Origin of the sequence: Desulfobacter curvatus DSM 3379, from assembly GCF_000373985.1 — a bacterium.
In the GTDB taxonomy this organism is placed as follows: Bacteria; Desulfobacterota; Desulfobacteria; order Desulfobacterales; family Desulfobacteraceae; genus Desulfobacter; species Desulfobacter curvatus.
In genome coordinates, this window is the sequence record NZ_KB892900.1 from 115343 (window position 1) to 173013 (window position 57671).

Genomic DNA, 57671 nt, shown 5'->3' on the forward strand with positions numbered 1-57671 from the left:
CGGCAGGTGTTCAGGCGGAAAAAAGCCTGCACGATGCTGTTGAGAAATACAAAGGCAAATTTGTCTGTATTGTGGAAGGGGCCATTGGGACCAGTTACAACGGTTCATACGGCAAGGTTGCCGGCAAAACCTTCCTTGAAATTGCCCGGGAAGTCATCCCCAAAGCTGCCACAACCATCTGTGTGGGGACCTGTTCCGCATACGGCGGTATATCTGCTGCGGCACCCAACCCAGGTGGGTATAAAGGCGTAAAAGATGCCATCGGAGTCAATACCATTAACCTGCCTGGCTGTCCCTTCAATCCATTAAACCTGCTTGGCACCATTCTCAAGTATTTAAACAACGAAAAGATCGAACTTGATGACTACGGCAGACCCATCTTTGCTTATGGGGAAACCGTTCATGACAATTGTCCGCGCCTCGAACATTATGAAAACGATGAGTTTGTCGAGGAATTCGGCTCCAAGGAAGCCGAGCTTGGATACTGTCTTTATAAAATGGGCTGCAGAGGCCCTGAAACCTATAATAATTGCCCCACCGCGAAATTTAACGACGCGACAAGTTTTCCCATTCAGGCCGGTCATCCCTGCATTGGCTGCAGTGAACCCGATTTTTGGGACAACATGACGCCGTTTTATGAAGAAATGTAGTAATCTCTCCTGATTCGCAGCGCACACGACTAGTAGTTAATAGTTCGCGGTACAGCATCTGATAGCTCACGCGGTACATTTTCCATACAATAAACACAACACATATGATGTGAAAGGATATTATTATGGGCAGAAGAATCATTGTTGATCCCATAACCAGAATAGAAGGCCACCTCAGAATAGAGGTGGAAGTTGAAAACGGCAAGGTCGTTGACGCCTGGTGTTCCGGGCAGATGTTCAGGGGCATTGAGGTTATGCTCCGGGGGCGCGATCCCAGGGATGCGCATCATTTTGTCCAGCGCTCCTGCGGCGTTTGTACCTATGTTCATGCACTTTCTTCGGTTCGCGCGGTGGAAAAGGCCTGCAACATAGAGATTCCGGAAAATGCACGGATCATCCGTAACCTGCTGCACGGCAGTCAGTTCCAGCATGACCACATTGTTCATTTTTATCATCTGCATGCCCTGGACTGGGTGGACATTGTCAGCGCCCTGTCAGCGGATCCGGCCAAGACAGCCAAGCTGTCTGAAAACGTATCCGGACGGCCCCAAAGTTCCGCCTACTTCAGCGACATTCAAACTAAGCTGAAAACTTTCGTAAACAGCGGACAGTTGGGCCCCTTTAACAATGCATATTGGGGGCATTCAGCCTACAATCTGCCGGCCGAAGCCAACCTTATGGCAGCTTCACATTATATTGAAGGCTTAAAACTGCAGGCCAAGGCTGCGCGCATGCACGCCATTTTCGGCGGCAAAAATCCCCATCCCCAGTCCCTGGTTGTCGGTGGTATCACATCCGTAAAAGACCTGACACCGGAGAGAATTGACGAATACACCCGGATCTGGAAAGAGACCAAGGCATTTATTGACGAAGTATACCTGCCTGACCTGCTGGCCATTGCCTCTTTTTATAAAGAGTGGAGTGCCATCGGCGGAAACAATGATACCTATCTTGCCTATGGCGAATTCCCCCGGAAAAAGGTTGATGACGACCTGCTGCTGCCCGGCGGTGTTGTGGACGCAAACCTGGCCTATGCGGCCGTGGATACGGATAAGATTACCGAAGACGTTACCCGGGCCTGGTATGAAAAAGGCGAGGCTAAACACCCCTTTTCCGGAGAAACCAAACCCATCGCCGGAGATATTTTCTACAACACCGACGATAAATACTCCTGGATCAAGGCCCCAAGATATGCCGGCAAAGCTGCGGAAGTCGGTCCCCTGGCCCGGGTACTGGTTGCTTATGCAAAGGGCAACGATCATGTGAAAAAATTGGTTGACCATACCCTCAAGACCCTTGACGTGGGAAAAGGCGCCCTGTTCTCCACCCTTGGCCGGACAGCCGCCCGGGCCATTGAAACCGTGGTTATTTCAGACGCCATGGAAGGCTGGATCGAAACATTGAAATCCAATATCGCATCGGGCAATAAAAAAACCTATCAACCCTGGACCATGCCGGACAAGGGCCGGGGATACGGTCTGAACGACGTGCCCCGGGGCGCGCTTGGGCATTGGATCGATATTAAAGGCGGTAAGATTAAAAATTACCAATACGTGGTGCCCTCCACATGGAATTTTGGGCCCCGTGACGGCAAAAAACAGAAAGGGCCTGTGGAAAGATCCCTTGTGGGCACGCCTGTGGCTGATCCGTCCAAACCGTTAGAAGTGCTGCGGAGCGTTCACTCATTTGACCCGTGCCTCGCATGTGCGGTTCACGTGATTGATCCCCACACCAACCAGACCTACGAGGTCAAGGTTATTTGATTTTACCCTAGGTGCTTGGCAAACTAGGTTGCGGCGGAATATACTGCCGCAACCCTTAATTTATAGACGGGACGGACATATACATTATCTATGGATATGAATAATATAACAGTTCTGGGGGTGGGTAATATTCTTTACACCGATGACGGTGTGGGTATCCGTGTGGTTGAAAAGCTTGAAAAAGAGTACGAATTCTCTGATAATGTCGACATTATAGACGGTGGTGTTCTCGGAGTGAATCTGTTGGGGATAATCTCCAATGCAGGCCGGCTTATTGTGGTGGATACAGTACTTAATCACGGGCGGCCCGGTGGTCTGCATCGGCTCGACCATGACCGGATCCCCAACAGGATTTTAGCAAAAAATTCCTTGCATCAAGTGGATCTTATTGAAGCATTGACCCTGTGCAGCGCCCTGGACCATGTGCCCGAGACCACCATCATCGGCATTGAACCCAAGGACATTGAAACCTTAAACGAACACCTGACCCCGGAAATTGGGGCCCGGCTGGATGACCTTGTCCAAAATGTTCTGGCAGAAGTGTCCCGTCTTGGCGGATCATTTAAGCCAAAGGTATAATCTTCGGCAATCATATTTAAGTTTCATGGTAAATAATCAGCCCTGGCAACATTAATACTTTAATTTCTTGTATGAATCATTTGAAATTTGATACCTTACTGTGGGCAGGTTGCATGCAATTGATCGGTAAAGGGGAAGGCTTAAAATGTCCAAAAGAATTTCTCCGGCATGGTGGCCGGTTCTGGCAATGGCGTCTCCGGTTCTTCTTCCCATGCTTTTCATTAAGAACCGCCGCTATACACATAACGTTGAAGCGTCGCAGAATTTAAATAACGCGCGCATAGCGCAGGCTCGTTTTCTGGAACTGCCTGAGCTTGAACGGTTTGAGTTGACCGTTCTTCTGGAACAAAAAGCCGCCCCGGGTTTTCTTAGTGCCCCAGGCGTTTCCTATTTAATCAAAACAGATAAGGGATCTATCCTCTTTGATCTGGGATTCGGCCCTGAAGTGCCGGCTTTGGCCCACAATGCAGAAAAGTTGAATTTTAAACTTAATCAGGTTGACGCATTGGTCATATCCCACCTGCATCCGGATCATATGGGGGGATTTAAAGCGGCTCGCAATAATAAGATCGCCATGCCCCGAGAATTTGGTAAAGGCAACGGAATGGCCTGTTTTACACCGGCAAAGGTTGGTGCTGAAGGTTTTGAAACCCACATGGTTCAAGGCCCCCGGATGCTGCCGGCAGGTATGGCCACCACCGGCCCCCTGTCAAGAAGCCTTTTTCTTATGGGGTGGACCGAAGAGCAGGCCATTGTTGCCCGGCTCAAGGATAAAGGTCTGGTTGTGATTACCGGATGTGGGCATCCAACCATTGAGACCATTATTCAGATGGCAAAACGGCTTTCAAGTGAACCCATATATGCCATTGGCGGAGGACTTCACTTTCCTGTTACCGACAGCCCCTTTCGCAAACCCGGCCTCAAGGTTCAGATGATCTGGGGAACGGGGAAGCCTCCATGGCAGAAAATTACGGAACAGGATCTCGAACAGACCATTGAGAACCTGGACGCCGTCAATCCCAAACATGTGTTTCTTTCTCCCCACGATACCTGTGATTATGCGCTGCAAAAATTTAAGGCTTTCCTTCATTGCCGGACTCATATTCTTGAATCCGGCGCAACATATTCGTTTTAAAGCGGAGAGAGGCGGTATCCAGCCGTATTGCGAATCGCAATACGTAAGAAAACAGACCCGGTAAAAGAGAAACTTGTCCCGGCTCAACTTCTTGTATAGAATGCAAAACACATATTCAAATATGAAAGGCGAAAAACGGCTTGCGACCGTTAAAAGGATAATTGACTGATGAAAATATGGCCCCTGCTGTTAAAGGCGCCTAAATACCTTGGGTTCTGGATGCTGGCGGATATTGCATATGTTTTTTCCCTGTTCTTTTTTTTGAATGCTGTTATTCCATTGAGCTTTTCCAAATTTCTTTTTGTTCATTTTTTGGCCATTGGCGTCGGCGCCATGGTGATGTTCAGCGGCTTGGGCGCCGGTATTCTCTGGATACCGGTTTTGACCTTTCTGGAAATCAGGCCTTCCGAGGCTGTTGCCATTTCAATATTTACCCAGATCGCCGGCAAAGGCACCGGGTCTTTGACCTATTTTTTTAACGGCATGGTTGACGTGAAAACAGCTGCTGCTTTTATTCCCATGGCGCTGACAGGTGTAACTCTTGGATTTTTATCCAGTTTCTACATATCCAGGGGATACGAACAGCTTTTGTTGTGCATTTTTGTGCTTATTGCCTCCTATCTTATGATCCGAACCATCCAGTCTCTCCGAAGCCCGGGCCCTGTTATTGACGTGCCGACAGTTATCCCGCCGCCCATTATTTATGCCAAAAGCTATCCGGTGGTTATTCTGGCTTCATTTTTCACTGGGCTTTTAAGCATCGGCAATACCGACTGGCTTATCCCCCATATGACGATTAAGCTCAAAATGCCGACCTCCCGGGCCGTGGCCACCAGTCTGCTCATCATGTTTGTAACCATCCTGTTTTACCTTTGCCTGGTCTGTATTAGTGTCTGGCAAGGGTATGCGTCCTGGCCCCATGGAACCTATCTGTTATTTGCAACCTGCAGCGGGGTTATCCTGGGCGGGCAGATCGGCACCCGCCTGATTCGAATCCCTTGGTTTGAAAGATATCAGAAACATACGTTTATTGTGCTGCTGGGCGCTTCTATTATACATTTACTGTGTTGAAAAATACTAAAGGAGATACGTTATGGCATACGAAACCATTATTGCAGAAACCCTTGACGGCCATGTGGCCAGTGTAACCCTGAATCGCACCGAGGCGATGAATACCTTTTCCAGTCAGATGGCCGAAGAACTGTATGATGCACTTAAAAAATTTGACACCGCCCCCGATGTCAGGGTCATTCTTATCAAAGGGGCGGGCAGGGCATTTTGTGCAGGGATTGATGTTAATGAACTCAAAGGCAAAACAACCAATCAATATCGTGAATGGATTGAGAAAATGGAAGCCCCGCTGGTGTTGATGTCTAAAATGCAAACCCCGGTGATCGCCCAGGTACACGGGGCTGCGGCAGCCAACGGCATGGGGCTTGTGGCGGCATCGGATTTGGCCATTGCCGCCGATAATGTGAAAATGGGGCTGACTGCCATCAATGTGGGGTTAAACTGTGTGGGGCCGGTGATTCCCGTGGCCCGGTGTGTGGGGCAAAAAAAGGCACTGGAGCTGCTGCTTTACGGGGAACTGATCAAGGCCGACCAGGCATTGGAACTTGGGCTTATCAATCGGGTGGTGTCTAAGGACGATCTGGATGAAGTGGCCATTGCATGGGCCCGGGATCTGGCAAAGAAGAGTCCGGTGGCCGTGAAAATCGCCAAGTCAGCGTTTTATGCGTCCCGGGATATGCCCTATGAAGCCCAGTTCGCGTACATGAACGAAGCCTTTGCCAGATTGTGCGATACCAATGATGCCAAGGAAGGGGTGGCGGCTTTTTTTGAAAAGCGTGCGCCGGTATGGCAGGAAAAATAAACTCCAACGTGGCATAAAGGTAAGCATATTTAATGATTCACTGGATTAAAGTTCTGCTCCGCTCAGGTTTCCAGAGCCGGGGGATGACCCTGGTTTTGGCATATATGATGCTTTTGGCTGTCTCAACAGGACTCATCTGCATTGCAGAACCATCCGGCAGCGCCCTGAACCATCCGGGCCAAGCCCTGTGGTGGAGCATCGTCACCTCAACCACGGTGGGATACGGGGACATGTATCCCACCTCATCATGGGGCAAAGTTATTGCTGCGGTTTTGCCTATGTTCATGGGGATCGGTCTTGGGGCCGCCTTTATTACCCATATTGCGTCGGTGTTGATAGAAAGGAGGGACAAAAACATGCACGGGGAAACGCCTTATAAAGGCTCAGGCCATATTCTGCTTGTGGGGTATACCCAGGAAACCGAATACCTTGTGGAACAGATCCGGGCGGACGAAACATACCGGGACAAGGATATCGTGGTTCTGGCCAATGAATCCCGGCATCCTTTCCCGGACCAGCCCCACACCTTTTTTGTCAAAGGTCGGCCTGATACCATCCCGGCCATGAACCGTGCCGGGACAGCCGATGCAGAACGGATTATTATTCATACGGGCAGTGATGAACTTTCCCTTTTTGTCCTGATCAATGCCCTGAATTTGAAAAATGAAACCTGTGAAATCACGGTTAGGTGTCTGTCCACCCAGAGCCTTGAAACTTTTTCGTCAGTGCCCGGGCAGTTTGAAACCGTCATGCAGATGACCGTGGAGATGATGGTCCAGGCCATGCAGGATAAGGTCCATCTGCCCCTCCAGATCCTGCTGAAAAATGATGAAGGCGAAGAGATCTATTATGTAAAAACCTCCCGGATAAAACAGGGCATGACATGGTGGGCGCTTCATCTTTTTTTAATGGAAATATACCGGTTTTTAAGCTTTGCACTTCAGTTGCCCGACGGCAGCATAAAAATTAATCCAGCCAAGGATGAACCGGTGACTGAAGACTGCGGGATCTGGCTTATTGCCGCAATCCGGCCCCTGCATATCCAATGGCCGGAATAACAGCCATGGGTTAATCTGACAATACCCGGGCTCAACCAACAACAATTTGCGTAAATAGTGGTTGGCCGGAAATTCGAATCGCTTGATTTTAAGGACTTCTGGTTCTTCAAAGGATACATCAGGTTTGGAATATGTCTTTCTCCTGCAAGTTTCTGTTCATTTTGGAGCTGAAATAACATCAGGAAATCTAAAAGTTGCAGAGCGTTTTCTTTGTCCTTGTCAGGGCCTTCAAGGGTATGAACGATTTTCTCAAATCTCCGCGGCCATCTGGAAAATATCAAGAGAAATTCGAAAAATAACTGTATAATTTCAATCTGTTTTCGATTTAAATTGTATTCGCGCTATAGTTGTTTGAGTTCTTGGTCTTCCCACCAGATGGGTATATTATAGAGTTTGGCAACCTGCTTACTTCTCTGAAAGTTTCAGTATTCTTTTTGATCATTTCCAATCCTCTATTTGCAGCATTACAAGCGTAATATGGTTAATTTTAATTTTTTGTATAGCAGAATCTGATGGCGTTCAACAGGTGCTTTGGGGTGACAAAATAGAAAATCAGCAGATACTAAATATTAGATTGACTTTAAAAGTCGTATCAAGTTAATTTTTGTTGCTGTTCAAATAAAATGAAAGAAAAAGAGTATGAATCTGAGATTGTTTTCCATATTAACAATTGTATTGTTTATTTTGTCCTCTGGGATTTCTGCTGCTGAAATAAATCATGCATCTTCAGCAAAGACAGTTGAAAGAAAAGTTGTTCCCAGCCAGCAGACAATGACGCATCCAGACCCTTCGGCCGACGTTTCCATGCCTGAAATTATAAAATTAGGTGAAAATCAATTTCAGATAGGGAAAATAGTATTGGACAAGAAGGATCATTCCATTGATATTAATGGAAAAGTGAACATGTCCTCGGGCATGGTTGAATATATTGCGTGTACGGCATATGGAAAGCTGCATGAAAGTGTTCTGGTTCTGGACGCAGAACCTTACCATATCCAGGTCGCTCTACTGCTGCTGGGCCTAAAGCCGGGAGACCACCCCATTGATTTTCAGGGTGCCCCCCAGAAACCATGCGGCGCTCCGGTCAGGATTCTTATTTCATGGCAGGCAGAAGGCAAAGCCGAGGAATATCCTCTGGAGACTGTACTGTTTTACAACGCATCACAGAATATCATGGAAAGCACGGACTGGGTGTTTACAGGTTCGCAGTTCCTGAACGGGAAATATCAGGCACAGGTTGAAGGGTCTATTATTGCCAGCTACCACGATCCGGTTGCGATCATAGACCACAGAAGTGATACAGGCACCGATGACACGTTGTACCAGGTTAATCATTCGGTGGTTCCAGCCGCAGGCACGCCGGTTTCCGTTAAAATCTATCCGGTAACTGACTCGGCTGTCATCACCAGAACCCGGTGTGGAAATTAAACTTAAGTCATGGGAGAAATTATGAAAGATGCTGAATATATAGGATTAACATCACAGAAAACAGCCGAGGAACTCCTGGGGATGTACTATCTGGAGGCCCGGTCATACCTGCTTGAAACAGCAGCAATTCTTGACAGAATAGAGAGGGCTTCCGGCGGGGAGGCGGCTATGGAAGACCCGAGAATAGAAACGCTGTTCAGCCTCTGCCTGATGCTTACCCGCCAGAAAAAAAATAGAGCTGAAAAATTTTTGAAGTTGCTTAGTGTTTAATATACAAGAAAATAAAAAAAGAGCCCAGTTTTGAAGAAAAAAGCCATTGTCCGTTATTCACGGAAAACAAACGCCGTCCCGTGTCCTTATGGCGATGTCAAAAGGGTGATTACAGGCGGGGAAGGCAGCGCAAATGTCCATATCGTCAGTGTTACGAAAGGAAAAGAACACTTTCACGAGGCCTATGAGGAAACGTATTATATTTTATCAGGGAAAGGGACCATCACTCTTGACGGCGATACCTGGGAAATTGAGTCAGGAACCGTCGTATACATACCGACTGGAATGCCCCATTCTCTGGAATCAACTTCCCCGGACCCACTCGTATTTATTATATTCGGTACGCCGCCCATGTCCATTGAGGATGACCGGGCTCGACCCATATCAAAACAGTAAGACCGATAGAAAGCAAAGGACATCATATGAAAGTAATAGAACCGCATATCCATATGATCGCAAGGACAACGCAGGACTATGAACGCATGGCAAGAATGCATACGGTGGCCTGTTGTGAGCCGGCATTCTGGGCCGGGTATGACAGAACGTCTGCAAACGCGTTCCATGATTATTTCACCCATATTTCAGAGTTTGAGCCCACCCGGGCCGCGCAATATAACATTGACCATTACTGCTATATCTGCATGAACCCCAAAGAGGCGGAAAACATTACACTTTCCAGAGAGGTGATTTCATTTATCCCTGAATTTTTGGACAGGCCTACGGTACTAGGTGTTGGAGAGATCGGCCTCAACAAGAATACCCGTAATGAAATGAAGGTCTTTGAAGAACAGGTTGAGTTAGCTGTGGAAAGGGGACTCCTTATGTGGATTCATACGCCTCACCTTGACGATAAATACAAAGGCACAAAAATGATGGTTGATTATCTCAACGGCCATAAAGGTGTTGACCCCGGGAAAGTGGCCTTTGACCACTGTGAGGAGCATACCATCAAAATGATTCTGGATTCAGGGTTTTGGGCTTCAATGACCATTTATCCCATGACTAAAAATTCACCGCCCAGGGTAATTGATTCGGTGGAAATTTTTGGTCTTGAACGGATGATGGCGGACGCGTCAGGCGATTGGGGACCGTCGGACCCTAAAACACTTCATGATGCTGTATTTGAAATGAAGAAAAGAGGGCACAGGGATCAGGATGTGGAGACGCTTTTTTACAACAATCCCTGCTATTTTTTAAATCAGTGCCCCAAATTTAAGCCAAATCCTGAGATAGAAAAGTCTGTTGCCTGGGCAAATGGATAGTCATTCAAGAACCATTGTTTTAAGTCTGAAAACCTGCCTTCTGCTGCCGGCATTCGTTTTTATATGTGTGTTTTCCCTTTTTTTTATTCTTCTCAACAGCTATCAGACCTCGAAATTTCTGGATAGGCGCCTGGAAAAAGAGGCGCTTCGAATTTCTAACATTGCCTATGAATATCGGTTTGTACTGAATGATTCGTATTTGAGAATGCTGGGGAAGGTCATTGAAGGAGAAATTGCCGTATTAAATCAAGACGGAAGAATTATCTCGGCTTCTTTTGACAAAGATACGGGCAAAGCGTTTCAGGATGTTATTAAACACAACGGCATTATAGAGCGCTACGGGCAGCAGCAAAATGATCAGGTTGCTGTAACGGCCAGAAAAGATAAGACCTGCTGTTATGTTGTATCAAAACGAATTCAGCTTAAACAGGACCCTGGCGCATCTTATATTATCATTATGACAAGCCTGGATGATCTGGAAACAGCTAAAAGAACGACTTTGACAAGAACGGCCCTGGCAGCCCTGGCGGCCCTGGTTGCAGCCATAAGTGCCGCTGTATTGCTGGCTGGAAGAACCAGCCGCCATTTTAAAAACATCCTTAATGTCACTGAGAAGATTGCTTCCGGGCGTTTTGACGCCAGGGCCGGATCATCAGGCATTCAGGAATTTCGGATTTTGGCAGATGCCGTTAACCGGATGTCTGATAGGCTGCTGGCCTATGAGAAAAAGCTGGTTAAAACCACCCATCAGCGATCCGTCAGTAAAATCACAGCCGCCATGGCACATGAAATAAAGAATCCCTTGGCCAGCATAAAAATGCTGATCCAGATTCTGGAAAAGAGATTGTCAGATGATCCGGAAGGGATGAAAATGGCCGCAATCCTCTTAAAAGAAATCAACCGGATAGACACGCTGGTTACGGATTTTAGAACGCTGTCGAGTCCGGTGGCGGCCTCGTTTTCCTTGACACCTGCCGAACTCCCCCTCAACGAAGTGATCTCTGTAATCAAGCCGAAACTGGACCACCTGAACATTCATTTTTCATCCGATATTGAATCTGACCTGCCTTCCTGCCAGATGGACAAAGACAAAGTCAAACAGGTTTTGTGGAATTTGATGATTAACAGTGCCGACAGCATGCCGGGAGGCGGGCAGATATTTATTTCGCTCAGGCACAGCAAGGAGAGGAATATGGTTGAATACCAGATCGAAGATATAGGATCCGGCATTGAGGACGATGATGTGGAGAATCTGTTTGCACCGTTTTTCACAACCAAAAAAGAAGGCATTGGCATCGGGCTTTACGTCAGCCGGGAAATCGCTGTGGCCCACAAAGGAACACTGGTGCTGGGAAGCGGTGCAAAAGGAACCCGTGCAGTGTTATCTATTCCATGTACCCAATCGTCATAAGGAAAAGGAGCAAACAAAATGGCTTGTATCCTGGTCGTGGATGACGAAGAATCAATTTGTTATGCATTTTCTGAATGCATAACGCAGATGGGCCATATGCCCGTGGCCGCCTCCAATGTCAAGGATGCACTTAAGAAGATCCGAGAACGCACGCCGGAAATTGTTTTTCTTGATAACCGGCTGCCGGGCGAAAGCGGTTTGTCCCTGCTGAAAAAAATACAATCCATGGAAAACAGACCTGTCGTTGTGATTATGACAGCCTACGGCACAATGGATACGGCAATTGATGCCGTAAAATACGGTGCCTTCGAGTACTTGTTAAAACCTGTTGATTTAACCCGGATTGAAGAAATTGTTCACAGAATTCTGCACATGGGGGACTCTGAAGCCGTGCACTTGACCGGTGAGAGCATCAGTGAGCCTGATATGGCGGCTGATATGCTCATTGGCTCATCCAACGCGCTATCTGACATTTATAAAATGATCGGTCTGCTGACAACCAACGATGTCCCTGTACTCATTGAAGGAGAAAGCGGGGTGGGCAAAGAACTGCTTGCCCGCGCCATTCATAACCGCAGTGATCGAAAAGGAGCCCCTTTTGTGGCTGTCAACTGTGGTGCAATTCCTGAACATCTCATCGAATCGGAATTGTTCGGCCATGAAAAAGAGGCCTATCCGGGTGCAGACCAAAGGAAAAAAGGAAAATTTGAAACCGCCCGGAACGGGACCCTTTTTCTGGATGATATTAGCCGGCTAAATGCTCTGATGCAGATTAAATTATTTCAGGCACTTCAGAATAAAGCCATCCAGCGGGTAGGAGGTGCTCAGGATGTCTCGATTGAATCGGTCCGGATGATTACGGCCTCCGATCGCAGGTTGCTCGAAGAGATGAAATCCGGGCGTTTCAGGAGTGATCTGTATTACCGTCTGCAGTTGATTACATTAAAAATCCCCCCCTTACGCGAGCGAAGACCGGATATCCCTGATTTAATTTCTCATTTCATTAAAAAGGCGAATCTGGAAATGGGCCTGGCTGTTAAAGGTATTGAAAAAAATGCGCTGGATCGCCTGATGGAATATGACTGGCCCGGAAATGCCAGGGAGCTGGAAAGTGTGATTAAACGGGGGGCAATTTTATGCCGATCAGAGACCATCTGCGCACATCATATTGAACTTCCCGATACTGCCGGCAACAGAGCGTTTGAAAACACAGAGTCAGTATCCATTGATAGCCAGGTTACCCGATGGTATGAAAAACGCAATCAGATGTTTCCCGGAGAAAGAAAGCTGTTTGCCCGGATTGTGTCATCCGTTGAAAAAGCATTGATTGCCCAAGCCCTGGAAGAATGCGGACAGAATCAACTGAAAGCCTCAGAGCTGCTCGGGATGAACCGGACAACCCTGAGAAATAAAATCAAAGAATTCAAGATTTAATTGCACTGCAATATTCTTCCAGAAGTGAAAACTGCTTACCTAAAGCATGCTCATCGACTCCCCAGGGGGATTTGAAAAATGAGGCCATATGGGTCATTACACCGGATTCTTCTCTATCAAGGGCCAGGAAGGCAAATCTGGCCAAATCAAGAATCAGCGGGGCGGCCAGAACGGAATCACAGCCCTGCCAGATAAACTGCATACTCATTTTTGTATTTAAAAATCCCTGGAAATGAATGAAATCCCAGGCCGTTTTCCGGTCTCCCAATGAGGGGACATAATCAATGGATACTTTTGAATGGGGATGATATCCGAGAATATGGGGCAGGAGTCTGTCCTTGCTTTTTATTTTTGAGGCCCCGTTCTCATGATTCTGCAAAATTTTGCCGTCGGTGTTTCCAAGAATATTATACCCTTCCCAGCTGAGCACTTCCAGATTCCGCATGGCAAACATGGGGGCAAGCGCTGATTTTACCAGTGTCTCCCCTGTTTTGCCATCATTTCCCATCACCGGAACACCATACTGGCGGGCCAGTTCCACCAGACCATGGGAAAATCCGCCCTCGGACGGGGTAAAATTGATATACCCGCAGCCGGATGTGATGGCGGCGTAGGCATAAAGAAAACTGGGTCGGATACATTCCGTCATGTTCTTTTTAATTATGCTGGAAATGCCTTTAGCTGTGTCAAACAAGCATGCATCTTTGACCGGCGGTTCTGTGGATGTCAGGTTGATCACCACAATTTGCGCAAGATCGTTCTCCTCCCGAAAGCGTACAATATCATAATGGATTTTTTCAACCGCTTCTGTCAGGCTGCCTGTTTTAACTACATGAGATTGTTCAGAAATGCCGGAAATCGCCTCTCCAGCATTAAGAATAACTCCGGGAAATGATTGCTTCTGTATAGATTTTACGCTGTCTGTTAATAGGTACAGTTGTTCAATATCTTCTATCCCGGTATCTTTGATGGGGCTAAAGGCATCCCTGCCGGATCTGATATCCCAGCCGCCGAAAACAATATCATCAAAATCTGTAAAGGGAATATGGCTGCATTCTTCTGAAGTTGAAATCATTCCGGTGGGCGGGCAAATTTCGTTTGCAATGGCCATGGCCCCTGCCATGGTAACGGTTGAGAGATGCCCGCACAGTCCGATGAAAAGGAGTCCGCGTTTGTTAGCCATATGTTGTTACTCCAAAAAAATAAATAATTGGGATACACGCCCTTAAAGAGTGACATGTACCCGAGAGTACTATTCAGATACACCGGAATCTTCCAGTCTCCGGCCTATTTGCTATCAGGGATTTAGTTCAATGTAAATTGGGTAAGCAATATTATTTTTAGGGTTGAAACGTTCGATGTAGAGGGCTGTTTGTCCCGGAGCTTTATTGGTGCAGGCATACCGAAGGGATACAATAAGTTTCACTTGCTGCCGCCTTTTATATGTGGTGTGATACATTTTAAACAAATGGGATGGCTATTAAGCGAACAGGCCCCGGCAGACACCGTGTAGCGGATTTGCCGGGGCCTGATGTTTTTAATACGTTAAATTAAAAAAAGGCTTGTTTATCCCGGGACAAACGGTCTTTTCAGCCCGGCTGTTAAATAGAAAAACTCTTTTTTCGGCCCATACCTGCGAGGCCGATCAAACCCAGGCCGAACAGTAGCATAGTGGCGGGTTCAGGAACAGCAGCTTCATTTACCGTAATCGAAAGATTAGCAGATATATTAAAACTGTCGACTCCGAGTTCACCCAAATTAATTCCAATCCCTGAATATGGGTCAATAAACTCATACATCAGTCCGTAAAAATCTTCGTCATACTGCCCTGAAACAGTCAACGTATCTGTTCCGAAGCCCAGTGCTTCAAATGTTAAAGTGGCAAGTAGTATTGATGTGTTATAGTCGGCTGGAAAAAATAAATCACCAACAAAGGAGTCTATTACACTAAAAGAACCTGGCCCTGAAATAGAATCATAAAGCGTATATTCTGAATAGGAAAACACTGACCAGTCTCCATCAGAAGAGGTATCGAAACCAAATGAAGTAAGACCTAAACTCGGATCTAAGGATGAACTTCGATTAACATACACCTGCACATCAAATGTTTCTCCTACATGAATATCGTTATCCAGCAGGATTAAATCAATGGTACTTGATATTGCAGGCGACGCAGCAACTATTCCGGCAAATAACAACGCGATCAACCATAAAAACAATTTTTTGGACATTTTGAAACCCTCTAATTTTTTTGACTTATAATCTTAATATTGTTTCAGTTGTAATTATTCGTCTGCAAATAAAATACCGACTGTTCAATATGGTAAGATATATTTTAAGTCACTCGTTAACCCTACAGTCATAAGGCTTTCGTCGGTTTTCATGTGTTAAATATTTAATTTTTTTCCCGGCAAACCAATTTTTCATATAGGGTGTGAAAAATAATATATATATATTGTTACTTTATTTGCATACCTTATGGGAAATAAAACGGAGTGTTGTATCTTACGATACAACACTCCGTTGAAGGTTAATCAGGAAGACTGTTTACGTATGCTTGATAGCAGCCGTACCAGGCACGATAGTCATTAAATGTAATACAGCCGTCAAGATCATAATCCGCCTCTTCGATAAATCCGGCATCACCGGTGCACTTTCGCAATGCGCCTCTCAGGATCATCATGTCGGCTACGTCCACATCACCATCATCATCCAGATCTCCGCAGAGATCCTGGGGGATCTGAGTGTTGGTAAATATAACAACAACGGTTTCACCCGCTTCCAGATTGATTGCTCCCGGTGCGCTGCCATCACTGACAACCGTACTGGAGAGGGTCCACCCGGACGGGATATTGATTTCGCTGACCGAATAGCTACCCGGTTCCAGCGGGCCGGAGTCATTTGTTTGATCATCCGACAGATTAAAATTACTGCCGTAGCTGGTGCTGAACTCAAACAACTGAGTGGACCCATCCGGATCAGTCTGTTTTTCAACAATGATCCTGCCGGGAGCAATCTCCTGGGTATTGGTAAAGGTCACCGTGACCTTTTCGCCCGGATCAAGTGCAATGGCATTGGGGTCACTGCCGTCATCGCAGGTGGCATTTGTCAGGGTCCATCCGGACGGGATGTTGATCTCGCTGACCGAATAAGTACCCGGGTCCAGCGGTCCGGAATTGTTTGTCTGACCATCTGACAGACTGAAATTACTGCCATAGCTGGTACTGAACTCAAATAACTGAGTGGACCCATCCGGATCGGTCTGTTTTTCAACAATGATGGTGCCGGGAATGATATCTTTGCTGTTGTAGAAGGTTGCCTTTACGGTTTCTCCCTCTTCAACCCGGAACGTAACCGTCCGTGCATCCACGTCAAATGAACCGTTATTATCTTCCAGGTTAATGTTGTTCAGGGTCCATCCTGAAAGGGCTGCTTCAGTAACAACATATGTTCCCGGATCAAGATCACCGACAACAATCTGCTCTCCATCACAAATACCGCCGTTTGCTGTACCCGTAAAGGTAAATGTTTCAGACGCACCATCCGGATCAGTCTGTTTTTCAATAATAATGGTGCCGCGTGGCGACAGGGTGACTGTCACAATCAGGGTATCTGTACCCACCCCGCCATCATCGTCTGTAACAGTTAACGTTACAGTGAACGCACCTTCACTGTCATAGACATGGGTGGGTGTCAGTGTTCCGGCGATAGGAGCAGTATCGTCACCGAAATCCCATATTATGGTGTGGGTGTCAGCCGATCCAGGATCAGTGAAACTGCCGGTGAAATTGACAATATCACCGGTTTGAACGGCCTGGTCGGGTCCTGCATCAACGGCTGGAGCAACATTGTTCACTGTAACAAGAAGGGTATCCGATCCCACACCGCCGTCATCATCCGTCACGGTTAGAGTGACTGTGTAGACGCCGTTCTCTGCATAGACATGGGTCGGCGTTAATGTTCCGCTGACGGCTGAAGAACCGTCCCCAAAATCCCATTCAATAATGTGGGTATCTGCACTTCCAGGGTCAACAAAACTACCTGAGAAGCTGATCGTATCGCCTTCATTTACGGTTTGATCCGGTCCGGCATTCACTACTGGAGCGACATTATTCACCGTCACAGTTGCTGTTGCGGTATCTTCCAGAAGAGAATCAGACACCTTCAGGCCAACCGTATAGGTTCCATTGTCAGGCCACGAGTAACTTGGATTAACTCCGGTTGCATCATCATATACACCGTCATTATCAAGGTCCCAGGCATAAGAAAGCGCATCCCCGTTGGGATCAGTCGAACCTGAGCCATCCAATGTAACCGCCGAACCCTCATCCACTTCATAGGGGCCACCGGCATCGGCAACCGGAGGCTGGTTTTCAATGACTGTTACTGATGTGAAAACCGGTAAGGACTCCATAGAGGTACAACTACCATCACCAATGGTGCAGCCGATCGGATTAAATGCACCGTTGTCAAATACCTTGAGTGCAATGTTGTAAACACCCGGTGTTGCATAGGTATGTGATGCGCTGGCACTTGTTGTATCAACGTCTACATCATCGAAAAAGACACCGTCATTATCCAGATCCCATTGGTACTGGGTAATGGAATCCCCGGGGTCAATGTCAAATGATCCGCTGCCGTCCAGTGTGAATGAAATACCCGCCGTTACGGTGTATGGACCACCGGTATCCGCAAATGGGGCATGCGGCGGTTCTGCCACTTCCACTTCACGGGTGTCGATATCTGTCTGGACTGGATCATTATCATCCGTGACCCGAAGTCTGGCTGTATACGTCACCGGCAGATCTCCGGCCGTGTCCGGGTCGGGGTCGGGATAGGTATACGTGGCAGCCGGATCAGACGGGTTGGTGGTGGCAAAGTCATAAGTTCCGTCTCCGTCAAAATCCCACTCGTACAGGACAATGCTGCGAAGCGGATCAAGGTGACGTGAGCCTGAGGCATCAAAAGAGAGGGGTTCGTCAAACGCCCATATGATGTCGTCGCCGGCATCGGCTTCAGGCGGCTGGGTAAACAGGGCCGGGGTAAGCATGATGATCCCCCAGGCTGTGGAGAATCCTGTGCCATAGCTGACATTCCAGTAACCGGTTGAATTCTGTATGTCCACAATTCGTTTTCGAATCCCGGATGTAGAATCGTTATACCAGTCAAATCCGGTTAAAGAAAAGGTGACTACCGGCGAAGGCTGTGCCAGGCGCATGGCCTTGACAAAAGCATACATTCCGTAAAAATTGTTGTATTGCCAGGAATGATTATTGGTCTGCCAGTAATCTGCTTGGTAATCTTCTGCTGTTTTCCATCTGGGGTCATTTGTGTACCGGTCGTCAAATGCCAATTGGACCATGCCGGATGGTGTTAGTGCAACACCATTGCCCGCACTTGTATATCCGAACCCAGTTCCATCATAGCTGTAACTGAGCCATACATTGTTACGGTCTTTGATCCATTGAGGCACATAGATACCAAAATTGTCTTCTGCTGCCAGCATACCGATTGCAGCCCATTGACAGGCTGAGTTGTCAGGGGCCTGGTTCCAACCGTATCTCCAGCCGCCGCCCACGGTGGCGTGATCGTATTGACCATAGGCGTAGGCATCCGTCAGGTCCACAAGCAAATCGTAAAAATACCGTCCAGCAATGTTTGTTCCGCCGGTCTGTGCAATCGCCTGGGGATTATTGGAAGAGGCAATGGCATCCATGATCATCCCCCCCTGGTAGGGTTGGTTGTTATATGACTCTTCGATACCAATACCATTTCCGTTCGTATCCGGATCTCCATATGTCTGGCTGCTGATACTAATGGCGCGTATCCGGCCGAACATATAGTTAAAGCCGATGGCAACGGTTTCTACATAGGGATTCTCCTGGTGGTCTCCATCCTGTAGATGCCCGTTGATCTCATAGGCTTGGATAGATGAACCGGTTAGGGATGTATATCCATTGTAGCTGCTGCCATAGAATGCGCCGCTGGATTTGTTCTGGTTTTTGTGCAACCACCAGAGTCCGTTGTCTATCGCAATATTTGTTTTAGTGTCATAGTCACCGGGTTTGATCACAAGATAATAAAAATCCTGTCCCACCAAACCTGCGCTGTCTTTAACTTCCAGTATGGCCGTATAAGGGGCTAAGTTTGCACCGGTATAAGTATGGTCCGTTTCAATGGCATAGTTGTTGGTAACTGCAGCCCAATCAGTCCATCCTGTCCCATCACCAAAGTTCCAGCGATATTCCAGGTCTCCGGCATCACGGACAATGCCTTTAAGCCTGGCACTTTCACCACTGATGGCTTCGTGGGGGATGGTGGGATCAGAGCCGCGCCAGGGAACGCAGATGACATCCGGAGCCAGGTTTGCAGCCACATTGACTGTGCTTGTGGCCGTACTTTGCTGCCCTGCACCATCTTCAACCGTCAATGTCACCGTATAACTGCCGGCAGCTGCATAGGTGTAAAACGGTTTCCTGCCCATGACATCGGCATCGTTGGTAAAATTGCCGTCGCCGTCACTATCCACGGCATCGTCCACATCCCATAAATATTTTACAATGCCGTGATCATCACTGGACGCGCTTGCATTCAGATATGCCGGCGGTCCACCGGCACCGGCATTATAGGGCCCGCCTGCATCCGCGCTGGGCGAAGCCGCTGCACCTGCAGCCAGGACGGTTACGGTTACAGTATCCGTACCTGTCTGATTGGCTTCATCCCATACGGTCAATGTGACTGCATAAGACCCCGAGGTGTGATAAATATGGGCCGGGGTGGGGCCGGTGCCCTTCATGCCGTCCCCGTAATCCCATTCATATTTGTAAATACGAAAGTCATCTGTAGAACCGGTTCCGTCAAACCTGACCACCAGTTCTCCTTCTGTTGTCATATCTGCACCTGCATTGGCTGTGGGGGCCGCACCACTGGTAATGGTCACGTCAAGCGTATCAATAACCGATTGCAGGCCATGATCGGTTACCTGCATGGCAACTGTGTATACCCCCGTTGCGTCATAAATATGGGAAACGTCAATACCGGTTTCGCCCGAGGGATTGAAGGTTGAACCGTCATAGTTGAAATCCCACTCAACGGTATAAACTTCATTGGGACCGTCATCGGTAGCGGTTCCGGCAAACTCGACGATCCAGTTTCCCTGGCTGGCATCAGCTTCAGTCAGGGTCTGATCCGCACCGGCATCTGCAACAGGAAGATCATTGACTGAGGTTGTGATACTGGAACTGTCGAAACCTGTCTGGTCAACCCCGTCATAGACAGTCAGGCCAATGGTATGACTGCCCGGTCCGGCCATATAAACCGTGGGGGTTTCGCCGCCGGCGGATTCTTTAAAATCATCCATGACAAAGGTACTGTTGTGGACCACCATGCCTTTTCGCAGAGTAGTGTCTGCAGGCTGGTAGGTAGACGTATAAACAACGGTCCAGGTGGTGTCGGAGGCTGGCTTGTAACTGTACACGGCACCGGTGGTTGTCAGTTCTATTTTGAAGTCATACCAGGTGTCAGCAGCAATGTCATAGCCGGTGTCTCCCCGGCTGGAGGAGAATTCGTAGATGTAGATATTTCTATTATACAGATAGAACTGGTATGGAAATTGAGAATAGCTGAAATTTGTGGTGCTAGTATTTTTAAAACCGAGCATGGCATCTCCGGTACCCAGATCCTTGACCCGGGCCTGGAAGACCTGTCCTTTTTCTTTCGGCACAGTACCACGGCTGACAATGTAGCGGTCACCCCATGCATTCGCTCCGGTGACGGAAACGGCATCATCCTGGGTAACATCAGTACCGGTATACCACTTGCCGCCTAAGAACCGGGTGCCGTCAAAGGTCTCTGTGCCCAGATTCCATAAATACCGGTCAACGTGATCATCATCTGAAGATAAGGACCCGTCCAGGGTGACGGTCCAGGCCCCTTCAAAGGCATTTCCAGTGGTTTCATTAACCGCGTAGGGACCTCCTGCATCCGCCACAGGAGACTCGCCCATTTCAACAACAACGGAAATCGTATCAATATGAGACTGGAGCGCATGGTCGGTTACCCGGACAGCAACTGTATATGCCCCTGTAGCAGTCCAGGTATGAGATAAGGTGGCAGCGGTATCACCGGATGGAACAAAGGTTGTGCCATCATAGTTCCAATCCCATTCATAGGTGTATATACCAAGATCATCAGTGGATGTTGAGGCATCAAAACTTCCTGCCCAGATGCCATCGGCTGAGTCTGCTTCGCCTAAGGTCAGGGCGTCGTCACTAATAACAGCCTCCGGGAAAACTCCGCCTGATGTTGTAACCGATGCCGTATCGGTATCACTCTGGCCTGCCCGGTCATAAACGGTCAAGGAAACCGGGAAGGTTGCCTGCCCGTAAAAGCGGTAAGATGGCGCAGGTCCGGCTGCGATTTCTTTTAAGTCATCCATGACAAAGGTGCTCTGGTAGACGTCAAAGCCCCGTTTAAATTCAGTTGCAGTGCCGTAATCAGAGTCATAAAGCAAAATCCAGTCCGGATCACCGGAAAGGCGGTAATAATATCGCGCGCCTTGTATTTCTTTCAGTTCAATGCGGATATCGTACCAGGTGTTGTAACTGTAATTATACCCTGTATCTCCCCTGTTATTTCCATCCTCATAGATGTAAAAATTTCCGTCGTTAAAATATAGCGCATACGGCATCTGGTTGTATTGAAAGGTGTTATTGGTGTTCTTAAATCCCACCATCGTATTCTGGCTTGTTTGTTTTACTCTGGCCTCAAAGGCCATGCCGGGTGCCCTTGTGTAAATGTCTTTGCTGAAAAAATATCGTTGACCCCACCCTGAACTCGGATGAGTGATACTTACTTCTTCATTCTGGGTTACATCACCATTGTGGGTCCATTTGCCTTCATTGACCTGGGTGCCGTTAAAAGTATCTGTGCCCAAGTCCCAAATGTATTGCTGAATTTCAACATCGTCTGTCGAGCCGGTACTGTCCAAATCAACAGTCCAACCTCCCTCAAAAGCAGCTGACTCATCAGCCGTATATGGCCCGTTGGCTTGAGCTGTTGGGGGGGCACTGGCGGCAACCGTTATGGGGATCGTATCGGATTCAGATTGGCCTGCCGCATCTGTTGCAGTCAACTGAACCGTGTGGGTACCGGCCGGAAACCTGTGACTTACGGTCTGACCGCTCACCGGAGTGGTGACAACAAGATTGTCAAAGATGGCATCCGTATAATAAGTTGAAAATCCTACCCGGCCATCCAAGAACGTGCTGTCTGAGTACTCGAAAAGGAATTCACCATCCAGATAAAAGCCGATTTGAGAACCGGTAAGAACAATTTTAATGGAATAAGTATGTCCCACATCAATATAATCACTTCCTGACCCGGCAAATGCCTGGTTATTGATCAGATCATATTCCAGTAGAGTGGTTGTGCTGTTGTTAACCCGTCGGTAAAGCAGGACATCATTGTATCCCCTTCCCCTGAGAATGAATTCATAGTTATTGTACTTGTCTTGTGCCCGGAAAAGGATTTGAATTTGTTCATTACTTCCTTCCACCAGGTGAACATCCGCTTCAATAACGTGGTCCGTATCAAAACTCTGGTCAAACAGCACCCAGGTTCTGTCGACCCCGGTATCTGTCTGGTGGTAGGAATAAGTACCCGTAAGGGGGGTGGCATCTTCAATCACCCAGGTGCCGGCATAAACCTGCCAGCCTGACGCGTCTCCATCTTCAAAATTTTCCGTAAAACCATAATTCATGTCCCAGAGAAACGTCATGGCGGTTTCGGTGTCACTGGCAAAATCAACTGCGTCTAAATTAATATTCCAAACCCCATAGTCTGCATACGGTTCTCCAAAAAAAATTGGTGTGGTGTCTATGACAGGCGTGCCGCCCTGGACCACAACACCGGCAACGGCCAGGTCGCTTTTATGGTCATTGTCTGTGACCAGAAGGGTTGTTGCGTATGTGCCCTCGGATGCATATGTAAAGGCATCCGGGTTCTCCAGGGTGCTCGTACCGCTGCCGTCAAATGCCCATGCCCAGGAGTCGATGGTGCCGTCACTGTCACTGGAGTAGGAACCGTCAAAATCTATGGAAGCTCCTTCACTGATCACGAATGGTGCTGAAGGCCGGATCTCTGCCACAGGACGACCCGCAGGCGGCGGCAGCGGCAGAGCTGAAATACCCATTGCATATGCACTGGTACTCCCTATATCCACGGCAGCACCAAACGTGCCGTCACCGTTTCCCGGATAATAATAGACATGACGGCCTGTATAGTTCGCAATGATTACATCCAGGTTCCCGTCACCATTATAATCATAGGCATCAAAGCCACCATGGTTATTCAGGTCAAGGGTTGTCTCGTATACAGGGGCTTGGAATGTGCCGTCGCCAATGCCCTTTATAAAATAGGTGTCTCCGTTGCTGCCGTAATTGGCAAAAACATCCGGATGACCGTCATTGTCAAAGTCTCCGGCCACAACGCCGTATGGGTCACTCCCCACATCTCCCAGATAGGTTTCACTGGAAAATGCACCTGTGCCGTCCCCCCATTTGACATCAATATAACCGCTTGAGTTACGTCCACGAACAATATCAATATTGCCGTCATGATTAAAATCGGCTGTGTCCATGCCTCGGCCATATGCACCCCAGTCAAGTTCGGTTTTAGAAAATCCGCCTTTTCCGTCACCCAACCAGATGCCGGTGGTGGACTGGTTGCCGTTGGCGGCAAAATCCATGTTGCCGTCATTATTAAAATCTCCGGAAGCCATATCCATAGCGTAGGAATTGGCATTGGACTGGGTCCCCACACAGGCTGTTTTGGTAAAATGATTACTGCCGTCGTTCAAGAACAAGTAATAATACCCAGTGCCTGATATCCCCCGGCCTGCAACAAAATCAAGGTCTCCGTCATTATCAAAATCATTAATCGCCACACCGCGGGAATAGTTTCCGCTTCCCAGATAATCAATCTGGGTCAAAGCACCCCAGGTGCCGTCACCATTACTTTCAGCAACGTAAATTCGCGAATTATCGTCTGTTACAACAATAAAATCCGCAGCCCAGGTGAATGCCGGGAAGAGTAAAAGACAGGTCAATACAAGGCATAAGAACATAGAACACCTTGATCGCCACCAGTTAACCGATTGTTTTTCAGAGCCCTTGCCTACTGCCATGCTTCCCCCCCCCCTAAGTAAATTTTTCTTGTTGTGGTATTTCCGTTATTTCGGCAAAATTAATTAAGTTCAATATATATGGGTTCAATTATCTCATCTCTTTCCACTTCTATTTTAATAGTTGTATCTGCTTTATTTACGATGGTTTCCCGAATGATTGATTCTGCTTTGGATGCGTCAGAAGCTGCTTCTCCGTTAATCTGTCGAATGACATCATCAGGTTGTAATCCCAATGTTTCAAGTGCGCTTCCCTGTTCTACCGTGTGAATTTTTACGCCAATCTGGTCTACCGGTGTTTTTATTTTCTGACTTATAGTGCTATTAAGGGCGGTCGTGATGGTATTCGAACTTGAAAAGATTTCTTGAACGGTAATGTTTCTGGATGTCTCAGGTGTCAGCTTTACAAACACACCGTCCCCATAGATCCTTTCAGTGTCTTTGACGTTATCTTCACTGGCCGTTTCTTCCTCTGCAGGCGCTCCCTCTCTTTCAGTCGGAGGGGCTGGTGGTGAATTTAAAGAACCGGCATCGTCATCTGCCGATTTTGAATAAACGATTTCAGCACCTTTTTTTTCAGAAATAATAATAATTTCATTTAAAACCACCTGGGACTTGCCGGATTTATTTTTTTTTTCAGAATAAAGAAATGAAACGGAACTGTTTTTCAGCACCCGTTTCAATGCTTCTTCAAGAGGCATAGAATCCAGTTGCATTGTGATTTTCTGGGTGGGGAGCCCGTAAAAAAGGATGCGGATATCGGTTTGATCTGCTACCCGGCTCAGGATAGTATCAAGCCCAATGTTCTGAACATCCATTGACAGCACGTCATTTTTAACAATAATTTGCTGACGTAATGCAGAGCTTTCGGGCACATTAATTGAATTAGCCGGATTAGCAAAAGACAACACAACAAAAAATGAACAAATTAACGCCAAGGACATAAAAATAATTTTATTTGACCTCATTTATTCTCCCAGAGCAACAGATTGACTTTATAATCGTTTTGAAGAGGTTGCATAAAATATGCCACTAATTGAACAGAATTTGACATGGCTTAAAGAGTACGTAAACAGTCCCAATAAGTGCCCGTTTGAAATGTTTCAACCTAAGTTGAACACATGTTATAGATCAAATTTTTAAATTTTGTACATCATATCATTGTGTGATTTTTTTCTTAATTAAAGACAAAAAATACACAATATAAGAATAAGATTTTATAGAAAAATTATGATGAAATTAATTTCATAGTACTCGACTTTCAATCTGGCTGATTCAAATACTAAGCTATGTGTGGACCTAAATTTTTGTTTCCGCTTTCTGTCTGTAATGTGTTAGATTGCAAAGGGTTGAAAGAACTGGTGTCGATTTCGTTTAGCAGAGAGGTCCGTAAATATAGGATTTTCTAAATGCTAATGGATGCATGGGTGGAACAGCCCGCTTCCTTGGCTACTGCACATTTAAAAGATCTAAAAATTAGGAGAGAAGAAATGAATCAGCTGAAAATGCCAAGTTATCATATTCCAAAAGTATTCCCTATGATTTTTCTAATGTTGATGCTCAGCCTGCCTGCCATCGCATCGGAAAAAAAATTAACGAAAATGGACCTGGATAACACCTTCAAGAAGGGATTTGATTTCCTTGAAAAGTCCCAGAATCCCGACGGGTCCTGGTCAAACCCCGGATTTCCGGCCATAACCGCTTTGGTAACCTATGCGTTTCTAACATCTCCCATGTATGCGAATATTAAAGAAAAGCCCGCCTTTATACAAAAGGCGCTGGACTATATTATCAGCAATGCCCATGAAAACGGTGCTATTTATCAGGAGGGTCTGCCCAATTATAATACCTCCATTTGCGTGATGGCTCTGTTGGCTGCTAACGATACCAAGTATCACCCCTATGTTTTGAAAGCCAGGCGCTACATTGCTACCCTGCAGCTTGACCAGGGTGAGAAGGGAAAAGTGGATGAAAAATTTGACGGGGGAATCGGTTACGGTAGTAAAGACCACTCGGATATGTCCAATACCTATATCGCTCTGGAAGCGTTGAAAGCCAGCGAATTTCTTGAATCCGACGATCAACTGGCAGTGTATAAGGATCTGCAGAATCTTCAGGATAGCAAACTGGACTGGGAAGCGGCACTTAAATTCATTCAGCGCTGCCAGAATCTGCCAGGATCCAATGATCAGACTTGGTCCAGTGCCGATCCCAAAAATAAAGGCGGATTTATCTATTACCCGGGTAGCAGCAAAGCCGGTGAAGAAACACTCAAAAACGGTAAAAAGGCGCTCAGGTCATATGGCTCCATGACCTATGCGGGGTTGCTGAGTTTTATTTTTGCGGACCTGGATAAAAATGACGAACGGGTACAGGCTGCCTACAACTGGCTGAAAGATAATTATACCCTGGAAGAAAACCCGGGCGTCGGGCAGCAGGGACTTTACTACTATTACCATACCATGGCAAAAGCACTGACTGTTTATGGTGATGATGTTATGGTCACCAGCAACGGCAAACGGATTGACTGGAGAAAGGAGCTGGCAACAAAATTGGCGGCAAACCAGCGGGAAGACGGCTCCTGGATTAATCCGACAGCCCGGTGGTGGGAAAATGATCCGGTTTTGGTCAGCGCATATTCATTAATATCGTTGAATCTGGTGGTCGGCAAAATTTAGCCAAGACGTGTCGTGTCTTTTAGATGAGGGGTATTTTGCCGGATTGTTTTGGATCCGGCAAAATACCCCTCAGGAATCTTTTAGCCTTTTTTGCAGTTTCAACGGCATTGTGGCTGTGACGGCTCAGTTCAATGTTTACTTGGCCACTATAATTTATGTCTTTCAGACTCCTGAAAATTTTTTGAAAATCCATCTCGCCTTCGCCAAAGAAAAGGTGATCGTGCTTGTCTTTCTTCATGTCTTCCAAGTGGATATTAACGATATCATTTCTATAATCCCATATTGCTTTTGAAATACTTTTTTCCGTGATCAGGGCATGCCCCAGATCCAGGGTCAGTTTGAACAAATCATGGTTTATTTTCTCTTTGAGTCTGTCATATTGATCAAGATTTTCCACGAACATGCCGGGTTCCGGTTCAAAAGCGATGTAAATGCCAAAATCCTCAGCCTTTTCAGATAGTTTTCGGCATCCTGAGATCAGCCATTCCCAGGCGTTTTGATCACTTACCCCATCTTTTTTTTGTCCGGACCAGATGGAAACCGCATCAGACCCTAAGAATGATGCGACTTCAAGACATTTTTCAATGAATTTGATCCTTGTTTCTCTTTTGTTTTTTCCTGGGGAAATAAGTGTTGGCTCGTGTTTAGTTTGAGGATTTAAAAGAAACCTGGCACCGGTTTCTACCACAGACGCCAGGGCATATTTTTCAAGCTGCGCCTTTACCCGCACCAGCTGGGTTTCGAAATTCTTATTCCAGGGATTTAAGGCATAATGATCAATGGTGACAGCGATACTTTCATAACCAAGACCACCAATGATATCAATGGCAGACAAAAGGGAATGATTGGCAAATCCGTTGGTATTATAACCCAGCTTAAACATGTGTTTCCTGCTCATTTAAATTAAGCGGTATCGTTTGTGTCCATGAGTTGTTTTAAGATTGATGCAATATCAATCGTTTCCATGCAATCCGGCAGGCTGATCTGCCCTGCCTGAGCTCCGCTCACCATAAACGCCGCCATGCCCTGTCCCTCTTTTGGCGGGGCGCCATGGGACCCTTTTAACAGTTTTGTTTCTTGCGGAATCTCCATGGTTTTAATATCCATAAATAATTCAAGGGGGTCGTATCCCGGTTTTCTGTGAATATCAATATGGGTGGCAAAATCCGGAGCTTTTTCATTGCTTTCCCACCAGTAATAAGCAAACCATTGGTCAGGCTCAGAAATGGCAATTAACTCCCCGGCTCTTTCATGATTTATTCCAAATTCTTTTTTTTCATCTTCTGCAAGGACCTGGTCAACGCCAGCAAGGTTTTGTATTAGTGCCTTAACGGGATTGATATCATTTTCATCCCTGGTATAAATATGGGCAATTTGGTGATCAACCATTGCAAAAGCCCGGCTCAGCTCAAAATCAAGGTACTCTCGCTTTTCAATTTCCCTGACATTTAAAAAGCCTGCCTTCCTGAGTTCCCTGTTTAAAAACACGGCACTTGTGACCTGGGTCAATGAATATTCGCTGAAAATACAAAGGGTGGAATTTTCCATGATCCCTAGGTCTTCAAGCGTATTTAAAAAATTTCCAATAAGATTGTCGAGAACCTTTAAATCATCATCAATCTTGGGGTCATCCGGTCCAAGTTTCTGACAGGAATAGTCTAAGTGCGGCAGATAAACACTCATAAAATCCGGAAAATGATTGGTGACAAGGTCAATGGCGGCTTCCATGATCCATTCCGAGGCTTTGGGGGATGCAAAAGGGCCCCAGTAATCCATCAGATTAAACGGTCGCCCAATGTTATCACAGACTGCTTCGTACAAGCCGGCCGGTTTGGAGTAGCACCACTGGACAAGCCCCTCGTCTGTGTGCATGGGTTTTGGCGTAATGATGAAATCAGCATCACAGTAGAGGGTGTTTTGAAAAAAAAGCACGGCTGTTTTTAACTCAGGGTTTTTATGTTTCAGCGTTTCCCAAAGCGGTTCAGCCTGGACAAGTGAGCGGTATTGATCCCAGAAGCTGACTTCAAACCTGTCCCTGTAATAGAACCCGTTTGCAACAATGCCGTGTTCTGCCGGGGGGGTCCCGGTTGAGAAAGAGGCCTGGGCAGGGAGCGTGAGCCCGGGGAAAATAGGATTTAAATCTGTTTTTTGACCATTTTTCATCAGTTTTGAAAAATGAGGCATTTCAACCAGCTTATTCAAAAGCAGCGGTGACAGCCCCACTATGTTAAAACAGAACATATAATTTTTCATATTATCTCCTTTAGGTCACTCGAAAAAGACGTACGAAATAAATCGCCGGTACATACAGCAACAGAATCATTGCCGCATAAATAAAGGGAGTTGACCCTGCGGCAATAATCATATCAAGGGTAATAATGGCCAGTAATAAAATTTTTATTGTTTTCTGAAAATCTTTTGGCGTGTTTTTTTTAAGCAGGTTTAACGTCAACCCGGACAGGAACGCAGCAAAACAAAATATCATTATTACACCCGGAAAATTGGGCAAAATCTTTTCAAGATAAAGAAGGTAGTACAGCAAGGCGGAAAGAATCGGCATCAGGGCGCACAGCCATATATTAGGCAACGCCTTCCCGCCGGCGACCTCTTTCCGGCTTAAAACAGTAACACCAAAAATATAGAGCCCGGTAATTAATGGGATAATGGCCCAGCCCCTGAACGGAGCAACCGACATCCCCAGCAGTAGATTAAAATATCTGCAAGAAGCCATGGCAAGGGGGCCTAAAATCAAGTATTTTTTCAGAAACCCGTCATAGAGCAGTATACATAATGCAAGGCATATCCCCACCAAAAATGAATCGGGTCCTGCCATAAATGCAAAAACAATCCCCACGATCAAAAGTCCGCCTCCAATGAAAAAAGCAGTCTGTCTGCTGATTCGATTCGAAGGAATAGGCCTTCCAGGGTTTTCGATTTGATCAATTTTATGGTCGAAGCTGTCATTTAATGTCATTCCCGCTGAAAGAAAACAAGAAGTAGCCAGAATCAGCAGAAAAAAAACATCAAGTTTTTTTAACTCGGCACCTGACAGCAAAAAACCTGCCCAAATGTCTGCATGGGCGGTAAACATACCCGGTAGTCGAATCAGCTCAAGAACAGTCTTAGTGTTTTTGTTCATGGGGGTTAGTTCTGTTTCAGATATTTTATTGCATCTATAGCCGCCTTTTGGGGATCATTGAGAAAAGGATAAAGCTCTAATGTAATGAAACCATTATATCCCGTTTTTTCAACAGTTTCTATCACACCGGCGATATCGATCCCTCCCTGCCCCGGTATGACATGCTTATGCTCCCGTGTTGTCGGGATATCCTCAAGATGATAATGTCTGGTGTAATCTTTGAGTTTAAAAATAATTTCAACAGGATCTTCTCCAACACAGTAGAAATGACCAATGTCTAGATTAAGTCCTAAATTAGGATGGCTGAACATCTCCATGAATGATAAAAATTCATCTGAAGTCTGGATTAAAAGGTCCGGCTCGGGCTCAACAAGAACCATTATCCCTTTATCCATGGCATGGGGCAGAATCGACGATAGACCGTCTGCAAAAATATCCAGCGCTTTTTGTCTTGGCATGCCTTTGGGTACATCCTTCAGCGGGCCGCCAGGTTCCGTGGAAATTGTTTTTGCGCCAAGCCGGGCTGCCAGATCAATGCAGTTTTTAGTATATTGTATCCTGATTTGCCTATAATCTTCATCTACCTCAATCCAGGATGGATGATGAAAATCCTTTACTGCACACATCATGAAGGCATTCAGGTTAGATATTTCAAGATTGTTTTTCGTCAAAGTCTGTTTAATATTCTCAATATCATTCCGGGATAATTCATCCGGATAGGCATGGGGCGTATCGCACATGATTTCAACGCCTGAATATCCCGCAACTGATATCGCCTTTGCTGCCTCGGCAAAGGAAAATTTCCTGAAAGCATTAGTACTAAAAGCAAATTTCATATTTCACCATTAAATTTTAGAAGAATTATTCAACATCTCGTTTCTTTCTATATGAAAGCGGTTATCATGTTTAAAGAAATTAGGACATAGGAAGTGACCAAGACCGGGTCATTTTCCCACCATCTTGCCGTCTCATTGATCCAGGAGCCGTCCGCTTTCTGATTGTTTATAAATTTCACCACCATTTCCTGGCGCCAGTTAATTCTCTGGCCATCTTCCAGTACAAAATTATCATCACCGCATAGGGTTAGCGCTTTGGCCATTGTATAATAGTAATAGTACAGTCCCTGCTGTCCGAGGCCGGGGTTTTCATCCAATGTGTAATTTTTTTTCAGCCATTCATACGCAGCTTGGACGCGTGGGTCATTTTTTCCAAGGTCAGCGAAAGTAAAGCTCAACAGTCCTGCATAGGTCATGCTGCCATAAGAGCGCAGTGCTTTTGTACCGCTTGGAAATATATCTTCCCCGGCTTTGCTGAAACCGGGGTAAGTAACAAACCCACCCTTATTTTTTTCATCTGCACTTGACCAGGCCTGATCATTGTAGCCGGAGAGATTCTGGCACCGCTCTATAAATTTCAACGCCGCTTCCCAGTTCAGGGTCGTTTTTTTTAGATTTTTCAGGCCCCCGTATACTGATGTCCGGTCGTTGGATTCAAGGAATTGGCTTGATTTTATGGCCTCAAGCGCAATGCAGGTGTTGAATATGTCTGAATGATTTTTGGTTCCATATCCAATGCCACCGTCAAAGGACTTGTCTGATACTCCTTTTTTTCCTTGGTCTATCTGGAGCGTGGCAATATAGTTTCTGGCCTTGATTATATAAGGATGGAATATAGCATCTTTTGTTGCCAGCAGGGCCAATACACAAATCGATGTACTGTAGTTGGAAACCCCCTCTTTGTAAATCGCGCCGTTTTCGTGAGCACTGGAAATGATATAATCAAGGGCTCTGGCGATGAAATCGGGTTTTTTATCTGCATTGATGTATTCAGGGGAAGTTAATAAAGCATAGACGGTAAGCCCTGTCAGGGCGGGGAACTCAGGGTTTGACCATGAGCCGTCAGGGTTTTGTTTTTTTTTTAAAAAAGCATAGGCCATTTGGTAGGTTCGGGTTAATTCATGCTTAAGGGAAATCGTATCATGGTCGGGTTTCAAAATATTTTGAGCAGACCGTGCAGGAGAAAAAAAAATTGTAAGCAGAATCAGAAGTGAAACAGAAGATCTGCCAATGAATCTGAATCTAAGAGCCATAAGCCCCCCCCCAAAAAAAAATAAAAAACACACACTTAATCATGCATTTTTTTTTGTTAATGAATAAAATTAATTAAACTTTTACTACCAAATTTCTTCGGACAATCAAAGAATAATCAAGGCAATTCATACGGCATACACTGAATTTCCTCCTTGTTTTTTTTACAACCAGTTGATAGGGAATTTAACCATGAGACTGATTTTTAAGCTTATCCTGCTGTTTTTACTGTTAACCTTTGCCTTTGTCATTGTATACGAAATCTGTGGGCAGAGTTTTGAATCTCTTTTCAGCCAGGAAAGATGCATTGAATGGTTTTCCAGGATCAAACCCCTTGCCTGGATCATTGGAATAGTACTTTTAATTTCCGATATTCTGCTGCCAGTCCCCGCAACAGGGATTATGGCTGCGTTAGGTGCGGTTTACGGGCCTTGGGGCGGGGGCGCTGCAAGTGCTGCCGGTTCTGTCTGCGCAGGGCTGATAGGATATTTTATTGCAAAGTTTTTCGGCCAAAAGGCCAGTACAAGAATTGCTTCCCAAGAAGAGGTAGAACGATTTAAATTATTTTTTGACAGATGGGGCTCATATGCTGTTATCCTAAGCAGAATTATGCCTATTATCCCAGAGGTAACAGCGATACTGGCGGGTTTTTCTGGAATGAATTTTCGAAGATTTTTATTGGCACTTACGGCGGGTTCTCTTCCTGTTTCTTTTCTTTTTTTCTGGATGGGCTCCTATTCCGGATTTAAACCAGGAATAGGAATACTTCTTGCTGTATTGCTTCCCGCTTTTTTATGGCCTTTTTTCATAAAGTTAACCAAAGTATAGAATGGGTTCAATTCAATTTGGGGCTTTCATGAAAAAACGTTACAGCAACGGCACAAAAAAAGGGGGCAGGCTAATGACGGCGATACAGGACAGGAAACAAAAGAACCCCTAATGCCATGACAAGGCTACCGCAGGGAAAGGCATAGGAAAGGCTGAAAAAGTCCATGGCCAGGCCGGCCATGACAGACCCTGTGAACATGCCAAGGGAGTGGGCAGCCGTCAAAATGGCCATCACTGACCCTTGAGCCTGCCGCTGTTCACCCTTAACCACGGCAAGGGCGGTCAGAGCCGGCATGGCAATCCCCCCGCCCAGGCCGAAAATACTGACCCCTGCAAACAGATCTATAAATGAAGTGGCCCAGAACGGGTAGAAAATACCTGCGGCAGACAACATGCCGCCCACAACCACCATGATTTTTCTGTTCCACCGGTCCGCAGCATAACCCATGGGCAACTGCAAGGCACCCGAAACAAATACGCCGGCGGTCACAAGCAGCCCGATTTTCCCGCCGGCCAGGCCAAAGGTTTTGGCGGCATACAGGGGCATGAAACACCAGACAATGCCGATGCAGGCCGTGTAGGCATACCTGAAAACCACCAGGCCCGCCAGTTCCCGGTCCCGGAGTACTACGGCCATGGAGGCAGGTGTTCGTTTATTGATTCGAATTTGTTCTTGGGACAAAGGCGGCAGAAAGATAAGACCAAGGATTGCGCCCAGGGCAGACAGTGCAGCCATACAGTAAAATGCCGCGTCCAAGGACCAGGTTTGTTGTACCATCCCCCCCATCACCGGTCCAAAAGAGAGGCTTAAAAACATGGACAGGTTGAACAGCCCCATGGCATATCCTTCGGCGCCTTCATGGCAGATTTCCCCCACATAAGCCTGGACTACGGGCATGATCATGGCAGAGCCGGCCCCCTGGATAAAGCGGATGGCGATAAGCCCCTCCACATTGGTCGTCCAGACAAAGGCAAGGGCTACCAGCATATACACCAAAAGTCCTGCCAGGATAAAAGGCTTGCGTCCCTTTTTATCAGAAAGACTGCCGAACCAGGGCAGAAAAAACGCCCGGGAAATGGAAAAGGCCCCGAAAATCATGGCCACGTAAATGCCTGCCGCACCAAGATCATGGGCGTAGATAGGCAGCAGGGGGACCACAATGCCCACACCGGTAACCGTAATAAAAATAATAAAAAAAAGGGTGATGAACACCTTTTTATAGTTCGATGGGATGGCCCGGGATCCACGGTGCAGAATTCGGGCAGCAGCCTGGGATACGGGTTCGCGTATGCCGTAAAACAAATCCATATTAAAAAGTATACGCCTTTGCCCCTAATTCAGGCATTCCCGGACCTGATCAATGAACCGGCTGGGGGTGGCAAAATCGCCTTTGCGGTAATTGACGTGGCTCAGGTACAAAAACCGTTCGGCCCGGGTCATGGCGACATACATGAGTCTGCGTTCCTCGGACAGAGCGGCATCCCCCTCGTCAACGGAACGCCAGTGGGGAAACAGCCCCTCTTCGCACCCGACGATGAACACCACGTCAAATTCCAGCCCCTTGGCCGAATGAATGGTGAGCAGGCCCACCCCGTTTTCATCCTGGTCGTCCTCGTCTTTGTCTTCCCGGATCAAGGCGGCCTCTTCCAGATATTCCAGCATGGTGTCCTTGGTACGGGCCGTGTGGATCAGCTGTTCGATATTCTCTTTTTTTGAAATAAATTCCCCGTCGGTTTTTGCTTTATTTTTCAGGTAGTCTAAATACCCGGTGCGGTCAATGACGGTCTCCATGGCCATGGCCGGTGCCATGTCATGGATGGTATCCAGGATGTCCAGAACCTCGGACATATTTTCATGGACTTTTTTGGTCACAAGCCGGTCCCGGACCATGATCCTTGCAGCGCCTTGCAGAGAACCGCCCTGATCGCGCAAGGCTGCCAGTTTTTTAATCATGGCCGGCCCGATTCCCCGCTTTGGCGTATTGATAACCCGCTCAAAGGAGAGGTCATCATTGGGAAAAAACGAGGCGCTCAAATAGGAGTTGATATCCAGCACCTCCATACGTTCAAAAAAGCCCTGGGAGCCCATCAGCCGGTAAGGAATGCGGAAGGCCCTGAAGGTCTTTTCAAAGGGCAGGGAGCAGAATTTGGTCCGGTAGACAACTGCCATCTTGTCAAGAGGAATGCCCTGTCCTTGTTTGTGAAGGTTCAGGATGCGCCTGGCAGCCCATTCGGCTTCATGGGCATCGGACATGAATTCATAGATTTCCACCACCCCGCCTTTTTTCTGTGAAAAACAGCGTTTATCCATTTTGTCGGGGTTGTAGTCAATCAGATCATTGGCGGTCTGGACAATTTCGTCGGCAGATCTGTAGTTTTCCTCCAGCCTGAAAATTTTTGCATCTTTATATTTTTCTCCAAACCGTAAAAAGTGGTTCACGTTGGAACCGCGGAAACCATATACAGCCTGCCAGTCATCCCCGACGCAGAACAGGTTGCGGTGCGCCCCTAACAAAAGTGAGGTTAACTCCTCCTGCAGGTTGTTGGTGTCCTGGTATTCATCCACCAGGATATAGGAAAAAAGATCCTGGTAAAAAGTGCGGACCTCTTTATTGTCCCGGAGCAGATCCCGGGTTTTAAGCAGGATGTTGTCAAAATCAACACAGTTCATTTCAGACAGGCGTTCTTCAAACTGGGCAAAAATATCGGCCATGCGAATGTTTAAGAATCCTGGCTTGCGGTCAAAATATTTGGCAGGATCACCGTCGTTTTTGGCCCGGGAGATGGATGACAGAATCCGGCGTGCGTATTTTTTATCAATATTATTTTTTACGCATAATTCTTTGATCAGCTTGTCCTGCTGGTATACGGTGAACACCTGTAAAGGCGGCGTGTATCCCATGATCTGACAATGCCGTTTCAAGATCATCAGACAGGCGGAATGATAGGTTCTCACCCATTCAAAGCGCATCTGGGGGAGCCCTGTCATCTCCATCAGTCTAATTTTCATTTCCTGGGCCGCCTTATTGGTGAAGGTGATGGCCAGAATACGCGCCGGGTCATGGCCCGTGTTAATGAGGTGGGAAAACTTAGCGGTCAGGGTCCTGGTTTTACCGGAACCGGCTCCCGCAACCACTAAGGCCGGGGAGCCGGTATGATCAACAGCGTCCTGTTGAGGCTGGGATAGTTGCATAAACTTTAATTATGTGTCCTCAATGATTTTTTTCAAATCGGTTTCAATTTCGGTTTTAATCTCTTCCAGGCGGGATTCGGTCAGGGCCTCAAAGCGAAGCACCAGGGCCGGCTGGGTATTGGAGGCCCGGACAAGGCCCCACCCGTCTTCATAGATGGCCCGCATCCCGTCAATGTCAATGACCTTCTGCCGGGCTTTATACAATGCCACTATCTTTTCCACAACCTTGAACTTGACCGCGTCCGGGCATTCCACCCGGATCTCCGGCGTGGTAAAGGTTTTTGGCAGATCCTTAATCAATTCGTCCACACCAAGGCCGGTGGTGTCCATGATTTCCAGAAGCCGGCAGGAGGCATAAAGGGCATCGTCATATCCGTAGTAGCGGTCCTTGAAAAACATATGCCCGCTCATTTCCCCTGCCAGGGCCGCGTCCTCTTCCTTCATTTTCTTTTTGATCAGAGAATGCCCTGTGCGCCACATGATGGCGTTGCCCCCCATTTTTTCAATCTGGTCATACATGACCATGGAGCATTTGACCTCGGAGATAAAGGTGGCACCGGGATTACGGGACAAAATTTCTCTGGCGTAAATCACCATGAGCTGGTCCCCGTAAATAATATTACCGTATTTATCCACCACACCAATGCGGTCGGCATCCCCGTCATAACCGATGCCGATGTCCAGATTATTCTTTTTCACCAGGGCAATGAGGTCCGTCATATTTTTTTTCTGGGTGGGATCTGCCTCGTGGTTGGGGAAGGTGCCGTCCAGATCGCAGTAAAGATCATAAACCTCGCAGCCCAGCCCCTTCAGCACCGGTAAGGCGGTTATGCCGCCGGTGCCGTTGCCCGCATCAATTCCGACCCGGATGGTATTTTTCAAGGTGATGTTCTCCTGGATCATGGCCATATATGGAGAAATTACATCCGCTTTTGTCAACGTACCCTGGCCCTGGGTATAGGCCTGGGCTTCTATGATTTTGCGTATATCCTGCAGTCCGTGGCTATGGATGGAATCCAGCCCGCTCATCAGCTTGAACCCGTTATATTCCGGAGGGTTGTGGCTGGCCGTAATCATGGCTCCGCCTTCAAGGCCAAGGTGGTGAATGGAGAAATAGAGAACCGGGGTGGGGCAGACACCGATGTCCACGACATCGCATCCAGCGGACAATACCCCGTCAATAAATGCCTTTGAAAAGGCTTCAGAAGTGATGCGGCAGTCCCGGCCAACGGATACTTTTTTGCGGCCCTGTCCCATAAGCAGTGATCCATATGCCTTGCCTACGGCATTGGCGTCTTGTTCAGAAATTTCTTCTCCTGCAATGCCGCGGATGTCATATTCCCTGAATATTCCAGGATGCATAGTTACCTCCTCTATAGAAAATTTGAAAAAAGCGCTAGAATTCCGGCCAGCCAGCAATAGGGTGCAAACAGATGAAATTTCCCTGTATTCACCAGTTTTAATAAGAGTTTTAAGGCTGCCAACCCAACGATGAATGAAGCAATTGTACCACAAATGGTGGCAGGGTCAATGTGGCCTTGGGATTCTATCACGTCTTTTATGCTGATCACCTGGGCGCCTAAAATGGCGGGGATGGATAAAAGAAAAGAGAACCGGGCTGCGGTTGTTCTGTCCAGACCCGTGAACAGTCCGGTGGCAATGGTGGCACCGGATCGGGAAATGCCGGGAATAACGGCAAGTCCCTGGACAATGCCGATGATAACAGCCCTTGAGACGGTTAAAGGCTTACCCTCTCCAACCCTGTAGTAGTGCCTGGACACCCACAGAAGGCCCCCTGTTACTATGAGCATGGTACCCACCAGCAAAGAAGAGGTGAATAGAATGTCTTCAAATTGTTTCAGCACCAATCCGATGATTGCCGTGGGTACTGATCCAATGATAATGGCCGCAGCCAGAGCCAGATTTCTTTCATGTCCTGCAACATCCCGGGTTCCGGCGTAGTACACCAGGCTTTTCAAGATTGCCTGGATATCTTTAAAATATACAATAAAAACCGCGCCCAGGGTTCCCATATGTACGGATGCATCAAAAACAAGTCCACTTTCAGTAATGTTGAAATAGATTTGACCAAGGACCAAATGGCCTGAACTGCTTACCGGCAGGAACTCTGTAAGCCCCTGGAGGACTCCTAGGATGATCCCCTGATAAATTTCCATATTTTTTATCCTGACTTGAGGTTGTAGTAAAAAAAATTATAAGAAAGTCTAAATAAATTGCTGAATTACTTTTTTAACTTTGTTGTGGGCTGAACTGCGGTGAAAACCGGTCCGCCCATGGCTGTTCGTGTGGACGTATATAATTGTTTGTCGAAAAAATAGCAAGGCGCCAAAAGGCGTTGCATTGACCTTTCATATGAATATTTCAATCCGTTGTTAAGTTGCTTTCATGCTTTGGTGTGGGCCGATCCTGGGTGTCGATAATCCAAGCCTTCCCATGGCTGCTATATTGAAAAAGAACAGTTGATTTCATTTATTTTCTTTTGTAGAATATTTCGAATTCTTTGTACGGGTAATCACCAATTTTAATAAGAATTTAACACTAATTCTGAAAAAAGGAGATCTGATGAACAAGAAACGTTTAGTGCAAACCATGTTAACCATCACCGCCTTCCTCTTCCTGTTTGGTTGCGCGGCGAAGGAACCTGTCGGGCTTCCTTCATTTTCCGCTAAACAGTTTGATGCGTCGATGTATCAGTCCAAAGTGGATAACTTTGTTATTATCCTGGATGCCTCCAGCTCCATGGAAGACGACTGTATGGGCAATCCCAAATTTATGGTCGCCAAAGCGATTGTAGAAAATATGAATATGACCATCCCTGAACTTGGGCAGACTGCCGGGTTGAGAACGTTTGGACATGCAGATTCCATCTCTGAAAACGAAACCGAACTGTTTTACGGCATGGAAAATTACAACACAGCTGCCCTGGCTGAAAAACTTGGTATGGTTTCAAAAGCCGGCGGCTACAGTCCCCTTGGTTCAGCCATGACAGCTATGGGTACTGATCTTGAAAGCCTTTCCGGAAAAACTGCGGTTATTATTGTTTCCGACGGCTTGGATATGGAAGCGGACACTGCCCAGGCCAAGGCTGTTAAAGAACAGTATGGCGATGCGATCTGTTTTTATCCCATTCAGGTCGGCGTTGCTGAAGAAGGTACTGCATTCCTTTCTGAGGTTGCAGACATTGGTGGTTGCGCAGGTTTGGTAAACGCCAATGATCTTTTGTCAGCCGATGGCATGGCCGCGTTTGTTGAAAAGGTCTTCCTGCAAAAAGCAGATGCCCCTCCTGCACCGACCCCCATGGACAGCGACGGTGACGGCGTTCTCGATCCCGATGACCAATGCCCCGGAACACCTGCCGGTGCAAAGGTAAATGCAGTTGGTTGCTGGGTTCTTGATAACGTATTGTTTGATTTTGACAAAGACGTGATCAAACCCGGAGCGTTTGCACAGCTTGATGCTATTTATGAAATTTTGGAAAAAAATCCTGCAATGAGTGTTGAACTCCAGGGCCACACCGATAATATCGGTTCTAAGAAATACAACATGGACCTGTCCCAGAGGCGTGCGAATTCCGTTGCAAAATACCTGATGGACAAAGGTATTGCCCGCGACCGTCTGGCCACCACAGGCTTTGGTTTTGACAAACCGGTCGCTTTGAACAGCACAGACTTTGGCCGCTCCCTGAACAGAAGGGTTGAAATTCATCCCTATTAAATCTTAAGGTTCAGCGGTTAACCGCAAGACTATTTAAGTAAACAAAAATCCCTGCCGGGCATTGCTTCGGCAGGGATTCTTTTTTGGGGGGAATCCGATTGAAAAAAAATTTAAGAATATAGTGTTTGTCTTGATACAAACATATTTTTCTGACCGGCTTCAAATTCCTCCAGCGCCTTGATGGACATGGTGGCAAAAGGAATTGCTTCCAGGCGCCGAAGCCCAATCTCATCGCCGGTCAGTTCACAGTATCCGAAACTGCCGTCGTCAATACGCGCCAGCGCACGATCCACCTGCATAATCATATCTGAATAGCGCTCAAAACTTTTCACCTCAAGCTCCAGATCGATATATGAATTGCTTCGGTCAAGGATATCGGCCTGGGCTGCTTCAAGGTTTTTAATTTTTTTTATGGAGTTGGAAATTCTGTTGTACAGCTCATCCTTTCGCTGCATCAGTTTGCCTTTAAAATAAGCGAGTTGACCTTCACTCATATAGGGCTCGTTGTCCAAAGGATAATACCTGTCCGAAGATAATTGCGAAACCTGTGTCATTTTCTGTATTTGCCTCCATGACAAAAGAATTTAGGAAAAATACAGAAAATGATTACCAGGCCAGAGTTATAAATCGATTATAGCCCTGTTAGATTACTGTTTTTTTAGTTGTCCTGCCCAAAGTCCTACGTAGATCGGAACAGTTCTTCTCCAGTCCTTTCCACTCCGTATCCACCTAACGCCAAGACCCGCTGTTTAAATTGCTCGGACCGGATCGCACCAAGAAGAGCCCGGACTTTTGGCAGATTATAATAAACTTCAGGAATAACCAGGTCGTAGGATTCCGTAACAACAGGCAGAAAATCCAGCTTCAGGGCAAGAGCCGCTGCCTTGATGCCAAGTCCGGCTCTGGCCCGGCCCGATAATACTGCCACGGCTACGGACATGTGGGTATATTCCTCATTTTCGTAACCAGGAATATCTGACACAGACAGATCGTTTTCCTTTAGGCTGAAATCAAATAAAATCCGGGTGCCGGAGCCGGGCTGGCGGTTGATAAAGGCAAGTTTTTTTTTAACAATATCTAAAAGGCCTTTTACCTTGTCCGGGTTGCCTTTGGGCAGAATCAGTCCCTGCTGGCGCATCACAAGATTGACCAGGCGCACCGGCACATCAGGCAGGTACTTTTTAATGTATGAGATATTATAGGAGCCGTCATCGGGGTCCAGCAGGTGGCAGCCTGCCATATGGCAGCCCCCCTTTTTAATCGCCATCAGTCCGCCCATACTTCCCACATGGCTGGAAGAGATTCCCATGCCCGGATGTTCTAAGCGAATCTGATCCGCCAGAAGGTCAAGGGTATTATCATGGGATCCTGTGATCACCACTGTATTTTCGATGGATTCCAGGGATCGAAGCAGGTGGGCCTGAACTTTTTCGCCGGCCGCAATACCTTCCACATTCTGGGGAATTCGTATGATGCCGTCGGCTTCGGTCAGGGTGGTAATACTGCCTGATCCCCGGGGCAACTGGGAAGACATGAGCCGGCCGTCCACGGAGCCGATTTTTACCCTCAAAAATTCCTCCTGGCCCAGTTTTGATGCGACTTTTCTGACCGGGGAAACCTCCACGACATCCTGTTTTACAGGGGGCAGATGCTGCATGGCCAGCAGCAGAGGCCCTGCAAACATTTCAAAGGCAACAATGGCCGATACCGGATAGCCGGGTATCCCAAAAACCGGGGTGTTTTTAATCCGGCCGAACATCATCGGCTTACCCGGCATCATGGTCACCCCGTGGACGTATATCTGCCCTAAATTTTCAATTACCGGTTTTGAATAATCTTTGGATCCGGCAGAGGAGCCGCCTATAATCATGACCATGTCATACCCCTGTTCCACACCATTGGACACGGCCGTCTGAATGGTCTCAAGATCATCTTCAAGCATGGTATTTACCGTGGCATCCGCCCCATGGTCAGCGCACAACTCAGTCAATACGGTGGAATTGGATTCCACCACATCTCCGGAGACCATGGTTTCCGGCGTCACATCCTGCCAGCGCTTCAGTTCAGATCCCGTTGGAATAATAAGTACCCTTGGTCGTTTTCTCACCGACACCTTGAATACCCCGCCGGACAGAAGTGCGCCCATGGCATAGGCATTGATTTTGTGGTCCCTGGGAAACAGCAGCTGGGTGGCCACGATGTCCTCTCCCATTTTACGGACATATTGCCAGGGGAAAGCCGGTGCTTCAATTTCAATGGTATTTTCATCCAGAATATTGAGGTTTTCAATCATGATCACGGCATTGGTATCCCCGGGGAGTACATGGCCGGTATTTATCCAGAAAGCCGTTTTTCCAATGATCAAAGACTTTGGGGCATCATCACTCGCCCCAAAGGTGGATTTGGCATCCACTGCCACACCATCCATGGCTGCAGCGTGAAAATTGGGCGAAGATATGGCTGCCACAGCAGGTGCCGCCAAAACCCTGTTGCGGGCCTGGACTACATCCAGGGTCTGTACCCCTGTTTCCAGATGACCAAAATTTTCAAACAGACAATCCTGGGCCTGCCGGATTCCCACCATATTTAAATATACGTTACGTTTTGTTTCCATACTTTCCTTTCTCTATGGACCCAATAATTGCGCCTGAACGACAACCCTGTGTTTGGGCGAAAAGTTGCCCAGATGCAAGGCGCAGAAAAATTTAAAACCGGAGCATACTAATGTATGTGAGGATGTTAGATTTTTTTGCAACGCCGCAGGTGGGTGACTTTTCGTTCAAACACTAATTTAAAAGAATAATATCTACCATGCTGCCTTTTTCAAGGCCTTCCACATGCTCACCAATTTCAAGCAGCCCGTCAGCCTGGACCATGGTCCGTATTAAACCGGACTTCCCAAGAATGGGGCGTGCCACAAGATCCTGACCATCCTCCTCCAGCACCACCCGTACAAAATCACGTCTGCCCTGGGAAGATGCCAGGTTCCGGGACAACCGGGCCGGTGTCTTTATTTGGAGAATTGGCCGGGACAAGCCCCTTAGCCGGTGAAGGAAAGCTGTTACCACCATCTGGAACACCACCATGGCTGATACCACCTGGCCGGGCAGCCCCCACACGGGGATGTGGCCGGATCGCGCCAGGATGGTGGGTTTGCCCGGGCTTACCGAAATACCGTGGACCAGAATCCGGGTGTCCGGCAGGTTTGACAAGACCTCAACCGTATAATCCCTTGTGCCCACAGAGGAACCGCCCGAAAGCAGCACCATGTCGGTGTGGGCCAACGCTTTTTTGCACATTGATTCCAAAGCTTTGGGGTCATCTTTTACGATGCCGTACCGCACGGGCTCTCCGCCGGCCTGGGTCACCAGGGCAGATAAAGAATAGGAATTGATATCGCGTATCCTGCCGGGGGCCGGTGTTTTGTCCACGGGGATCACTTCATCCCCGGTGGAGATGATTCCCACCCTGGGCACCTGATACGCCCGGATCCGGGTGTGTCCCAACCCTGCCGCCAGGCCGATTTCCTGGGGCCGCATCAGGCGGCCTTTTTCAATGACGGTCTGGTCCTTTGCAAAATCCTCGGTCACATCAATGACATGCTGCAGCGGGGCCACGGATTTATATATTTCAATGGACTGTTCGTCCACAGCCTCGGTGTGCTCCACCATGACAACCGCGTCTGCCCCTTCCGGCAGCATACCGCCGGTGGAGATCCGGGCGGCTTCCCCCGGCGCCAGTTCAAAGTCCGGAATATCTCCCATGGCAATGGAACCCTTAAGGGTCAGCCATGCAGGACCGGATTCCGATGCCCCAAAGGTAGACGCGGCGTTTACCGCATATCCATCCATGCAGGAACGCCTGAATCCGGGCAGATCCTCGCCGGCAACCAGATCCTTTGCCAGGACCCTTGAAAAGGCATCATGGATGTGCAATTCCTCAATGCCCACGGGGGAAAAAAGTTGTGTCATCCCCAGAACGTCGTCCAGGGGTTTTACCTTGAAAAAACCGGTCATTTTAAAACATTTTTTAAACGTTCCATGGCCTTGGCGACATTTTCAGGACTGTTAAACGCGGAAATTCTTATGGATTGCGCACCACACCGGCCAAAGCCCTGGCCAGGGGTACAAACCACGCCTGCCTTGTCCAGCAGCAGGTCAAAAAATTCCCAGGAATCCCGGCCATTGCCGTCAATCCAGATGTATGGAGAGTTTTCACCGCCCACATGGTCAAATCCAAGATCGGTCATGGTCTGGCGAACCACTCCGGCATTGGCCAGGTAATAGTCGATGTTCGCTTTAACCTGTGCCTGACCCTCCGGACTGTAAACCGCCTCGGCAGCCTTTTGCACCGGATAGGAGACGCCGTTGAATTTGGTGGATTGCCGGCGGTTCCACATATCGTGCAACGAGACCTTGGCCCCGTCAGCCGTATAGATCATGCATGCCCTGGGCACCACCGTAAATCCGCAGCGGGTGCCTGTGAAACCGGCTGTCTTGGACAAGCTTCTGAATTCCACGGCCACCTCTTTGGCTCCAGGGATTTCATAGATACTTCTGGGAAGCGTTTCATCCCGGATAAAGGCTTCATAGGCGGCATCAAACAGGATCAGGGCTTTATTATCCCGGGCGTAATCCACCCAGGCGGCAAGTTGATCCCGGGTGGCAGTAGACCCTGTGGGATTATTGGGAAAACAAAGATAAATTAAATCCACCGGAGAATCGGGGAAATCCGGCATAAACCCATTTTCTTTCAGGCAATCCATGTAAACGATGCCCTCGTACCGTCCGTCCTTGAATGCACCGGTTCTGCCGGCCATGACATTGGTATCCAGGTACACGGGATACACCGGATCCGGAATGGCAATGGTAATATCATTGGAGAACAGCTCCTGGAAATTGCCTGTATCGCATTTGGCCCCGTCGGATACAAAAATTTCATCCGCCTCAATGTCCGCACCCCTGGACTGGAAATCACCGGCTGCAATGGCTTGCCTTAAAAAAAGATATCCCTGCTCAGGGCCATACCCTCTGAATGTGGCATCATTGGCCATTTCATCCACGCCCTTTTTAAATCCCTGAATAACTGCAGGAGGAAGCGGCAGGGTTACATCGCCGATACCAAGGCGAATTACTTCCTTGTCGGGATTGTTGTCCTGGTAGAGTTGAACCCGCTTGGCTATATCTGCAAATAAATATGAGGCATTCAGTTTGTTGTAATTTTCATTGGCTGTAATCACAGGTAAATTCCTTATTTCATTTCTATTTGTTTCCGGTTACCCGGCGGTCTGCCGGACAGGGTTTGTGTTTGTCAATTTGTGTTACCTAAGACAAAATGTACAATTTTAGTCAAAACAGACACTGATGTCAATTTTCAATAACCGACCGCAAACAGGTTCTTAGACTTTAAATTTGGACATCATATGAGCAAGCGTTTCCGCCAATTTCGACAAGCCGGCTGCTTTATTTTTTACCTGCTGGCTGGCATCCACAATCTGCGAGGCCGCAGTGGTTACTTCGGCCGCATCTTCGGATACCCCTTTTGCCACGACGGATCCTTCGGAAATATTCTCATTTACCTCTGAAATACCGACCGACGCCTGGGAAATATTCTGGGTAATTTCATTGGTGGTTGCGGACTGTTCTTCAACAGCCGCCGCAATGGTTGAAACAATTTCATTGATATCTTCCACCACTTTTGTGATGGAGATGATTTCTGCAGTGGTACCTTCGGTGGATTGTTGGATGCCGGTCACACGTTCTTTAATTTGGCTGGAGGCACCGGCTGTCTGGTTTGCCAGGTCTTTAATCTCATTGGCAACGACGGCAAACCCTTTTCCGGCCTCGCCGGCTCTGGCTGCCTCAATGGTTGCGTTCAGGGCCAGCAGGTTGACCTGGGAAGAGATTTCGGTAATGGTTTCCACCACGGTAAATATTTCTTTGGCTGCCGTGCCGAGATCTTCTACCTGGGTGCTGGCATGTTCTGTCTGCCCCACAGCCTCAGTTGTCATGTCACGGGCTTTTTCGGCATTATGGGCGATTTCCAAAATCGTTGAACTCATCCCCTCGGATGCGGCCGAAACCATGTTGATATTCCCGGCAGCCTGCTCCATGGCTGCAGACATCGAATCCATATTCAAACTCATTTTTTCCGATGCCGATGTAACTGAATCTGCCCGCCCCGAGGTCTCTACGGCTGCTGAATTCAAATGATCGGAAATGCCGGCAAGCTCTGATGAGGCGTCTGTAAGCTCCCCGGTATCTGTCTTTATTTTCGCAATCATGGTTTGGATATTTTTAATGAACCGGTTAAATCCTTCTGCCAGTTCCTGGGTCTCGTCACCGGAGTCATCAATAATCCGCTTGGTCAGATCTCCTTCACCCGAAGCAATGTCTTTAAGCATATTGATCATCTTACGTAAAGGTGCCACAATTCCTTTGGCCACAACAAAATAGGAGACTATCACTGACAGCACCATAATTCCCAGAACAATGGACAGGATTTTTACGGTTGCCGCTTTTACGGTGCGTCTTATTTCCTGCTGCTCGTTGGCAACTGCGGCTTCCACATCATCGGTATAGGTGCCTGTGCCGATGTACCAGTCCCATTCAGGCAATTTCCTTACATAGGAAATTTTTTGGAAATTTTCACTGCCACCTGGTTTGTTATAGAAATATGATAGAAAATCTCCCTCGGTGCGGGCATTGGCCTTTTTAACCAGTTCCCGGACAATATAGAGCCCTTTGCCGTCCTTTAAATCCCATTCATTCGTGCCCACAGCTTCGGGCCGGTTGGGCATGAGGATACAATTGCCCTTGGAGTCATAAATGAAAAAATAGCCAAGGTTGTTTTTTCCATACCGGATGGATCCGATATTTCGGAGGGCATCCTGCTGGGCCTCTTTTTCAGTGGATTCAAGGTAAACGCCGGCACCAATGATCCAATTCCAGGGCGTAAATAGTTTGACATAAGAGATTTTATCCTGGGGTTTATCAAAGCCGGGTTTAGGCCATTTATAATCCACAAATCCCTCGCCGTCTTTTCTTGCAAGGCGCTCCATTTCAACAAAGAGCTTTACGCCATCAGGATCTTTAAAATTTCTAAGGGATTTGCCGTTCAAGTGACTGCTTAGGGGGTGATGAACCATGTATCCGTCCATGTCCTGAATCCAAAAATAGTTCTTACCGTCTACACCCCAGCGCATTTTGTCAATCACTTTGACGGCAGCTGCCTGGCGTTCTTCCAGGGATCTGAAATCGTCGGACATATTGTTAGCTTCGAATACGGAAATGGCCTGATTGACTACCGCTTTGACACTATCTCCATAGGTTTTTCGGATGGCATTTTTATCCCTTGCCACATCAAGGCGGGCTTTGGCAATGGTGTAAGCAGAGGACACCAGATCCTTGACGTGTTCTTTTTTAACCACCATCATATCCGTGCTATATTTCTCAATGGCGATCCGGCCCTCATACTTCAAAGCGGATACCGAAAAAAATAAAGCAGCTCCGCCCACAAGCACCATGGCAGAAATGATAAGAAGGTTTACTTTTGATCCGATTTTCAGCTTCATTATGTTCTCCTCCGCACAAAGATTTTTATGGAAAAAGAATAATTAGGTATTTATGAATTACCTGCGCTATGACCTGATTAACGATTTGTTATTTGTTAGAATTTTTATTTTTTGAAAATAGCATGGGGTATTTTTAATGTAAACGAAAACATTATCTATGGTCTTCCTCTATTAGTCTGTGACGATTTTTCGGTATTGTGATTCTCTGCAAAAAACATTATCTAACATTGTCCTTCATATAACAGCCATGGACTGGCCTGGTCTATCACCACCCAGCCCACAACGAATGTTGAAAGATCTGTCTGGGTTACACAGACTTTCTTATAAAATTAGTGCCGGATGAAATGATAAAGGGAGAAGGGATATGGGAATTGATTTTTCTGGAGAAAAAATTCAAAGGATGAAAAAGAAAGAGGTTTGCGATGGGTATTAATCCTTTCCCATGTCTGTTTAGTACCCTTGGCAAGTGTATTTATGCAGGGATGGGCTGGACTTATGATCCGTTGCCGGCCTACTGGGAACCCAGATGTGTGGTCATAGGTTTCCCCCATACAACCAACATGGACACGGTTCGTGCCCTGACCTATATCAAACTTACCGGGATGAATGCAAAACTGCTGATCAAATCCAAATGGTTCTTTTTTCCCATGTCGATTTTTTTAAAAAGTCTTGGGGGACTTCCGGTAAAGCGGGACAAGTCCAATGGATTTGTGGATGGCGTAATTAAAAAGTTTGAAGAAAATGAAGATCTGGTGGTGGCATTGGTGCCCGAAGGCACCCGCAAGTCGGTGTCCACAATCAAGACCGGATTTTGGTACATTGCCAAAGGCGCGAATGTTCCTATCCTCTGCTGGTATCTGGACAACCATAGCAAAAGAACCAGATGGCTGGGCAAAATACATCCCGGAAAAAGCCTGGAAGATGACCTGGATAAAATACATTCAATTTATAAACGCGCCGGATTTTCAATTCCCACTAAAATTAAGAATAGGTAAATTCGATATTTTTTTATCTAAAGTTTTCCTCAACGGCAGAACTTTTGCATATTTGCATTTTACACAACATGGGCGCGTTATTATGAATAAAATTTAATTATTTGTATATTTATTCGATGTCGTAGGTATCTCCGCATTGCGAGCCCCACCTCGCAAACACTCTTGTTCGGAAAATAAAGATTGACAGTCTTACCAAGTGGCTTTAGTGTTTAAGTTTCGAAATTTTGACCCGCAGTCTTTTGACTGCTTAAAGATAAAGACCATAAGGAGTTAAAAATATGTGTCGTCTGTTTGCAATCACCAGCAAGGACCCTCTGTCTCCGATGCTGGCCATCAAAGCCCTTGACGTGATGAAGGAAGGGCATGACGGTTCCGGCGTGGGGCTTTTGCTCCAGGACCTTGGTGGCACCTTTGAAGAGATGAAAGATGCTCCGATCCTGTCGGGAATCTTTACTGAAGAAGGCATCCGCCGTTTAGATCTTTTTATGATGAAACTTGGTTTCATGACCAAGCATAAAGTCTCTTTAAAACCACCGAAAACCCGGATAGAAGGGATGCCTAGACGACATGTCTATTTGATCAGAGCCTATGAACTGCCCGAAGACTGGGATGACCTGACACAAGAAGAACTGGCCGTAAGACTCTTGGATGTACGGCTTAAGATACGGGAAATGGGTGAAGAAAAAAATGACATGATCGTGTTTTCCTTCTGGCCGGACACCATCATGTTCAAGGAGATCGGGGATCCCATGAAACTGGCCGAATATCTACACCTTGATAGGAAGGAACTTAATGCACGGATTATCATGGCCCAGGGGCGGCAGAATACAAATTACGCCATTAACCTGTATGCCTGCCATCCGTTTTTTATCAAGGGATATTGCACCATGACCAATGGTGAGAATACCGCTTTTATCCCCATCAAAGATTTTTTATCCTCAAGGGACATTCCCGGATACACCGGCTATCAATCTGATTCCGAGGTGTTTGCCCATATCCTCCACTTTTCCATGGAGGAGCTGGGTTTAGGCATTGACGGGTATAAGCATGTGATCACGCCGCTTCAGCGTGCGACCCTTGAAAAACATCCCAATTTTGAATTTTTGGATCATTTGAAAAAGACCTGCCGTCCTTTAATCATTGATGGTCCCAATATGGTGATCGGCACGTTGCCGGATCACTCCATGTTCATGGTTCAGGACCGCAAGAAATTGCGGCCCGGTGTGGTGGGGGGCAAGCCGGGGATGTTTGCTTTTTCATCCGAGATTTGCGGACTGGATGCCGTCATCCCGGACCGGGATAAAACCATGGATTTTCAACCCATGCACCTTGATACAGTTACTGTCAGCCCTGAGCGTCAGGAGGTAAAAATATGTCGTCAAACAGAAGCCTTGAACCTTCCTCTTTAAGTCTGAATGATCTGCCCTGGCAGGTCGAATATAATAATGACCGGTGTACCCTGTGCGGTCAATGTACGGCTGTGTGTCCGGTTAAGGCCATCTCCCTGCATCCGTTCCAGAAACGGATCATAAAAACGTCTGTGGGCAAAAATACCGAGCACAGTAATGATTATGATACCTTTTATGGTATCCGCCAGGATACCCGGGTTGAAAATGCTTGCATCGGCTGTGCCATGTGTACCCTGGTCTGTCCCAATGATGCCATTCGGCCCGTAAAAAATCCCGGCCTGGACAGGATGAAATTTCACATCAATCAGCATGGTATTCCCCGGCGCAGAGGCGGCCGGCGCAACGATTCGGGATCAGTGCTTGACAGAATCAAGTTCACCAGAATTTCCATGCTTACGGACCCGGCCTTGGATGCCGGGCGTCATGAATTTGAGATGCGTACCCTGCTCGGCCGGGTGCTTCCCCCCAGGGAAAACATGAAGCGACTGCGGGAAAAGGGATGGATTCCGCCGGTCCGGGAAATTTATCCTTTGATCATTGGCGGCATGTCCTTTGGGGCACTCTCCCCGACCATGTGGGAAGGTTTGCAGATGGGGGTTGCCTACCTGAACGAAGAGATGGGTATGCCCGTTCGCATCTGTACCGGTGAAGGGGGGTGCCCGCCACGGTTGCTGCGCTCCCGGTTTCTTAAATATGTGATTCTGCAAATTGCTTCCGGCTATTTCGGCTGGGACGAGATTATCCACGCCATTCCGCATATGAAAGAAGATCCCTGCGCCATTGAGATCAAATATGGTCAGGGGGCAAAACCCGGTGATGGTGGCCTTTTGATGTGGCATAAAGTGAATAAACTTATTGCCGCCATCCGGGGTGTGCCTCAGGGCGTCAGCCTGCCCAGCCCCCCGACCCATCAGACCCAGTACTCCATTGAAGAGTCCGTGGCCAAAATGATCCTGTCCATGTCCATGGCATGGGGGTTCCGGGTGCCGGTGTATCCCAAAATTTCCGCCTCATCCACTTCTTTGGCGGTGATGAACAACCTGACGCGTAACGACTATGCGGCAGGGCTTGCCATTGACGGCGAAGACGGTGGTACTGGGGCTGCGTATGCCGTTTCCATGGACCACATGGGTCACCCCATCGCCAGTTGTGTCCGGGATAATTACCTGAACCTGACATCCATTGGTAAACAAAATGAAGTCCCCATCTTTGCCGGAGGCGGTATTGGTAAGAACGGCAACATTGCTGCCAATGCCGCTGCCCTGATCATGCTGGGTGCATCCGGGGTTCAGATCGGAAAATATGCGATGCAGGCCGCAGCCGGCTGCGTGGGTACGGAGGAAGACCGGTGCAACGTGTGCAACCTGGGCATCTGTCCCAAGGGCATCACCTCCCAGGACCCCAGGCTCTACCGCCGCCTTGATCCGGAAGATGTGGCCCAGCGCCTGGTGGATATTTTTATCTCCTTTGACACGCAGCTCAAAAAAATTGTAGCACCCCTGGGACGCTCCACCTCCCTCCCCATCGGCATGTCCGATGCGCTGGGAATTGATGATAAAAACATTGCTGACCGCCTCAGTATTAAGTACGTGGTGTAAAGGAGGACGGGATATGAAAAAAAGCGACTATATTTTTGTAGCAGGTAAAAGAGACGAAAAACGGATTCCCTCACGGGTGCTTGAGGATATTATTCAACAGCATGTCAAGCGGGGCAACAGAAAACTTGAAGTCCAGGCCTTTGGCCAGCACGGCATTGGCGGGCGACTCTGGAATTCAGCCCCTGACACCATGGACATCCGTATCATTGGTCATTCCGGCCAGCGCACAGGCTCCCTGGGTACACCCTATACCAGAATAGAGGTCATGGGCCCTGCCTCGGATGATATCGGCTGGCTCAATGCCGGTGCTGAAATCATCGTGCACGGATCTGCCACCAACGGGGCCATGAACGGCGCAGCCCAGGGTAAGGTGTTTGTAGGCGGCTCCATTGGCGCCCGGGGCATGACCATGACCAAGCGAAATCCCAGATTTGAACCCCCTGAGTTGTGGGTCCTGGGAGCGGCAGGGGATTACTTTGGTGAGTTTATGGCTGGCGGCATTGCCGTTATTTGCGGCTTAAACGCCGCCAACCCGGAACAGGTTCTGGGCTACAGACCCCTGGTGGGCATGGTCGGCGGAAAGGTTTTTGTTCGTGGTGAAGCCAATACTTATTCCGACAAGGATGCCAAGGAAGTGGACCTGGATGATCAGGAATGGGAATGGCTGCTCCAGGGCCTTAAAATTTTTCTTAAGAAAATCGAACAGCCGAAATTACTTGACGAACTGGCTGTGCGAAAAGAATGGCGGCTGTTTGAAGCTAAAAACCCCCAGGAAAAGGCCGATGGTCCGGATAGAAGATCCATGTCGTGGTTCAGGGAACAGATCTGGGATATGGAGCTTGGCCGCGGCGGCTTGATCGGAGATCTCCAGGAAACGGAAAAGGGCACTGTGCCGGTCATTACCAAGGGCGAGTACAGAAGATATATTCCTGTCTGGGAGCAGGGTAAATATATTTCGCCCTGCCAGGCATCCTGCCCCACCGGAATTCCGGTCCAGCAGCGCTGGGCCATGGTCCGGACCGATAACATTGATGAAGCCATCTCCATGGGCCTTGAGTATTCCCCGTTTCCGGCGACTGTGTGCGGTCACCTGTGCCCCAGTCCGTGTATGGCGTCCTGCACCCGAAATTTATCTTATATGACGCCCATTAATGTTCGCCTTCTGGGACAGGCTGCCCAGAATATCAAACCGCCAAAGCCGGCTAAAAAATCCCAGAAGAAAGTAGCTGTTATCGGCGGAGGGCCGGGTGGTATTTCCGCGGCCTGGCAACTGACCATGAAAGGCCATACCGCTACGGTATTTGAAGCCGGGCAGACCATTGGCGGAAAAATTTCAGCTGTGATTCCTGAATCCCGAATCCCTGCCGAAACCCTGGATGCCGAAATAGACCGGATAAAGTCTTATATAAAGGATATAAGACTTGGAGAGGCCATTGATGCGGAAAAATTCGATGAGATAAAAAAGAGCCATGACTATGTTGTGGTGGCAGCCGGTGCAAAAAAACCCAGATCCCTTCCGATTAAAGGTATTGAGCGGGCTGTTTTTGCCAATGATTTTCTTGAGCAGTCCAAGGCAAATAAGATAAAGCCCGGTAAAAAAATCGTGATCATCGGTGCCGGCAATGTGGGCTGTGATGTGGCCACAGAAGCCCACCGGCTGGGTGCGGTTGATATCACCCTCATTGATGTTCAGAAACCGGCTGCATTCGGTAAGGAAAGAGAGGATGCCGAAAAATGCGGTGCCCAATTCCGCTGGCCGCTGTTCACCAAGGAAATTAATGCCAAAGGGGTCGAACTTGAGAGTGGTGAAACGCTGCCGGCCAATACGGTGGTGATCTCCATCGGAGACGTGCCGGACCTGTCCTTTCTTGGTGAAGGAATTGAGATTGAAAGAGGGTTTGTCAAGGTGAACGAAGCCGGCCGCTCCTCGGATGAAAAGGTTTTTGCCATCGGAGATGCCGTGGGCCCGGGGCTTATTACTGATGCCATCGGGGCGGGCAGACGGACGGCCATAGTTATTGATCAGCTTCTTAACGGCCAGGCACCGGATATGGAGGGCCTTGCCCCCATGATCGATACCCAGCGTATAAATTTGACCTATTATAATCCCAGGCAGGATGCTGACAACCTTGAGGAATGCGGCCAGGACTGTGCCTCCTGCGGAAATTGCAGGGATTGCGGCATCTGCGTGGCAGTTTGCCCTGAAGGGGCCATCAGCCGTCAGGAAAAAGATACCGGCTTTGAATATGTGGTGGATGAATCCAAATGCATTGGATGCGGATTCTGCAAGGGGGCCTGTCCCTGCGGCATATGGGAGGTGATACCCAATACACCTCTGATGTGATGTAACAACACGCAGTTAAAATTGTCGGAAAAACAATCAGGGGAAATATAAAAACGGTGCTGTTGCTCAACAGCACCGTTTTTCTTATTTTTTAGTATGAAAGCCCAAATAAGCTATTTTCATGTTTTGTTGTGGGCCGAAGCCTGGGTGTTGTAGATAGGCCAAGGGCGGCCCATGGCCGCTATACCCAAATTCCTTTCTTTGGCGGATTGCCATATGAATCGAAAGAATCTCCATTAGCCTTCAATACCGCTTGCAGTTCTTCCACAGTAAACTTAAAACCATCTTCTTCTGCCATGTTGCAAAATTTCTCCATTGAAAAACAGTTATCATACTTTACACGGAATTTGCGGTCATCTGCACCTTTATCCAAAAAGGCCTGAACGTTTTCTTCTGACATTTTACTTCTCCATTAATTAATTGGTTAAATAATGACAAAAAATAATGCAAGTGGTGTTCCATTTGTGATAAAATTTTATATTAAATTAAAAACCATCCGGTTTTTTTATATGTTCGAAGCGTTACTGTAAAAAATGTTCTTTTTTAGTACCTTTTAAACGGCAATAGTCGCTTGAAAATATAACTTGACATTGTTTTGCCGTCGATGATACCCGTATCTCGAATAAGGACATGGTCTGATCTGAATTATCGATACCCTAGGTCGACCCACAATAATGTATGAAAGTGATGCAATAATCTATTGTAGCTTTCATTTGAAACGGATAAATACAAAAAGGAGACTTTGATATGAAGAAGATACGTGTATTAAACATTTTTGTTATTTTTATGTTGCTGGTGTTCAGTGCCCAGGCTCAGGCAGGACAGGTTCGTGTTTCAGTGGCAAAGAGCATGAGCAACCTGTGCAGCAATTTGATAGTAAAGTTCCAGGAGCAGCATCCGGACGTTAAGATTGTTCCCAATTTTGCGTCATCCGGTGCCTTGGCAAAGCAAATAGAGCAGGGGGCGCCTGCAGATATTTATGTTTCTGCCAATCCCAAGTGGATGACGCATTTGGTTGAAAAGGGTAAGATTAAGACTGATACCAAAAAAATATTTGCCCACAATGCGTTGGTTTTTGTGGGCAAACCAAGTACAGATGCCCATGCCATGGGCGATTTGCAGAAGTTGACGCGTGTTGCATTGGGCAGCCCCACCAGTGTACCGGCCGGTCAGTATGCAAAGCAGGCGATGGATAACGTGGGAATATATGATGAAATGCTCAAGAAAGGGCAATTGGTTATGGCAAAGGATGTCCGCCAGGCGCTGATCTATGCTGATCGGGGGGAGACTGATGGCGCTTTTGTTTATAAAACTGATGCGATGCTCGCCGTCAGTGCTAAAATTCTGTTTGAAGTGCCTCTGGATCTTTATAATCAAGTAACCTATCCGGTTGCAATGACAAAGGAAAGCGACGGGAATGCAGATGCCAAGCTTTTCTATGACTATATTATTTCTGAAGCGGCCCATCCGGAAATGACTCGTCTTGGTTTTACGCTGCCCTGATATTTGATCATGGTAAATGAAATTGCAATATTGTCATTGTCGCCCCAGGATATATCCGCCGTTGTGCTTTCCCTGAAGGTCGCCTGTTCGGCGACCTTGATTTCCACCCCCTTTGGCATTGCTTGTGGTTACTTTCTTGCCTTTGGCAAAACCAGAGGCAAGTCGTTGGTGGAAGGGATTATCAGTCTGCCGCTGGTTCTGCCGCCGGTGGTGGTCGGATATCTGCTGCTGCTCTCCTTCGGGTCCAACGGTATCATTGGTAAGTTTTTGAAACTTTTGGGTGTCCAGGTGGTTTTTTCCCTTACCGGTGCGGTCATTGCCTCGGCGGTTGTCGGGTTCCCCCTGATGGTCCGTTCGATCCGTATTGGTATGGAGGCGATGGATCGATCCTATATTTCAGTATCACGAACCCTTGGGGCGGGATGGTGGGACAGTTTTTTTACCATTGTCCTGCCTTTGAGCGGTCGTGCGATTTTTGCCGGGATGTCATTGATGTTTGCCAGAAACCTTGGTGAGTTCGGGGCAACCGTTATTCTTGCCGGAAATATCCCGGGGGTGACGCAGACGATACCCCTGGCAATCTATGAATATACCTCTGTTCCGGGTGGTGACCGGATGGCGCTGACGCTTTGTCTGGTCTCCATCAGCCTCTCTTTTGCCATCCTTCTCGTCAGTGAGGGAATAAATCGTTGGTTCAGGAGAGGGTAGTATTGCAGTTAGACGTGGAGTTAAAAAAAAGTTTCAAGGATTTTACCCTTGATGTTGCATTTAGCCTGTCCTCATCAAGGACGGGAATTTTCGGTCCGTCAGGGAGCGGGAAATCAACGATTATGAATTTGCTGTCCGGTCTGGAACTACCGGACAGTGGGTTTATCCGATTGGATGATACCGTTCTTTTTGATGCAAAGAAAAAAATTAATTTGAAGCCGGATCAGCGCAATGTTGGTGTTGTGTTTCAGCATGCCCATCTTTTCCCTCATATGAGCGTTAAAAGAAATCTTTTCTATGGCTATAAACGAACCAGGCCGGAATATCGGCAGATTGATCCTGATGGCCTTTTTAAGGTTCTCGGTATCACACGGCTTTTGTCACGAGATGTTTCCACACTGTCAGGCGGAGAACGGCAGCGCATCGCTCTGGCAAGGACGGTTTTGTCAAATCCCCGGCTTATTTTGATGGATGAGCCGCTTTCGGCTTTGGATGAGGGGCATAAATTTCAAATTATTCCGTATTTGAAAAATGTTTTCAACCATTACGGTATTCCCATGATTTTTATCAGCCATTCGGTACTGGAAATGCGGATGATGACCGATGAGGTCCTGGTGATCGAAGAGGGGCGTATTCAGCAGCACAGTGCGGCCGAAGAACTGGTAAAAAAATCATGGGGCAGTGGTCTTGAAAGTTATATCAATCTGATCCATCTTGGTAGCGCATCACCCTATAAAGATTTGTTTCGTTATAAATGGGGCGACACCAGTTTCATTCTTACTGAACCGGCAAAAGGCGAAGAAAATCTTTTTGAACTGGATTCACGGGACATTCTTCTTTTCAAGCGGCATCCGGAGGCAACAAGTGCCAGAAATCTTTTGGAATGTACTGTGACGGATATTTATGGCAGCGGAAATCGCGTGCGTGTGGAGCTTGCTTGTGGTAATGAACATCTGATTGCCCAGATCGTCCCGGAATCAGTACATGAGTTGGGGATCGAAAAAGGGACAATGGTGGTGGCAGCAATAAAAGCATCAGCGTTTAAGAAAATATTCTAGGGAAATTATGGAAATTATCATTAAAGACGCACGTCCTGTTGATATTGATCATATGTTGCCTCTGCTGGCCCGGCAGCTTGCAACACAACAGGAATTTAAATTCAATCCCCAGATCCAGGCCCGAGGGATGCGGCTGTTGCTGGACGGGTGCGGAAAGCACAGGACCGTGAAGGTTGCGTGGATGAATGATGTAATTGTTGGAATGTGCACTGCCCAGGCGCAAATTTCAATGGTTCAGGGTAATGTTAATGCCGTGGTGAATGATCTGATTGTGGATCATGCATGCAGAAAGAAAGACGTTGCAACACTTCTGCTGTCAGCCGTTGAAAGCTGGGCCGTAAATAAAGGGATAAAATCCATTTCCCTGCTTGCAGAAAAAGATGATCGGGACAGTCTCGATTTTTACAGTAAAAAAGCGTGGAACCGAACCTCGTTGATCTGTCTGGTTAAGTCGCTGAATTGATAGATGTTTCCGTGAGAAATGCGAACACATATTCGGTGCAAAATGCTGTGGCATTAATCTTTCCGTACTCCTTAAATAGAAAAATATCCTCACGTATTCGTTCGTAGAAAAATAGGCTCAAAATAAAAAATTACATTTTCGTTCTCGTTAAGTCTGATCTCCGCCAGAAGGCAAGATTTGCTGGTAATCTGTCCATTCTTATTAAAGTTTCATAAAAAAAATTCCACTTTTTCTACGCAATAAAATATCCTTCTGAATAATAATTTATTCAAAAACATTAAATTACATATTTGAATCTAAATATATTTCATTTTT

General features: G+C 47.3%; 43 protein-coding genes (1 of these 43 cut by a window edge). 24 read left to right on the top strand and 19 right to left on the bottom strand.

The genetic code is table 11. The features are described from left to right. From B147_RS0100550 to B147_RS0100610, 13 genes are all read left to right on the top strand, one after another. A protein-coding gene (locus tag B147_RS0100550) for a hydrogenase small subunit (protein ID WP_020585309.1) crosses the window boundary here: on the top strand, positions 1 to 650 show its 3' portion. The gene continues 292 nt to the left of window position 1, outside the view; the window shows 650 of its 942 coding nt (coding positions 293–942); its start codon lies off the left edge, out of view; the stop codon is at positions 648 to 650. Between the two features lie 125 nt (positions 651 to 775). After that, complete coding sequence (locus B147_RS0100555) at positions 776 to 2413, top strand: nickel-dependent hydrogenase large subunit (protein WP_020585310.1); 1638 nt, start codon at positions 776 to 778, stop codon at positions 2411 to 2413. A gap of 90 nt (positions 2414 to 2503) precedes the next feature. Continuing rightward, the gene (locus B147_RS0100560; RefSeq protein WP_020585311.1) at positions 2504 to 2992 is read left to right on the top strand and encodes a HyaD/HybD family hydrogenase maturation endopeptidase; all 489 of its coding nucleotides are present in this window, start codon (positions 2504 to 2506) and stop codon (positions 2990 to 2992) included. A 145-nt stretch (positions 2993 to 3137) separates the two neighbouring features. After that, complete coding sequence (locus B147_RS0100565; RefSeq protein WP_020585312.1) at positions 3138 to 4127, top strand: MBL fold metallo-hydrolase; 990 nt, start codon at positions 3138 to 3140, stop codon at positions 4125 to 4127. Positions 4128 to 4295: 168 nt separating this feature from the next. Continuing rightward, on the top strand, positions 4296 to 5198 hold the full coding sequence (locus B147_RS0100570) for a sulfite exporter TauE/SafE family protein (protein WP_020585313.1): 903 nt from the start codon (positions 4296 to 4298) through the stop codon (positions 5196 to 5198). A gap of 22 nt (positions 5199 to 5220) precedes the next feature. After that, positions 5221 to 6000 carry an enoyl-CoA hydratase/isomerase family protein gene (locus tag B147_RS0100575; RefSeq protein WP_020585314.1) on the top strand — a complete coding sequence of 260 codons (780 nt, stop codon included), beginning with the start codon at positions 5221 to 5223 and terminating at the stop codon, positions 5998 to 6000. Between the two features lie 32 nt (positions 6001 to 6032). Continuing rightward, entirely contained in the window at positions 6033 to 7058 is a 1026-nt protein-coding gene (locus B147_RS0100580) for a potassium channel family protein (protein ID WP_020585315.1), read from the top strand. Positions 7059 to 7829: 771 nt separating this feature from the next. After that, the gene (locus B147_RS0100585; RefSeq protein ID WP_157237703.1) at positions 7830 to 8486 is read left to right on the top strand and encodes a YdjY domain-containing protein; all 657 of its coding nucleotides are present in this window, start codon (positions 7830 to 7832) and stop codon (positions 8484 to 8486) included. A 21-nt stretch (positions 8487 to 8507) separates the two neighbouring features. Further along, the gene (locus B147_RS27025) at positions 8508 to 8756 is read left to right on the top strand and encodes a hypothetical protein (protein WP_020585317.1); all 249 of its coding nucleotides are present in this window, start codon (positions 8508 to 8510) and stop codon (positions 8754 to 8756) included. Between the two features lie 30 nt (positions 8757 to 8786). Beyond that, positions 8787 to 9152 carry a cupin domain-containing protein gene (locus B147_RS27030; protein WP_020585318.1) on the top strand — a complete coding sequence of 122 codons (366 nt, stop codon included), beginning with the start codon at positions 8787 to 8789 and terminating at the stop codon, positions 9150 to 9152. A 26-nt stretch (positions 9153 to 9178) separates the two neighbouring features. Further along, positions 9179 to 10018, top strand: coding sequence for a TatD family hydrolase (locus B147_RS0100600; RefSeq protein WP_020585319.1), 840 nt, complete (start codon positions 9179 to 9181; stop codon positions 10016 to 10018). After that, positions 10011 to 11429, top strand: a complete 1419-nt coding sequence (locus tag B147_RS0100605) for a sensor histidine kinase (RefSeq protein WP_020585320.1) — start codon at positions 10011 to 10013, stop codon at positions 11427 to 11429. The genes B147_RS0100600 and B147_RS0100605 overlap by 8 nt, the downstream gene beginning before the upstream one ends. An 18-nt stretch (positions 11430 to 11447) precedes the next feature. Next, positions 11448 to 12863, top strand: a complete 1416-nt coding sequence (locus B147_RS0100610) for a sigma-54-dependent transcriptional regulator (protein ID WP_020585321.1) — start codon at positions 11448 to 11450, stop codon at positions 12861 to 12863. Here the strand turns inward: B147_RS0100610 and B147_RS0100615 are convergent. The 4 genes from B147_RS0100615 to B147_RS0100635 all read right to left on the bottom strand — a co-directional run bounded on the left by B147_RS0100615 (position 12853) and on the right by B147_RS0100635 (position 25013). Continuing rightward, complete coding sequence (locus B147_RS0100615) at positions 12853 to 14046, bottom strand: inositol-3-phosphate synthase (protein WP_020585322.1); 1194 nt, start codon at positions 14044 to 14046, stop codon at positions 12853 to 12855. The two genes, B147_RS0100610 and B147_RS0100615, sit on opposite strands and share 11 nt — an antisense overlap. A gap of 418 nt (positions 14047 to 14464) precedes the next feature. Next, entirely contained in the window at positions 14465 to 15094 is a 630-nt protein-coding gene (locus B147_RS30815) for a PEP-CTERM sorting domain-containing protein (RefSeq protein WP_083927771.1), read from the bottom strand. Between the two features lie 299 nt (positions 15095 to 15393). Then, positions 15394 to 24048 (bottom strand): PKD domain-containing protein, encoded by an 8655-nt coding sequence (locus B147_RS0100630; RefSeq protein ID WP_083927772.1) that lies wholly within the window; start codon positions 24046 to 24048, stop codon positions 15394 to 15396. 59 nt (positions 24049 to 24107) lie between these two features. Further along, on the bottom strand, positions 24108 to 25013 hold the full coding sequence (locus B147_RS0100635; RefSeq protein WP_020585326.1) for a PDZ domain-containing protein: 906 nt from the start codon (positions 25011 to 25013) through the stop codon (positions 24108 to 24110). Between the two features lie 522 nt (positions 25014 to 25535). On the opposite strand from B147_RS0100635, the gene B147_RS0100640 reads away from it, so the two are divergent. Further along, positions 25536 to 26723, top strand: a complete 1188-nt coding sequence (locus B147_RS0100640; RefSeq protein WP_020585327.1) for a prenyltransferase/squalene oxidase repeat-containing protein — start codon at positions 25536 to 25538, stop codon at positions 26721 to 26723. A 19-nt stretch (positions 26724 to 26742) separates the two neighbouring features. Here B147_RS0100640 and B147_RS0100645 read toward each other — a convergent pair whose 3' ends face one another. Genes B147_RS0100645 through B147_RS0100665 form a run of 5 tightly spaced genes read right to left on the bottom strand, consistent with a single transcriptional unit; the run spans position 26743 to position 31951 of the window. Next, a complete protein-coding gene (locus tag B147_RS0100645) occupies positions 26743 to 27606 on the bottom strand; it encodes a sugar phosphate isomerase/epimerase family protein (protein WP_020585328.1) in 864 nt (287 codons plus the stop codon). A 20-nt stretch (positions 27607 to 27626) separates the two neighbouring features. Beyond that, positions 27627 to 28976 (bottom strand): alkaline phosphatase family protein, encoded by a 1350-nt coding sequence (locus tag B147_RS0100650; RefSeq protein WP_020585329.1) that lies wholly within the window; start codon positions 28974 to 28976, stop codon positions 27627 to 27629. Between the two features lie 10 nt (positions 28977 to 28986). Continuing rightward, on the bottom strand, positions 28987 to 29862 hold the full coding sequence (locus B147_RS29880; RefSeq protein WP_020585330.1) for a UbiA family prenyltransferase: 876 nt from the start codon (positions 29860 to 29862) through the stop codon (positions 28987 to 28989). A 5-nt stretch (positions 29863 to 29867) separates the two neighbouring features. Beyond that, a complete protein-coding gene (locus tag B147_RS0100660) occupies positions 29868 to 30698 on the bottom strand; it encodes a sugar phosphate isomerase/epimerase family protein (protein WP_020585331.1) in 831 nt (276 codons plus the stop codon). A gap of 47 nt (positions 30699 to 30745) precedes the next feature. Next, positions 30746 to 31951: a prenyltransferase/squalene oxidase repeat-containing protein gene (locus tag B147_RS0100665; protein WP_020585332.1), complete on the bottom strand. Its 1206-nt coding sequence runs from the start codon at positions 31949 to 31951 to the stop codon at positions 30746 to 30748. A 190-nt stretch (positions 31952 to 32141) separates the two neighbouring features. On the opposite strand from B147_RS0100665, the gene B147_RS0100670 reads away from it, so the two are divergent. Next, complete coding sequence (locus B147_RS0100670; RefSeq protein WP_020585333.1) at positions 32142 to 32777, top strand: TVP38/TMEM64 family protein; 636 nt, start codon at positions 32142 to 32144, stop codon at positions 32775 to 32777. A 70-nt stretch (positions 32778 to 32847) separates the two neighbouring features. Here B147_RS0100670 and B147_RS0100675 read toward each other — a convergent pair whose 3' ends face one another. From B147_RS0100675 to B147_RS0100690, 4 genes are read right to left on the bottom strand one after another with little or no spacing between them, the layout of a single operon-like run. Further along, positions 32848 to 34086, bottom strand: a complete 1239-nt coding sequence (locus B147_RS0100675; protein WP_020585334.1) for an MFS transporter — start codon at positions 34084 to 34086, stop codon at positions 32848 to 32850. 24 nt (positions 34087 to 34110) lie between these two features. Beyond that, positions 34111 to 35970, bottom strand: coding sequence for an ATP-dependent helicase (locus tag B147_RS0100680; protein ID WP_020585335.1), 1860 nt, complete (start codon positions 35968 to 35970; stop codon positions 34111 to 34113). Between the two features lie 9 nt (positions 35971 to 35979). Continuing rightward, positions 35980 to 37332, bottom strand: a complete 1353-nt coding sequence (locus B147_RS0100685) for a phosphomannomutase/phosphoglucomutase (RefSeq protein ID WP_020585336.1) — start codon at positions 37330 to 37332, stop codon at positions 35980 to 35982. 11 nt (positions 37333 to 37343) lie between these two features. Then, the gene (locus B147_RS0100690; protein ID WP_020585337.1) at positions 37344 to 38147 is read right to left on the bottom strand and encodes an undecaprenyl-diphosphate phosphatase; all 804 of its coding nucleotides are present in this window, start codon (positions 38145 to 38147) and stop codon (positions 37344 to 37346) included. A 406-nt stretch (positions 38148 to 38553) separates the two neighbouring features. Here B147_RS0100690 and B147_RS0100695 point away from each other — a divergent pair, with 406 nt between their 5' ends. Further along, complete coding sequence (locus B147_RS0100695) at positions 38554 to 39705, top strand: OmpA family protein (protein WP_020585338.1); 1152 nt, start codon at positions 38554 to 38556, stop codon at positions 39703 to 39705. 110 nt (positions 39706 to 39815) lie between these two features. On the opposite strand, the gene B147_RS0100700 is transcribed toward B147_RS0100695, so the two are convergent. The 5 genes from B147_RS0100700 to B147_RS27040 all read right to left on the bottom strand — a co-directional run bounded on the left by B147_RS0100700 (position 39816) and on the right by B147_RS27040 (position 47278). Then, on the bottom strand, positions 39816 to 40259 hold the full coding sequence (locus tag B147_RS0100700) for a TraR/DksA family transcriptional regulator (RefSeq protein WP_020585339.1): 444 nt from the start codon (positions 40257 to 40259) through the stop codon (positions 39816 to 39818). Between the two features lie 125 nt (positions 40260 to 40384). After that, entirely contained in the window at positions 40385 to 42319 is a 1935-nt protein-coding gene (locus B147_RS0100705; RefSeq protein ID WP_020585340.1) for a molybdopterin biosynthesis protein, read from the bottom strand. 172 nt (positions 42320 to 42491) lie between these two features. Further along, the gene (locus B147_RS0100710) at positions 42492 to 43721 is read right to left on the bottom strand and encodes a molybdopterin molybdotransferase MoeA (RefSeq protein WP_020585341.1); all 1230 of its coding nucleotides are present in this window, start codon (positions 43719 to 43721) and stop codon (positions 42492 to 42494) included. After that, positions 43718 to 44944 carry an LL-diaminopimelate aminotransferase gene (locus B147_RS0100715; protein WP_020585342.1) on the bottom strand — a complete coding sequence of 409 codons (1227 nt, stop codon included), beginning with the start codon at positions 44942 to 44944 and terminating at the stop codon, positions 43718 to 43720. Before B147_RS0100715 ends, B147_RS0100710 begins: the two co-directional genes overlap by 4 nt. Positions 44945 to 45103: 159 nt before the next feature. Then, on the bottom strand, positions 45104 to 47278 hold the full coding sequence (locus B147_RS27040) for a methyl-accepting chemotaxis protein (RefSeq protein WP_020585343.1): 2175 nt from the start codon (positions 47276 to 47278) through the stop codon (positions 45104 to 45106). A gap of 422 nt (positions 47279 to 47700) precedes the next feature. On the opposite strand from B147_RS27040, the gene B147_RS0100725 reads away from it, so the two are divergent. From B147_RS0100725 to B147_RS0100740, 4 genes are all read left to right on the top strand, one after another. Further along, entirely contained in the window at positions 47701 to 48273 is a 573-nt protein-coding gene (locus tag B147_RS0100725; RefSeq protein ID WP_020585344.1) for a 1-acyl-sn-glycerol-3-phosphate acyltransferase, read from the top strand. Positions 48274 to 48551: 278 nt separating this feature from the next. Beyond that, entirely contained in the window at positions 48552 to 49682 is a 1131-nt protein-coding gene (locus B147_RS0100730; protein ID WP_020585345.1) for a class II glutamine amidotransferase domain-containing protein, read from the top strand. Continuing rightward, positions 49646 to 51280 carry a glutamate synthase-related protein gene (locus B147_RS0100735; RefSeq protein WP_020585346.1) on the top strand — a complete coding sequence of 545 codons (1635 nt, stop codon included), beginning with the start codon at positions 49646 to 49648 and terminating at the stop codon, positions 51278 to 51280. Before B147_RS0100730 ends, B147_RS0100735 begins: the two co-directional genes overlap by 37 nt. A gap of 13 nt (positions 51281 to 51293) precedes the next feature. Further along, on the top strand, positions 51294 to 53624 hold the full coding sequence (locus tag B147_RS0100740; protein WP_020585347.1) for an FAD-dependent oxidoreductase: 2331 nt from the start codon (positions 51294 to 51296) through the stop codon (positions 53622 to 53624). A 181-nt stretch (positions 53625 to 53805) separates the two neighbouring features. Here B147_RS0100740 and B147_RS0100745 read toward each other — a convergent pair whose 3' ends face one another. Further along, complete coding sequence (locus tag B147_RS0100745; protein ID WP_020585348.1) at positions 53806 to 54024, bottom strand: Nif11-like leader peptide family natural product precursor; 219 nt, start codon at positions 54022 to 54024, stop codon at positions 53806 to 53808. Positions 54025 to 54371: 347 nt separating this feature from the next. On the opposite strand from B147_RS0100745, the gene modA reads away from it, so the two are divergent. From modA to B147_RS0100765, 4 genes are read left to right on the top strand one after another with little or no spacing between them, the layout of a single operon-like run. Beyond that, positions 54372 to 55127 (top strand): molybdate ABC transporter substrate-binding protein, encoded by a 756-nt coding sequence (gene modA / locus B147_RS0100750; RefSeq protein WP_020585349.1) that lies wholly within the window; start codon positions 54372 to 54374, stop codon positions 55125 to 55127. Between the two features lie 9 nt (positions 55128 to 55136). Further along, entirely contained in the window at positions 55137 to 55835 is a 699-nt protein-coding gene (gene modB / locus B147_RS0100755) for a molybdate ABC transporter permease subunit (RefSeq protein WP_033396652.1), read from the top strand. A 2-nt stretch (positions 55836 to 55837) separates the two neighbouring features. Further along, complete coding sequence (modC, locus tag B147_RS0100760) at positions 55838 to 56893, top strand: molybdenum ABC transporter ATP-binding protein (protein ID WP_020585351.1); 1056 nt, start codon at positions 55838 to 55840, stop codon at positions 56891 to 56893. Between the two features lie 7 nt (positions 56894 to 56900). Next, a complete protein-coding gene (locus tag B147_RS0100765) occupies positions 56901 to 57356 on the top strand; it encodes a GNAT family N-acetyltransferase (RefSeq protein ID WP_020585352.1) in 456 nt (151 codons plus the stop codon). The last annotated feature ends 315 nt before the right edge of the window (positions 57357 to 57671 follow it).

What these genes read in the sequence shown, in the direction of transcription:
- B147_RS0100555 (WP_020585310.1), top strand. Translation starts at nt 776, where the DNA reads ATGGGCAGAAGAATCATTGTTGATCCCATAACCAGAATAGAAGGCCAC.
- B147_RS0100560 (WP_020585311.1), top strand. Translation starts at nt 2,504, where the DNA reads ATGGATATGAATAATATAACAGTTCTGGGGGTGGGTAATATTCTTTAC.
- B147_RS0100565 (WP_020585312.1), top strand. Translation starts at nt 3,138, where the DNA reads ATGTCCAAAAGAATTTCTCCGGCATGGTGGCCGGTTCTGGCAATGGCG.
- B147_RS0100570 (WP_020585313.1), top strand. Translation starts at nt 4,296, where the DNA reads ATGAAAATATGGCCCCTGCTGTTAAAGGCGCCTAAATACCTTGGGTTC.
- B147_RS0100575 (WP_020585314.1), top strand. Translation starts at nt 5,221, where the DNA reads ATGGCATACGAAACCATTATTGCAGAAACCCTTGACGGCCATGTGGCC.
- B147_RS0100580 (WP_020585315.1), top strand. Translation starts at nt 6,033, where the DNA reads ATGATTCACTGGATTAAAGTTCTGCTCCGCTCAGGTTTCCAGAGCCGG.
- B147_RS0100585 (WP_157237703.1), top strand. Translation starts at nt 7,830, where the DNA reads ATGACGCATCCAGACCCTTCGGCCGACGTTTCCATGCCTGAAATTATA.
- B147_RS27025 (WP_020585317.1), top strand. Translation starts at nt 8,508, where the DNA reads ATGAAAGATGCTGAATATATAGGATTAACATCACAGAAAACAGCCGAG.
- B147_RS0100600 (WP_020585319.1), top strand. Translation starts at nt 9,179, where the DNA reads ATGAAAGTAATAGAACCGCATATCCATATGATCGCAAGGACAACGCAG.
- B147_RS0100605 (WP_020585320.1), top strand. Translation starts at nt 10,011, where the DNA reads ATGGATAGTCATTCAAGAACCATTGTTTTAAGTCTGAAAACCTGCCTT.
- B147_RS0100610 (WP_020585321.1), top strand. Translation starts at nt 11,448, where the DNA reads ATGGCTTGTATCCTGGTCGTGGATGACGAAGAATCAATTTGTTATGCA.
- B147_RS0100615 (WP_020585322.1), bottom strand. Translation starts at nt 14,046, where the DNA reads ATGGCTAACAAACGCGGACTCCTTTTCATCGGACTGTGCGGGCATCTC.
- B147_RS30815 (WP_083927771.1), bottom strand. Translation starts at nt 15,094, where the DNA reads ATGTCCAAAAAATTGTTTTTATGGTTGATCGCGTTGTTATTTGCCGGA.
- B147_RS0100630 (WP_083927772.1), bottom strand. Translation starts at nt 24,048, where the DNA reads ATGGCAGTAGGCAAGGGCTCTGAAAAACAATCGGTTAACTGGTGGCGA.
- B147_RS0100635 (WP_020585326.1), bottom strand. Translation starts at nt 25,013, where the DNA reads ATGAGGTCAAATAAAATTATTTTTATGTCCTTGGCGTTAATTTGTTCA.
- B147_RS0100640 (WP_020585327.1), top strand. Translation starts at nt 25,536, where the DNA reads ATGAATCAGCTGAAAATGCCAAGTTATCATATTCCAAAAGTATTCCCT.
- B147_RS0100645 (WP_020585328.1), bottom strand. Translation starts at nt 27,606, where the DNA reads ATGTTTAAGCTGGGTTATAATACCAACGGATTTGCCAATCATTCCCTT.
- B147_RS0100650 (WP_020585329.1), bottom strand. Translation starts at nt 28,976, where the DNA reads ATGAAAAATTATATGTTCTGTTTTAACATAGTGGGGCTGTCACCGCTG.
- B147_RS29880 (WP_020585330.1), bottom strand. Translation starts at nt 29,862, where the DNA reads ATGAACAAAAACACTAAGACTGTTCTTGAGCTGATTCGACTACCGGGT.
- B147_RS0100660 (WP_020585331.1), bottom strand. Translation starts at nt 30,698, where the DNA reads ATGAAATTTGCTTTTAGTACTAATGCTTTCAGGAAATTTTCCTTTGCC.
- B147_RS0100665 (WP_020585332.1), bottom strand. Translation starts at nt 31,951, where the DNA reads ATGGCTCTTAGATTCAGATTCATTGGCAGATCTTCTGTTTCACTTCTG.
- B147_RS0100670 (WP_020585333.1), top strand. Translation starts at nt 32,142, where the DNA reads ATGAGACTGATTTTTAAGCTTATCCTGCTGTTTTTACTGTTAACCTTT.
- B147_RS0100675 (WP_020585334.1), bottom strand. Translation starts at nt 34,086, where the DNA reads ATGGATTTGTTTTACGGCATACGCGAACCCGTATCCCAGGCTGCTGCC.
- B147_RS0100680 (WP_020585335.1), bottom strand. Translation starts at nt 35,970, where the DNA reads ATGCAACTATCCCAGCCTCAACAGGACGCTGTTGATCATACCGGCTCC.
- B147_RS0100685 (WP_020585336.1), bottom strand. Translation starts at nt 37,332, where the DNA reads ATGCATCCTGGAATATTCAGGGAATATGACATCCGCGGCATTGCAGGA.
- B147_RS0100690 (WP_020585337.1), bottom strand. Translation starts at nt 38,147, where the DNA reads ATGGAAATTTATCAGGGGATCATCCTAGGAGTCCTCCAGGGGCTTACA.
- B147_RS0100695 (WP_020585338.1), top strand. Translation starts at nt 38,554, where the DNA reads ATGAACAAGAAACGTTTAGTGCAAACCATGTTAACCATCACCGCCTTC.
- B147_RS0100700 (WP_020585339.1), bottom strand. Translation starts at nt 40,259, where the DNA reads ATGACACAGGTTTCGCAATTATCTTCGGACAGGTATTATCCTTTGGAC.
- B147_RS0100705 (WP_020585340.1), bottom strand. Translation starts at nt 42,319, where the DNA reads ATGGAAACAAAACGTAACGTATATTTAAATATGGTGGGAATCCGGCAG.
- B147_RS0100710 (WP_020585341.1), bottom strand. Translation starts at nt 43,721, where the DNA reads ATGACCGGTTTTTTCAAGGTAAAACCCCTGGACGACGTTCTGGGGATG.
- B147_RS27040 (WP_020585343.1), bottom strand. Translation starts at nt 47,278, where the DNA reads ATGAAGCTGAAAATCGGATCAAAAGTAAACCTTCTTATCATTTCTGCC.
- B147_RS0100725 (WP_020585344.1), top strand. Translation starts at nt 47,701, where the DNA reads ATGGGTATTAATCCTTTCCCATGTCTGTTTAGTACCCTTGGCAAGTGT.
- B147_RS0100730 (WP_020585345.1), top strand. Translation starts at nt 48,552, where the DNA reads ATGTGTCGTCTGTTTGCAATCACCAGCAAGGACCCTCTGTCTCCGATG.
- B147_RS0100735 (WP_020585346.1), top strand. Translation starts at nt 49,646, where the DNA reads ATGTCGTCAAACAGAAGCCTTGAACCTTCCTCTTTAAGTCTGAATGAT.
- B147_RS0100740 (WP_020585347.1), top strand. Translation starts at nt 51,294, where the DNA reads ATGAAAAAAAGCGACTATATTTTTGTAGCAGGTAAAAGAGACGAAAAA.
- B147_RS0100745 (WP_020585348.1), bottom strand. Translation starts at nt 54,024, where the DNA reads ATGTCAGAAGAAAACGTTCAGGCCTTTTTGGATAAAGGTGCAGATGAC.
- modA (WP_020585349.1), top strand. Translation starts at nt 54,372, where the DNA reads ATGAAGAAGATACGTGTATTAAACATTTTTGTTATTTTTATGTTGCTG.
- modB (WP_033396652.1), top strand. Translation starts at nt 55,137, where the DNA reads ATGGTAAATGAAATTGCAATATTGTCATTGTCGCCCCAGGATATATCC.
- B147_RS0100765 (WP_020585352.1), top strand. Translation starts at nt 56,901, where the DNA reads ATGGAAATTATCATTAAAGACGCACGTCCTGTTGATATTGATCATATG.